This window comes from Pseudomonas sp. 05N36 (assembly GCF_056397385.1).
On sequence record NZ_JBFTNH010000002.1, the window covers coordinates 169,245 to 226,358 of the forward strand.

The 57,114-nt window shown below is 58.8% G+C and carries 52 protein-coding genes and 1 pseudogene (2 of these 53 running past the window's edge); 26 read left to right on the plus strand and 27 right to left on the minus strand.

Annotated elements, in window-relative coordinates; all coding sequences use genetic code 11:
* From AC1DIH_RS03865 to AC1DIH_RS03935, 15 genes are all read right to left on the minus strand, one after another.
* A protein-coding gene (locus AC1DIH_RS03865; protein ID WP_477770649.1) for a class I SAM-dependent methyltransferase crosses the window boundary here: on the minus strand, nucleotides 1–1,008 show its 5' portion. Its footprint begins 63 nt before the window's first position; the window shows 1,008 of its 1,071 coding nt (coding positions 1–1,008); its start codon is at nucleotides 1,006–1,008; the stop codon falls past the left edge of the window.
* Nucleotides 998–1,855, minus strand: coding sequence for an NAD-dependent epimerase/dehydratase family protein (locus tag AC1DIH_RS03870; protein ID WP_477770650.1), 858 nt, complete (start codon nucleotides 1,853–1,855; stop codon nucleotides 998–1,000). Before AC1DIH_RS03870 ends, AC1DIH_RS03865 begins: the two co-directional genes overlap by 11 nt.
* A complete protein-coding gene (locus tag AC1DIH_RS03875) occupies nucleotides 1,852–3,078 on the minus strand; it encodes a methyltransferase domain-containing protein (RefSeq protein ID WP_477770651.1) in 1,227 nt (408 codons plus the stop codon). Before AC1DIH_RS03875 ends, AC1DIH_RS03870 begins: the two co-directional genes overlap by 4 nt.
* Nucleotides 3,075–3,635, minus strand: coding sequence for a dTDP-4-dehydrorhamnose 3,5-epimerase family protein (locus AC1DIH_RS03880; protein ID WP_477770652.1), 561 nt, complete (start codon nucleotides 3,633–3,635; stop codon nucleotides 3,075–3,077). Before AC1DIH_RS03880 ends, AC1DIH_RS03875 begins: the two co-directional genes overlap by 4 nt.
* A complete protein-coding gene (gene rfbG, locus AC1DIH_RS03885) occupies nucleotides 3,632–4,714 on the minus strand; it encodes a CDP-glucose 4,6-dehydratase (RefSeq protein WP_477770653.1) in 1,083 nt (360 codons plus the stop codon). Before rfbG ends, AC1DIH_RS03880 begins: the two co-directional genes overlap by 4 nt.
* Nucleotides 4,696–5,469, minus strand: a complete 774-nt coding sequence (gene rfbF / locus AC1DIH_RS03890) for a glucose-1-phosphate cytidylyltransferase (protein WP_477770654.1) — start codon at nucleotides 5,467–5,469, stop codon at nucleotides 4,696–4,698. Before rfbF ends, rfbG begins: the two co-directional genes overlap by 19 nt.
* A gap of 324 nt (nucleotides 5,470–5,793) precedes the next feature.
* Nucleotides 5,794–9,390 (minus strand): glycosyltransferase, encoded by a 3,597-nt coding sequence (locus tag AC1DIH_RS03895; RefSeq protein ID WP_477770655.1) that lies wholly within the window; start codon nucleotides 9,388–9,390, stop codon nucleotides 5,794–5,796.
* 112 nt (nucleotides 9,391–9,502) lie between these two features.
* Nucleotides 9,503–11,068, minus strand: a complete 1,566-nt coding sequence (locus AC1DIH_RS03900) for a flagellar hook-associated protein 3 (protein WP_477770656.1) — start codon at nucleotides 11,066–11,068, stop codon at nucleotides 9,503–9,505.
* Between the two features lie 13 nt (nucleotides 11,069–11,081).
* Nucleotides 11,082–13,130, minus strand: coding sequence for a flagellar hook-associated protein FlgK (flgK, locus tag AC1DIH_RS03905; RefSeq protein WP_477770657.1), 2,049 nt, complete (start codon nucleotides 13,128–13,130; stop codon nucleotides 11,082–11,084).
* A gap of 23 nt (nucleotides 13,131–13,153) precedes the next feature.
* Nucleotides 13,154–14,449 (minus strand): flagellar assembly peptidoglycan hydrolase FlgJ, encoded by a 1,296-nt coding sequence (flgJ, locus tag AC1DIH_RS03910; protein ID WP_477770658.1) that lies wholly within the window; start codon nucleotides 14,447–14,449, stop codon nucleotides 13,154–13,156.
* 10 nt (nucleotides 14,450–14,459) lie between these two features.
* The gene (locus tag AC1DIH_RS03915) at nucleotides 14,460–15,569 is read right to left on the minus strand and encodes a flagellar basal body P-ring protein FlgI (RefSeq protein ID WP_477770659.1); all 1,110 of its coding nucleotides are present in this window, start codon (nucleotides 15,567–15,569) and stop codon (nucleotides 14,460–14,462) included.
* Nucleotides 15,570–15,584: 15 nt separating this feature from the next.
* On the minus strand, nucleotides 15,585–16,265 hold the full coding sequence (gene flgH / locus AC1DIH_RS03920; RefSeq protein ID WP_477770660.1) for a flagellar basal body L-ring protein FlgH: 681 nt from the start codon (nucleotides 16,263–16,265) through the stop codon (nucleotides 15,585–15,587).
* Between the two features lie 51 nt (nucleotides 16,266–16,316).
* A complete protein-coding gene (gene flgG / locus AC1DIH_RS03925; RefSeq protein WP_477770661.1) occupies nucleotides 16,317–17,102 on the minus strand; it encodes a flagellar basal-body rod protein FlgG in 786 nt (261 codons plus the stop codon).
* Nucleotides 17,103–17,147: 45 nt separating this feature from the next.
* Entirely contained in the window at nucleotides 17,148–17,888 is a 741-nt protein-coding gene (locus AC1DIH_RS03930; RefSeq protein ID WP_477770662.1) for a flagellar basal body rod protein FlgF, read from the minus strand.
* A 366-nt stretch (nucleotides 17,889–18,254) separates the two neighbouring features.
* Entirely contained in the window at nucleotides 18,255–19,823 is a 1,569-nt protein-coding gene (locus tag AC1DIH_RS03935; RefSeq protein WP_477770663.1) for a sigma-54-dependent transcriptional regulator, read from the minus strand.
* A gap of 281 nt (nucleotides 19,824–20,104) precedes the next feature.
* Here AC1DIH_RS03935 and phhA point away from each other — a divergent pair, with 281 nt between their 5' ends.
* From phhA to AC1DIH_RS03965, 6 genes are all read left to right on the plus strand, one after another.
* A complete protein-coding gene (gene phhA, locus AC1DIH_RS03940) occupies nucleotides 20,105–20,896 on the plus strand; it encodes a phenylalanine 4-monooxygenase (RefSeq protein ID WP_477770664.1) in 792 nt (263 codons plus the stop codon).
* Nucleotides 20,897–20,965: 69 nt separating this feature from the next.
* Nucleotides 20,966–21,322: a 4a-hydroxytetrahydrobiopterin dehydratase gene (locus AC1DIH_RS03945; RefSeq protein WP_477770665.1), complete on the plus strand. Its 357-nt coding sequence runs from the start codon at nucleotides 20,966–20,968 to the stop codon at nucleotides 21,320–21,322.
* The gene (locus tag AC1DIH_RS03950; protein WP_477770666.1) at nucleotides 21,322–22,515 is read left to right on the plus strand and encodes an amino acid aminotransferase; all 1,194 of its coding nucleotides are present in this window, start codon (nucleotides 21,322–21,324) and stop codon (nucleotides 22,513–22,515) included. Before AC1DIH_RS03945 ends, AC1DIH_RS03950 begins: the two co-directional genes overlap by 1 nt.
* Nucleotides 22,516–22,824: 309 nt before the next feature.
* A complete protein-coding gene (locus AC1DIH_RS03955) occupies nucleotides 22,825–22,956 on the plus strand; it encodes a hypothetical protein (protein ID WP_477770667.1) in 132 nt (43 codons plus the stop codon).
* Between the two features lie 74 nt (nucleotides 22,957–23,030).
* Nucleotides 23,031–23,213, plus strand: coding sequence for a hypothetical protein (locus AC1DIH_RS03960; protein ID WP_019692413.1), 183 nt, complete (start codon nucleotides 23,031–23,033; stop codon nucleotides 23,211–23,213).
* Between the two features lie 114 nt (nucleotides 23,214–23,327).
* A complete protein-coding gene (locus AC1DIH_RS03965; RefSeq protein ID WP_477770668.1) occupies nucleotides 23,328–24,542 on the plus strand; it encodes an MFS transporter in 1,215 nt (404 codons plus the stop codon).
* On the opposite strand, the gene arfB is transcribed toward AC1DIH_RS03965, so the two are convergent.
* Nucleotides 24,539–24,952 (minus strand): alternative ribosome rescue aminoacyl-tRNA hydrolase ArfB, encoded by a 414-nt coding sequence (arfB, locus tag AC1DIH_RS03970; RefSeq protein WP_477770669.1) that lies wholly within the window; start codon nucleotides 24,950–24,952, stop codon nucleotides 24,539–24,541. The two genes, AC1DIH_RS03965 and arfB, sit on opposite strands and share 4 nt — an antisense overlap.
* Nucleotides 24,953–25,090: 138 nt before the next feature.
* Between arfB and AC1DIH_RS03975 the strand changes: the two genes are divergently transcribed.
* The 5 genes from AC1DIH_RS03975 (at nucleotide 25,091) to AC1DIH_RS03995 (ending at nucleotide 31,412) form a co-directional block, all read left to right on the plus strand.
* Nucleotides 25,091–26,512, plus strand: a complete 1,422-nt coding sequence (locus tag AC1DIH_RS03975) for a tyrosine-type recombinase/integrase (RefSeq protein WP_477770670.1) — start codon at nucleotides 25,091–25,093, stop codon at nucleotides 26,510–26,512.
* Between the two features lie 464 nt (nucleotides 26,513–26,976).
* Nucleotides 26,977–27,195 (plus strand): helix-turn-helix transcriptional regulator, encoded by a 219-nt coding sequence (locus AC1DIH_RS03980; protein ID WP_477770671.1) that lies wholly within the window; start codon nucleotides 26,977–26,979, stop codon nucleotides 27,193–27,195.
* Nucleotides 27,196–27,798: 603 nt separating this feature from the next.
* Nucleotides 27,799–28,413, plus strand: coding sequence for a hypothetical protein (locus AC1DIH_RS03985; protein ID WP_477770672.1), 615 nt, complete (start codon nucleotides 27,799–27,801; stop codon nucleotides 28,411–28,413).
* Nucleotides 28,414–28,614: 201 nt separating this feature from the next.
* Nucleotides 28,615–29,628: a toprim domain-containing protein gene (locus AC1DIH_RS03990; RefSeq protein WP_477770673.1), complete on the plus strand. Its 1,014-nt coding sequence runs from the start codon at nucleotides 28,615–28,617 to the stop codon at nucleotides 29,626–29,628.
* A complete protein-coding gene (locus AC1DIH_RS03995) occupies nucleotides 29,625–31,412 on the plus strand; it encodes a DUF927 domain-containing protein (protein WP_477770674.1) in 1,788 nt (595 codons plus the stop codon). Before AC1DIH_RS03990 ends, AC1DIH_RS03995 begins: the two co-directional genes overlap by 4 nt.
* Nucleotides 31,413–32,021: 609 nt before the next feature.
* Here AC1DIH_RS03995 and AC1DIH_RS04000 read toward each other — a convergent pair.
* On the minus strand, nucleotides 32,022–32,294 hold the full coding sequence (locus AC1DIH_RS04000) for an ogr/Delta-like zinc finger family protein (RefSeq protein WP_477770675.1): 273 nt from the start codon (nucleotides 32,292–32,294) through the stop codon (nucleotides 32,022–32,024).
* Between the two features lie 115 nt (nucleotides 32,295–32,409).
* Between AC1DIH_RS04000 and AC1DIH_RS04005 the strand changes: the two are divergent.
* A pseudogene (locus AC1DIH_RS04005) lies at nucleotides 32,410–32,868 on the plus strand (GPO family capsid scaffolding protein); the annotation flags it as partial.
* Nucleotides 32,869–32,998: 130 nt separating this feature from the next.
* Nucleotides 32,999–33,790, plus strand: a complete 792-nt coding sequence (locus AC1DIH_RS04010; protein ID WP_477770676.1) for a hypothetical protein — start codon at nucleotides 32,999–33,001, stop codon at nucleotides 33,788–33,790.
* Between the two features lie 873 nt (nucleotides 33,791–34,663).
* Here AC1DIH_RS04010 and AC1DIH_RS04015 read toward each other — a convergent pair.
* Both AC1DIH_RS04015 and AC1DIH_RS04020 read right to left on the minus strand, forming a co-directional pair.
* Nucleotides 34,664–36,127, minus strand: a complete 1,464-nt coding sequence (locus AC1DIH_RS04015) for a DNA sulfur modification protein DndB (RefSeq protein WP_477770677.1) — start codon at nucleotides 36,125–36,127, stop codon at nucleotides 34,664–34,666.
* A 782-nt stretch (nucleotides 36,128–36,909) separates the two neighbouring features.
* Nucleotides 36,910–38,331 carry an amino acid permease gene (locus AC1DIH_RS04020; RefSeq protein ID WP_477770678.1) on the minus strand — a complete coding sequence of 474 codons (1,422 nt, stop codon included), beginning with the start codon at nucleotides 38,329–38,331 and terminating at the stop codon, nucleotides 36,910–36,912.
* Between the two features lie 950 nt (nucleotides 38,332–39,281).
* On the opposite strand from AC1DIH_RS04020, the gene AC1DIH_RS04025 reads away from it, so the two are divergent.
* The gene (locus tag AC1DIH_RS04025; protein WP_054596264.1) at nucleotides 39,282–39,419 is read left to right on the plus strand and encodes a hypothetical protein; all 138 of its coding nucleotides are present in this window, start codon (nucleotides 39,282–39,284) and stop codon (nucleotides 39,417–39,419) included.
* 67 nt (nucleotides 39,420–39,486) lie between these two features.
* Complete coding sequence (locus AC1DIH_RS04030; protein WP_477770679.1) at nucleotides 39,487–40,449, plus strand: M29 family metallopeptidase; 963 nt, start codon at nucleotides 39,487–39,489, stop codon at nucleotides 40,447–40,449.
* Nucleotides 40,450–40,648: 199 nt separating this feature from the next.
* Here the strand turns inward: AC1DIH_RS04030 and rluB are convergent, their stop codons facing one another.
* The 5 genes from rluB to AC1DIH_RS04055 form a co-directional block, all read right to left on the minus strand.
* The gene (rluB, locus tag AC1DIH_RS04035; protein ID WP_477770680.1) at nucleotides 40,649–41,932 is read right to left on the minus strand and encodes a 23S rRNA pseudouridine(2605) synthase RluB; all 1,284 of its coding nucleotides are present in this window, start codon (nucleotides 41,930–41,932) and stop codon (nucleotides 40,649–40,651) included.
* A gap of 300 nt (nucleotides 41,933–42,232) precedes the next feature.
* Nucleotides 42,233–43,225 (minus strand): SMC-Scp complex subunit ScpB, encoded by a 993-nt coding sequence (gene scpB / locus AC1DIH_RS04040; protein WP_477770681.1) that lies wholly within the window; start codon nucleotides 43,223–43,225, stop codon nucleotides 42,233–42,235.
* A gap of 12 nt (nucleotides 43,226–43,237) precedes the next feature.
* Nucleotides 43,238–43,936, minus strand: a complete 699-nt coding sequence (locus AC1DIH_RS04045) for a segregation and condensation protein A (RefSeq protein ID WP_173859978.1) — start codon at nucleotides 43,934–43,936, stop codon at nucleotides 43,238–43,240.
* Nucleotides 43,937–44,056: 120 nt separating this feature from the next.
* On the minus strand, nucleotides 44,057–44,686 hold the full coding sequence (locus AC1DIH_RS04050; protein WP_024265084.1) for an L-threonylcarbamoyladenylate synthase: 630 nt from the start codon (nucleotides 44,684–44,686) through the stop codon (nucleotides 44,057–44,059).
* 13 nt (nucleotides 44,687–44,699) lie between these two features.
* Entirely contained in the window at nucleotides 44,700–45,563 is an 864-nt protein-coding gene (locus AC1DIH_RS04055) for a PHP domain-containing protein (RefSeq protein WP_054596259.1), read from the minus strand.
* Nucleotides 45,564–45,650: 87 nt separating this feature from the next.
* Here AC1DIH_RS04055 and AC1DIH_RS04060 point away from each other — a divergent pair, with 87 nt between their 5' ends.
* The 6 genes from AC1DIH_RS04060 to AC1DIH_RS04085 all read left to right on the plus strand — a co-directional run bounded on the left by AC1DIH_RS04060 (nucleotide 45,651) and on the right by AC1DIH_RS04085 (nucleotide 49,879).
* Nucleotides 45,651–46,247, plus strand: a complete 597-nt coding sequence (locus tag AC1DIH_RS04060; RefSeq protein ID WP_477770682.1) for a septation protein A — start codon at nucleotides 45,651–45,653, stop codon at nucleotides 46,245–46,247.
* A gap of 1 nt (nucleotide 46,248) precedes the next feature.
* The gene (locus tag AC1DIH_RS04065) at nucleotides 46,249–46,548 is read left to right on the plus strand and encodes a YciI family protein (RefSeq protein ID WP_477770683.1); all 300 of its coding nucleotides are present in this window, start codon (nucleotides 46,249–46,251) and stop codon (nucleotides 46,546–46,548) included.
* A gap of 108 nt (nucleotides 46,549–46,656) precedes the next feature.
* Entirely contained in the window at nucleotides 46,657–47,067 is a 411-nt protein-coding gene (locus AC1DIH_RS04070; protein ID WP_477770684.1) for an SH3 domain-containing protein, read from the plus strand.
* Nucleotides 47,068–47,074: 7 nt separating this feature from the next.
* Nucleotides 47,075–47,752 (plus strand): response regulator transcription factor, encoded by a 678-nt coding sequence (locus AC1DIH_RS04075; RefSeq protein WP_477770685.1) that lies wholly within the window; start codon nucleotides 47,075–47,077, stop codon nucleotides 47,750–47,752.
* 272 nt (nucleotides 47,753–48,024) lie between these two features.
* The gene (locus AC1DIH_RS04080; RefSeq protein WP_477770686.1) at nucleotides 48,025–48,465 is read left to right on the plus strand and encodes a Spy/CpxP family protein refolding chaperone; all 441 of its coding nucleotides are present in this window, start codon (nucleotides 48,025–48,027) and stop codon (nucleotides 48,463–48,465) included.
* A gap of 67 nt (nucleotides 48,466–48,532) precedes the next feature.
* The gene (locus AC1DIH_RS04085; RefSeq protein ID WP_477770687.1) at nucleotides 48,533–49,879 is read left to right on the plus strand and encodes a sensor histidine kinase; all 1,347 of its coding nucleotides are present in this window, start codon (nucleotides 48,533–48,535) and stop codon (nucleotides 49,877–49,879) included.
* A 37-nt stretch (nucleotides 49,880–49,916) separates the two neighbouring features.
* Here AC1DIH_RS04085 and AC1DIH_RS04090 read toward each other — a convergent pair whose 3' ends face one another.
* The gene (locus tag AC1DIH_RS04090) at nucleotides 49,917–50,483 is read right to left on the minus strand and encodes an NAD(P)H nitroreductase (RefSeq protein ID WP_477770688.1); all 567 of its coding nucleotides are present in this window, start codon (nucleotides 50,481–50,483) and stop codon (nucleotides 49,917–49,919) included.
* A gap of 120 nt (nucleotides 50,484–50,603) precedes the next feature.
* On the opposite strand from AC1DIH_RS04090, the gene AC1DIH_RS04095 reads away from it, so the two are divergent.
* Complete coding sequence (locus AC1DIH_RS04095; RefSeq protein ID WP_054596251.1) at nucleotides 50,604–52,058, plus strand: TrkH family potassium uptake protein; 1,455 nt, start codon at nucleotides 50,604–50,606, stop codon at nucleotides 52,056–52,058.
* Here the strand turns inward: AC1DIH_RS04095 and AC1DIH_RS04100 are convergent.
* Nucleotides 52,015–53,076 carry an AraC family transcriptional regulator gene (locus AC1DIH_RS04100; protein WP_477770689.1) on the minus strand — a complete coding sequence of 354 codons (1,062 nt, stop codon included), beginning with the start codon at nucleotides 53,074–53,076 and terminating at the stop codon, nucleotides 52,015–52,017. The two genes, AC1DIH_RS04095 and AC1DIH_RS04100, sit on opposite strands and share 44 nt — an antisense overlap.
* 160 nt (nucleotides 53,077–53,236) lie before the next feature.
* On the opposite strand from AC1DIH_RS04100, the gene AC1DIH_RS04105 reads away from it, so the two are divergent.
* Together AC1DIH_RS04105 and AC1DIH_RS04110 are read left to right on the plus strand one after the other, a co-directional pair.
* Entirely contained in the window at nucleotides 53,237–53,548 is a 312-nt protein-coding gene (locus AC1DIH_RS04105; protein ID WP_477770690.1) for an Mpo1-like protein, read from the plus strand.
* A gap of 99 nt (nucleotides 53,549–53,647) precedes the next feature.
* A complete protein-coding gene (locus AC1DIH_RS04110; RefSeq protein WP_477770691.1) occupies nucleotides 53,648–54,238 on the plus strand; it encodes an HD domain-containing protein in 591 nt (196 codons plus the stop codon).
* Nucleotides 54,239–54,482: 244 nt separating this feature from the next.
* Here AC1DIH_RS04110 and AC1DIH_RS04115 read toward each other — a convergent pair whose 3' ends face one another.
* A complete protein-coding gene (locus AC1DIH_RS04115) occupies nucleotides 54,483–55,298 on the minus strand; it encodes a UDP-2,3-diacylglucosamine diphosphatase (protein WP_477770692.1) in 816 nt (271 codons plus the stop codon).
* A 134-nt stretch (nucleotides 55,299–55,432) separates the two neighbouring features.
* Between AC1DIH_RS04115 and AC1DIH_RS04120 the strand changes: the two genes are divergently transcribed.
* Together AC1DIH_RS04120 and AC1DIH_RS04125 are read left to right on the plus strand one after the other, a co-directional pair.
* The gene (locus AC1DIH_RS04120; protein ID WP_477770693.1) at nucleotides 55,433–56,191 is read left to right on the plus strand and encodes a helix-turn-helix transcriptional regulator; all 759 of its coding nucleotides are present in this window, start codon (nucleotides 55,433–55,435) and stop codon (nucleotides 56,189–56,191) included.
* 91 nt (nucleotides 56,192–56,282) lie between these two features.
* Nucleotides 56,283–57,114, plus strand: partial view of a DMT family transporter gene (locus AC1DIH_RS04125; RefSeq protein WP_477770694.1) — the 5' portion only. Its footprint extends 62 nt past the window's final position; only the first 832 of its 894 coding nucleotides appear in the window; it begins with the start codon at nucleotides 56,283–56,285; its stop codon lies off the right edge, out of view.

Sequence of the window (57,114 nt, forward strand, 5' to 3'; positions counted from 1 at the left end):
TTCTTCGAGGTAGTTGGAGTTCATCACAAACAGGTTGGCGCCTTCGGGCAGCGCATCCATGGCCTCTTGCGGCGAAGACACTCGCACGCCGCTCAGGGGCAGATAACGACCTTGCTTGGCCGGGTTGATATCCACCACACGATCCACTGCCACCCCGGCCCGTTGCAGGAACAGCGAATAGATCACGCCTTTGGACGACGCACCCCAGATCGCCGAACCCTGCTGCGGGCTCGTCTTGATGATCTGCACCGCACGTTCGAGGCTGCTGGTGAAACCCTCCGGCAGATCCAGACGCGGCACCGGTTGTTCCGGGGTCAGACGTAACGTCGCCAGGTCAGCAACGATGTACAGGTATTGGCCACCGAACAGATGACCGGCCTCATGCACTGTGCCGAACATCCGGCGCAGGTCATCGAGACGGAAATAATTGACGTGTTCGTAGAACAGGTCGAACCAGGCTCGGTGCTCCAGAATCCAGTCCAGGCACGGCACTTCGATGTAGATCTGCCCGCCCTGATTGGCCTCGGCCATTTCGACGAGGAAACTCACCGGGTCCTGAATGTGTTCCAGCACGTGGCGCAGCACGATGGCATCCGCCGCCAGCCCAAGGCCACGCGTGAACGGCGCCTTGATCACATCGGCGTTACTGCCTTCATAGGCCGGGTCGATGCCGGTGACGGCATAGCCCAGTCCCTTCAAGAGCTCGAGGAAGTAGCCTTTGCCGCAGCCGACTTCGATCAGTTCCTGGCCCTTGAAGTGACGGGCAATGATCCCTTCCACATCGTTCAGGTGCCGCTGGAACTGACCCGAATGGGCCTGCTCGTTCTGGTAATCGGCGTCGTAGCTGAGCTTGTCGGCATCGAAGGCCTGGTTGAAGATCAACCCACTCTTTTCATCCTGCACCAGCACCATGTCGGCACAGGCCGAAGCCCTGGCCGACTGTGGGTCGGCGAAGGTGCGATTCTGCAACACCGGCAGATCGGCGACCCGATACAGTTCATGCCTCATGCGCTGCTCCCAGTAGCTGTTGCAAACGGTCCGTCACGCCCCAGAACGCCATCGGTTCATGGGTCGGGTATGGGTAGTGACCCAGGTTCAAACTGATCGAGGCGTCGCGTTCCCGCAGCCGTTGCTCCACCAGTGCTCTGACCGATATCGGCTGGCCGCTGGAACAATTGACCAGCCCATTGAAATCCCATCGTTGCAGGATCAACGCCAGGTAATCGGCAGCGGTGGCGACAGGCAGGTAATCACGCAGCTGTTCGCCGGCCGACATGTTGAAGGTGTCGTCCCCGGCATCGATCGCTCGATCCAGCGCCGCCAGCAAACTGTTGGGGTTCTGGCCATCGCCGTGCAGGTAGAACAGACGCGCCCATTGCAGGGTGAACGGCTGCACCCGTTGCAGGTTCTCGAGGAACAGCCGCAAGGTATTTTTCGCCAGGCCATATGGATTGCTTGGCTGCGGCGCGGTCATCTCGCTGAGCGGTCCGCTCTGCAGGCCGTATTCAAAACAGGTGCCGGTGACCAGCACCTGCGACACCCCCGCCTCGACCGCGCCCTTGATGAACCGGTAGTCGGCCATCAGGTTGTGCTCGAAATGGAACAGTGCCTGATAATTCGGCAAACCAGGCCACGCCAGATGAGCCAGGGCGTCAACGCCATCGCTCAGAGCAGTTATGTCCAGATCGGTGGCGTGAATATCCGCCGCGACGAACTCCACGGCATTGATCCACGGCAAGCCCGCAGCAGTCTCGGCATTGCGTGCCACGGCGCGGACTTCACAGCCACGGGTGAGCAAGGCGGCGACCAGATGCCGGCCGACGAACCCGGTGGCGCCGGTAACCAGCACTTTCACAGGACGGTCAACTCAGGCACGGCGATCACGAACCGGCCGTCCCACTGACGCACCTGGGCCAGTTGCTGGCTGACCTCGTGCAACAGGTTCCACGGCAAGACCAGGATGTAATCGGGTTTTTCCAGTTCGATCTGCTCGGGTGACACGATCGGAATGCGGCTGCCCGGCAGGTACTTGCCCTGCTTGTGCGGGTTGGCATCGGCGACCCAGCTCAGCAAATCCGCCTTGACCCCGGCGTAGTTGAGCAAGGTGTTGCCCTTGGCCGCCGCGCCGTAACCGACCACACGCTTGCCGTCGGCCTTGGCCTGCAACAGGAAGCGCAGCAGTTGATGCTTGATGCGTTCGGCAGCGGGTGCCAGGGTCGCGTAGAACTCCCGGGTTTTTACACCGGCCGTCAGTTCCGCCTGCAACTGCTGCGCAACCGCAGGCTGCACGTCACGTCGTTCGCCATCCATACGCTGGACGAAAACACGCAGCGAACCGCCGTGGGTCGACAGCGGGCTGACGTCGAACACTTCCAGGCCATTGCGCTCGCACAAAGTCTGCACGGCAGTCAGGGACAAATAGGAATAGTGCTCGTGATACAGCGTGTCGAACTGCTGGCCGGCCATCAGCGTCAGCAGTTGCGGAAACTCGAATGTCGCCACACCGGTGGGTTTGAGCAGGGTCGCGAAACCACCGAGGAAATCATTGATGTCCGGGACATGGGCCAACACGTTGTTGGCGGCCATCAGGTCGGCGGCCCAGCCGTCACTGAGCAACTGCGACGCGGTCTCGCGACCGAAGAACAGTTCACGGATCTCCAGGCCTTTTTCCCGCGCAGCCTGCGCGGTGCTGCGGGTCGGCTCGACACCCAGGCATGGAATGCCGCGCCCGGCGACGTACTGCAACAGGTAACCGTCATTCGCGGCGACCTCCACCACGCGGCTGTCGGCGGTCAGGCCGAAACGCTCGACCATCTCGGCCACATAGCGCTCGGCATGGGCCAGCCAGGTGCTGGAGAACGAACTGAAATAGGCATATTCAGCGTCGAACAGGCTGTCGRCGCTGGTGTAATCCTCGGTCTGTACCAGCCAGCACTGCTGACACACCGCAACCTTCAAGGGCACCCATTGCTCGGCCTGCTCCAGTTGATCGGCACGCACATAGGCGTTGGACGGCGGCGAAGTGCCGAGGTCGATCAGCGGCAAGGCCAGAGAAGTACCGCAACCACGGCAGTTCATAGACGCACTCCAGCGAAGTGTTCATCGAGCAAGGGATGGCTGGCGTCCCGGGCCGACAGATTATTGACAGGCAACGGCCAGGCAATCGCCAGCCGTGGATCGCTCACCGACAAACCACCCTCATGCGCCGGCGTGTAATCGGCGCTGTGCAGGTAGAGCAACTCGGCATCGTCGGTGAGGGTCTGGAAACCGTGGGCAAACCCGGCCGGGATCAACAGGCTGCGGCCGTCGCCGGCCCGCAGGTGCTCGGCGTGCCAGTGCAGGAACGTCTCGGAGTCGGGGCGCACGTCCACCGCCACGTCCCAGACTTCACCGCGCAGACAGGTGATCAGCTTGGCTTCCGGGGCGTTGGCATTCTGGAAGTGCAAACCACGCACACTGCCGCGTGCGCGGGTGCAGGAATGGTTGATCTGGCGGATATGAAACGCCTGGCCGAAAGCGCTCAGGCTGCCTTCGCAGAACAGTCGGGCGAAGTGCCCGCGCTCGTCCTCGAAGCGTTTGTGCTGCACGCTGAACAGCCCGTTCAGCGGTAACGCGCTCAACAGAAATTCGCTCACAGCGCGCCTCGGTACAGGTTCAACTGGCCAAGGGTGAAATCGCGCATGTCATCGCCGTTTTGCCAGGCCAGGTGCCAATCGAGGGTCTGGGTCAGGCACTGCTGCAATGACCAGCGCGGTTGCCAGCCCAGCAATTGACGAGCACGACTGCTGTCCAGACGCAGCAGACCGGCCTCATGCAAATCGCTCGGTTCGATGCGCAATCCACGCGCTTGCGGCCAGCGGCTGGCGAGCAGTTCGACCACTTCGCCGACGCTGCACATGTCTGCTTCGCTCGGACCGAAGTTCCATGCGCCGGCATATTCCGGACCTTGCTCGTAGAGACCGGCAGCCAATTGCAGATAACCGGCCAGCGGCTCCAGAGCGTGCTGCCAGGGGCGCACGGCTTGCGGGTAGCGCAGGGTCACAGGCTCATCGGCCGACCAGGCCTTGAGCACGTCAGGGATCAAACGCTCGGGTGCAAAGTCACCACCGCCGAGCACGTTGCCGGCTCGGGCCGTGGCCAGCGCCAGACCATGCTCGGCATAGCGTTCGATCGGGAAAAACGACGCCGCGTAAGACTGCGCCAGCAACTCACAGCACGCCTTGCTGCTGCTGTAAGGGTCATGGCCGCCGAGGGCTTCGTCTTCGCGGTATGGCCACAGCCATTCCTTGTTTGCGTAAACCTTGTCGGTGGTCACCAGCACGCAGGCACGCACGCCACCAACCTGGCGAATCGCTTCAAGCAGATTGAGCGTGCCCATGACGTTGCTGGAGTAAGTCCCCAGCGGGTCGCGATAACCTTCGCGCACCAGCGGCTGGGCCGCCAGGTGCAGGACGATTTCCGGCTGCACTTCGGCGATCAGTTCCAGCAAGGCGCCGAGGTCACGCAAGTCGCCGCGTTGATCGTTGATGCCTTCGTGTACTCGCGCCAGTTCGAACAGGCTCGGCTCGGTGGACGGGTCGAGGGAAAAACCGCTGACCTCGGCGCCGAGGCCTTGCAGCCACAACGTCAGCCAACTGCCCTTGAAACCGGTGTGACCGGTCAGCAGAACCCGCTTGCCGCGCCAGAACTCCGGGCTCAGTCCCATTGCTTCCATGGGGCCTCCCCGCTCAGCCACAACGACTCGAGGTGGTTCTTGTCGCGCAGGGTGTCCATCGGATGCCAGAAGCCGTCATGCTGGAAGGCTTGCAATTGCTGTTCGCTGGCCAAAGCGGCCAGCGGCTCGGCCTCCCAGGAGGTCTGGTCATCGTCGATGTACGGCAGCACCTTGGGAGAAAGCACAAAGAAACCACCATTGATCCAGCCGCCATCACCGCGCGGTTTTTCAACGAATCCCTTGACGCTGTCACCGTCGCGCTCCAGCGCACCGTAACGTCCCGGCGGCTGCACGGCGGTCACCGTGGCGAGCTTGCCATGAGCCAGGTGGAAGTCCACCAGGGCACCGATATTGAGGTCCGAGACACCGTCGCCATAGGTAAAGCAGAAAGCCCGCTCGCCTTCCAGATACCGCGCGGCGCGACGCAGGCGGCCACCGGTCATGGTGTCTTCGCCGGTGTCGATCAAGGTCACGCGCCAGGGTTCGCTGTAGTTCTGGTGAACGTCCATGCGGTTGTTGGACATGTCGAACGTGACGTCGGAGGTGTGCAGGAAGTAGTTGGCGAAAAAGTCCTTGATCGCATAGCCCTTGTAGCCAAGGCAGATCACGAAATCATGGATTCCGTGGGCGGAGTACTGCTTCATGATGTGCCAGAGAATTGGCTTGCCACCGATCTCGATCATCGGCTTGGGCTTGAGGTGCGACTCTTCGCTGATTCGCGTGCCCAGGCCACCCGCCAAAATAACTGCCTTCATCCTCTTCCCCCTCTTGTACGTCACAGGGCACAGCCAAGCTGTATCAAGCTTTTGCGGGCCTTCTGGATAAAACGCTGAACGCCGCTCATGGCACTGCTGACGACGCCGTCAGTGCTCGTTTTATGGCGATTTAAGGGGGACGTGCAGGAAACGCGCCAGCTCTGCGAATCCGACGGGCTGCACCTGTGCGAGCAAAATAACCACAAGAAACAGCCTGGCTCGCAGGCCGAAACGAAAAGGAGAACCCGGACCGGTTTTCAAGACACAAAAAAAAACAGGCGACTCGAAAGCCGCCTGCCTGTGAAGGGATAACGCGTGAAACAATCAGTCCGCCAACCAGCCGTTTTCCCAATAACGCAGGTTATCGCCGCGCAACACGTAATCGCGCAGAACCACCTCACGCAGCTCATCGCCCATGCGGTAGCTGGCATCCGGATCGGCCAGGTGCATGCGGATGGCTTGCAGCCATTCATCGGTGGTGTTGGTCTTGATCCGGGTGACGGGCAAATAGCCCTGATAGGCCTTGGTATCGGTGCAGATCACCGGATAACCGCAAGCTCCGTATTCCAGCAGCCGCAAGTTGCTCTTGCAGTCGTTGAAGATATGAAATTCCAGCGGTGCCAGTGCCAGGTCCAGATTCAAGCTAGCCAGCTTTGCCGGGTAGATATCCAGCCCGATCACACCATGGAACTCATGCATGTACGGCCGCAAGTCATCCGGGCACATGCCGAAGAATACCCAGTCGACTTCATTGGCCAGCTCACGAACCACGTCGGCGATGATCGCCAGGTCTCCGCTGTGACTGGTGCCACCACCCCAGCCAACCCGAGGTTTTTTCGAGGTGCGGCGCTGGCTGCGCATATCGCTCCACAGGTGTTTGGCCAACATGTTCGGTACCACGCGAATGTCGTGGTGCATGTCCGACAAGACGTCAGCCAGCGGCTGGGTAGACACCACTACGCGGTCGCACAGACCGATCCCTCGCCGGACCAGACGCTCCATCTCATCCCTGCTCGGCAAATTGCGGGCGTGCTCATTCTTTTTCGGAACATTGATGACATAGTCATCCAGCTCGTAGATCCGCCGGGCATTGGAGTAGGTTTTCAGCGGTGGAATATCTGAGAGAGATTTTTCGAAATACCGCCCCTGCAGCACGATAACGTCAGGTGACTGGCGCACGACTTCGATAATCGACGGCATGCTGTAGCAAATACGCCCTTGGGCCCTTCCTGCAGCTTCCAGCTCGATCATGGGTTGTGTCATGCGGTAGTGACCGACGGCAGAGGTATTGATCGGCAAGACCAGAACATTCGGCAACTGCGCACAGGTTAAAGGACTCCATCCGGTGCGCAGGCCTGGCTCAAGGCTGAAGCTCGAACCACCCAAGCCTTGTAATGACAGGTTGACGTTATAGGCGGGGTCGCGGGCGACGACCGGCAACCAGCGCTTGTAAAACACTTCCTTTTCCTGATCGCACAACGCCCGTTCATCGTCCTGCATCACCACAGCCGGTCGCGCACCAAGCGCCAGCCTGGCATAAGGCGTCCACACCACCAGATACCCGTCCCGGCCGACCCGCAGACACAGATCAACTTCGTTGAGGGTCCGGGAAAGATTTTGCTCATCCAGGCCACCAACTGCGTCAAACACAGACTTGCGGATCATCAGGCAATCGCTGCCGACCGCACTCAGGTTCTGCGCCACTTGCAACCGGAACATGTAACCTGCGGCCTGCTGGGACATGCCATAAAATGGCACGCCAGCCGGCCCGTGCAAGCCGAGGATGAGCCCCGCTTGCAGTACCAGACCGTCCGGGTTGAACAGCAACGCACCGACCACACCAACTTCCGGACGCTGAGCGTGATTGAGCAGCTCGTCCAGCCAGTCGGCCTGGGTGATCACGGTGTAAGGGTTCAGCAGCAGGACATAATCGCCATTGGCCTGCCCCACGGCGAAATTACGCACCGCAGCGGCGTTACCCTGTTGCGGGTACGTCAGCACGCGAATGCGCTCGCTGCCCAACTGCGCCATACCGGTCAGCCAGAGACGGGCCTCGGCGCTCTCGCTGCCGTTGTCGACCAACAACAGCTCATAGTCGGTGTAGGTGGTCTTCTCCAGCAGGCTTTCGACGCAGCGCTGCAAAGCAATGTGCTGATCCTTGGTGACGATGATGATCGATACCAGCGGCCGATCTTCATGGTGATAATCAACCCGGTTGAGCAGCTCGGTACTGCCGCTGCGAATAGAGTGGGCGACGCCCAGTCGTTGCAGGTGAGCCTCCAGCAAGCGCGGACTATTCTCCACCACGTCAGGCCGGGCCAGCCATTCCGACAGATCAAGCACTGATTCCAGCAGAACTTCCGCAATGTGCCCGACAGCCTGGGTGCCGTCATGCTCGACCATGCGCCAGAGCACATCATGAGGAGCCAGTTCCGCGAACGTCGTATCAAAACCGCCGCGTGCCAGGAACCCCTTACGCTCAAACGCCAGGGCTCGCCCCACGTAGGGGTAACTGCGCATAAGGTCGAGGTTGAAGTCAGGTTTAAGCGCGGGCTTTACCGACTCCCCCTGATGCAGGCCGCCTTCGTCGCTGTACAGGCAGGTCAGGGTGGGGGTAAGGGCAATTCGCTCGGCCATCATTAGCAAGCCTGGCGGCACCAGATGATCGCCAGCACGCAACAGGTAGAACCAGTCGGCTCCATCCAGTTGCGGCAGCAGTTCATTGATCTGCGCCAAGCCGTCATCTTGTAGCGGTAAACGGAATACCCGTTCATTCAGCTCGGCCTCGGTACAAGCGCAAGACAGTACCAGCGTCAGCTCAGGTGCGTAATCCTGTGCAGCGAGCGACTGTAATGTGAGCTCCAGCGCCGAGTTGCTACCCCCTTCATCAATGATGATCGGCACGATTTTAGGATTGCGCGGCCAACTCGCCAGTGTGTCCGGCAGCAATGCCTGCTGGACTTCGGTGAGGGTACGGCACGCCAGCCATTGAGCGTATACCTCTGAAAAACTTTCACTGGCAATGCCAACACACCACTTCTGAGTGGCCTGTATTGTGCCAAGGCCGCGGCTCAAGGCCAGCTCTTTCCAGACCCGAGGCGACTCGTCAGCCTCGGTCAGCGGCAGATAATGCACCCAACCCGGCGCCGGCGCAGACTCGCCGCTGCGAGCCTTGAGCATCTGCGATAGCCATTCGCGCTCGACCTCAACCGCATCCTTCATCGCCTGCTGCGCGCTCAAGCGCTCCGGGTACAGGCGCTCGACACTGAGAATATTGTTGGACACCATCAGGTTGCCCCGTCGAAGCAGGCATATGTATAAGGCGAAATCGAGGGTCGCCACAAAGCAGTGATCCGGCTGGGTCAGGGCAGGTAACAGCTGCACCACGTCCGCACGACGGAACAGAGCGTTGCTGAACCCGCCACAAATATTGACCGGGAAGCTCTCGAAAATCGCCAGCAGGTCATCGCCTTTGAACAGACTGCTTTCAGGAGAAAACGGGGTGTTATCCAGGCGCGAAGGCAAGATCATGTCGTCGGCATCCCAGAACAAGCGCTGGGCCAACACCAGCGTGACATCCTGATGATCGATAAATACCTGAGCCTGTTGCACGATGCAGTCGCTGAACAGACGGTCATCATCGCAAAGAAACTTGACGTACTCGCCTTGCGCCTCATCCAGGCAAACTTGCAGGTTACCGACCATCCCCAGCGTCCGCGGGTTGCGGACGTAACGCACAGCCCGACCGGTTTGTTCAACCACCGAACTGACCATGCCTTCGATCTCGTCGCCGCGGCTATCGTCGCAAACAATAATCTCGAGATTGCTGTAGCTCTGGCTGACGGCACTGCGCAACGCATCGTCGAAAAAGCGTGGATTGAACGCGGGAATGACCAGACTGACGAGGGGAAGTGAATTCACGGCGGGCTCACAGGCGGTACGAGCCCGCTCAGAAAAGCGAGCCCTTGAAACCGCAAAAGACGATAACTATTGAAGGACCAGGGCAAACGGGCGCGGGCGCGCCCAAGCACCGTCAAATCTTGTTGAACAGGCCCAGCGAAGAAATCTTGCTGAACGCCAGTTGCGCAGCTTGCAACATGGTCTGCTGCAAGGTCAGGCGGGTCATGACTTCGGCCGGGTCCGAATCGCGAATCGATGACTGGGTCGTGGCGTTCGCCAGGGTGAGACTCTGGTTGGTAGAGGACTGTTCCTCCAGCGACTGACCCCGTGCGCCGATCGATGTAAGCGCCGTGCCCACCTGATTGCTGGCGCTATCAATGTTGTTCAGACCCGAATCCATAGCCGCCTGGAATTTCTGCTTGGCTACTGGATCGCCATCAATCGGCGTATTCATGGCATTGGCCATCTGACCCAGGGTATCCAGCACATTCTGGGTCTGGTGATTGTTGGACTGGGCCACGAACTGGTCACCGGCTGCCGGTGCACCACTCAGTGCGAAGGTCACACCCGCCGCGGTGGCGGTGCCGGCGGTTACGGTACCTGACGACACCGGCCGGCTGTTGGCTGTCACTGGTGCCGCGTACAGATCGAAGGCAGTGGCACTGGTGAACTTGAGAACCGCCCCGCCTTCCGGGAAGGCATTGTTGTAGGCCGTCGGGTTGGTCACGGTGGAACTCGTGACGACCGCTGTCGACGAGTTACCTGCGCTGCGCGTGGTGTTGAGCGTGTCCGGCTTGGCCGACAACTGGAAGGTATGACCGGCAATCACCGTATCCGGGACATCGCCCGGCTTGAGGTTGATGTTCAGGTTCAGGTCAACGCCACGGAAACTGACCACCTGGTTGGCGCCGTTGGTGTTGCTGATCACACCGTTCTGACTGGCTTCGGTGGTCACGTCGTTACCCAGCGCATCGGTAATTTTCAGCTGGGTGCTGCTCAGGAAGCTGACGGTGTACGGCTCGCCGCCGGCGAACTTGGCGTTGTATGTCGAATTGGCGCTGACCTGGCCATTGGAGAGGACGACACGACCATCATCCACCGCCGGAGCAGTCATGGTGGACTGGGTGCGACTGGTATTGATGGTCTGCTGGAAGGCGTCCCAACCGGTGGTGTTGGTAGCCACCGACAATCCATCGCCAACGCCCAGGTTGATGCTGGTCTGGTCACCGTTATAGCTGTAGGTGCCATCGGAGTTCTGCGAATACGGAGCGGTGTCGGTCTTCGAACCGGAAAACAGGTAGTTGCCGTTCGAGTCCTGGGAGTTCATCAGGCCCAGGACTTGCTGCTGGATCTGGCCCATTTCGGATGCGTAGGCTTTGCGGTCAGCGTCGGTGGCATTACCGTTCGCGGCGCTGAGACCGAGTTCCTTGGCGCGCTGCAAGGCCGTGCTAATGGAATCCAGTGTGGTTTCCTGCAGGCTCAGTGAACTCTTGGTCGAACTGATGTTGCTCTTGTACTGATCGAGCATCGCGCTCTGCTGACCCAATTTCAGCAAACGCCCGGCGCCGATCGGATCATCAGCTGCGGTGTTGATGCGCTGCAGACTGCTGGCTTCGTTACTGGTCTGGAGCGCGTTATTGAAGTTGCGCTGGTAGTCGGCAGCGGTCTTATCGTAATACTGGGCGGTAGAAATGCGCATGAATTACGACTCCTTAAAGGCTGTTGATCAGCGTGCTGAAGGTTTCCTGCGCAGCCTTGATGATCTGCGAAGAAGCGGTGTAGTACTGTTGGTATTTGACCAGGTTGCCGCTCTCTTCATCCAGGTTTACACCGGAGACAGAGTCACGGGCAGCCTTGGCCTGAGTCAGCATTGCCGTCGTGGCGCTATTGTCGGATTTGCCGCTGGCGGCCTTGGCGCCGACATTGGTAACCAGTTTGTTGTAGGCATCGGTCAGGCTGATGCCCTTGCTCGTCGAGCCGGTGTCCACCGTCTGCGCGGTTTGCAAGTTGACGAGGGCTTTGGCGTTACGGTTATCCGAGGAAGAGGCGCCGGTCAGCGAGATCGTGAAGCTTTCTTTGTCGCTCGGCGTTCCACTCACGGTCGTCTGGACAGTGAACGTCTTCTGGGTCGGTGGCGTGAGGGTGTTGTCCATGATCGGATTGCCGCTGGCATCGACCATCTTCACGCTCAGGTTCAGGGTGTTTGCCTGGCCTGGAACGATAGTCCCGGTGCCCATGCTGTTGCCCTTGGCATCGAGGAAATTGTACGTCTGGGACCCGCCGCTGGCCGCACTGAACACCAGTTTGACCGGCGTCGAATTCTGCAATGCGGTTTGCATCTCCGTCTGGGAGGCAGGGTTGTAGATGTCCATCGGCACCGGCAGCGTCGGCTGGGTGTAGATGCCTGTGTTGCTGGCGCTGGTAACACCGGTCAGGGGCGCCGCTGCGGCAATTTTCTTCGGATCGGTGATGACCGTCTGGATATCACTGGCGCCACTGCGGGTCGGCGTCACCTTGAAGCTGTCGCCGGCACTCAGGGCACCGCCATTGAGGGTCATGCTGAAGCCGTCGATCACCGGCGGTGGAGTGGTCAAGGTGCTGAAGGTACCCATGGCGGTACCATCGGAACGCTGGACGCTGTAATCCGTCGGACTGCTGAAGGTTACTTGATAATCGCTGGTGGTCAGCTTGCCAGTATCGTTGATAGTGACATTCAGATTACCCGACCCTGCGCTGTTGCCGGCCTGGGCGATGCTGCGCTGGCTGATCAGCGCGGCGCTGTTGATGTTGCTGAAAATCGGCGAACCAAAGTCACCGTTCTTGTCGATGCCCTGCGCTTGCTGACGGTTCATCTGGTCGGCCATCACCAGTGCCACGCGCCCCAGCTCGTTCTGCGCTGGAGCGAGCACCTCCGAGCGATAACTGAGCAAACCGCCGATTTGGCCGCCACTGACCACCGACGTAATGTCGATGACACTGGTGGTACGGTTCATCTGTAGCGCGAACTGTGTGGGGTCGGTCTTGCTCGGCACCGTTTGCAGGGTATTGGTGGTGTTACCCATCACCAACGGCTGACCGCTACCGACGTAGACATCGTAGCTGGTGCCACGCGTGACGACTTGGGCACCGATCAGATCGGACAGCTGACGCACGGCTTCGTTTCGGCTATCGAGCAGATCGTTCGGCTGCCCACCACTGCCCGTGACTTCGGATATCTTCTGATTGAGCTGGGCGATCGAAGTCGCCAGCTTGTTCACATTCGTCGCCATGTCCGACAGGCTGCCGTTGATGGTCGTGTTCTGGTCGCTCAACTGCTTGGCAATCGTGTTGAAACGACCGCTCAAGGCCTGGGCACCCGTCAGCACCGACTGGCGAGAAGTGTCATCGGTCGCCGACGCCGTTACACCTTGCATCGAAGAGAAGAACTTCTGCAGCACGCCGGTCAGGCCGGCAGTGTTATCGGACAGCGTCGAGTCGAGCGGAGTCGCCTGCGCCGCATAAGACGACGCTTGGCTATTGAGCGAAGTAGCGGTCTGCAGCTGGGAGTCAAGGTAGGCGTTGTAGACCCGACGCACGTCCGCCAGGGTCGTGCCCGTGCCGATGAAGACGTTATTGCCGTACTGAATAGAGGACTTGCTGCTCTGTACGGTTTGCTGGCGCGAGTAGCCGGCCGTGTCAACGTTGGCAATGTTGTTGCCGGTCACCGCCAAAGACGATGAGGCCGCATTCAACCCCGACATCCCGATATTGAGCAAACTCATGATTCAGACCTTATACCTTATGCCTATAAAGGCGTCGTGGAAGAGCCCGCCGCAGCGTAGTTCTGGTAACTCTTCATCTGCTTGGCAATCTGCGAAATCTTGTTGGCGTAGCCCGGGTCGGTTGCGTACCCGGCCTTTTGCAACTCGCGTACAAACTGTTCCGGGTTATCGGCCGACTTCACAACATCTTGATAGCGATTATTGGTTTGCAGCAATGTCACAAGGTCATGGAAGCTGTCCTTGTAAGAGCCGTAGGAACGGAACTCGGCCGTCTCCTTGACCATCTTGCCATTCCTGAATTCGCTGGTGATCGCCCGCGCCGAATCGCCATCCCAACTGCTGCCAGCCTTGATGCCGAACAGGTTGTGACTGCTGCTGCCATCCTGGGCGCGCATGACCGATTTACCCCAACCGGTTTCCAGGGCCGCCTGGGCCACCAGATAACGCGGATCGACACCAATACGGTCGGCGGCTTCCTTGGCCATCGGCATCATGGTATTGACGAATTCGTCGGCAGAGCTGAAGGCTTTCTTCGCCGGCGCCAGCGGAATTTGAGCCATGGCACGACCATAAATCTGCATCCGCCCGCTCGATGCCGAATCTGTTTGCGAGGCCAGCCAATCGCCATTGAACAGAGGACCGGAACCGGTCTTCATGCCTTGAGGCGCCTGGATATTGTCGAGCGCCGTTGCGCTGGTCGCAGCGGTCGTCGATGCCGACGGCACCAGGCCGGCGAGCAAGCGATCTGCGAGTTTCGGCGGCAGCGCCAGACGACGCTGATTGAGCTTCGCCACGTCATTGCGATGCCCATCGAGCGATTGTTGCGGCGGGTTGATCGCACGCGAAGCCCACAACGGCCGCTGGCCATTGAGTCGCGACAACGGCCCGTCAGTGCCCACCGTACCAGCAGCCACCGGCGTTGATACTGCCGCTTTCGCCGCTTCCTGCTTGGCCGCAGACATCGCCGCCGCCTCGCCCGGCGCCAGCGGTTTGTTCTTCGACATCTGGCGCATCAGCACATCGGCCAGACCGATACCATGACCCTGGCGGGACATGGAAACCGCCAGCTGCTGGTCGTACATTTCCTGGTACTGCTTGGCCGCAGGCGTGTTGAGCGGATTGTCCTTGCCCAGTGTTTCGGTGGCCGAGCGCATGGACTTGAGCATCTCGCCAAGGAACAGCGACTCGAACTCCTGCGCCACCTTGCGCATGTTCGCATCGCTGTTCTTGTCACCGACCTTGAGCTGGTTAAGCCGGTTCAGGTCCGAGTACGACCCCGAATCGCCGCTGCTGACCAACCCGCTCTTGTGAAGATCCATGTTCGCCATATCAGATCACAATCAGGTCGGCTTGCAGCGCGCCAGCCTGCTTCAATGCTTCAAGGATCGCCATCAAGTCACCCGGCGCCGCGCCGACCTGATTCACCGCACGGACAATCTCGTCCAGCGTGGTGCCAGGACCAAACTTGAACATCGGCTTGGCTTCTTGCTGGGCATTGACCCGGGAGCGCGGCACGACTGCCGTCTGACCATTGGACAAAGGCCCTGGCTGACTGACGATCGGGTCTTCGGTGATGGTCACGGTCAGGCTGCCGTGAGTCACGGCGGCCGGTGAAACCTTGACGTTCTGACCGATCACGATAGTGCCGGTCCGCGAGTTGATGATGACCTTGGCCACCGCCTGGCCCGGATCGACTTCGAGGTTTTCCAGGATCGACAGGTAATCGACGCGCTGGCTCGGGTCGAGCGGCGCGGTGACGCGGATCGAACCGCCATCAATCGCCTGTGCAACACCAGGGCCGAGCATGTTGTTGATCTTGTCGACCACGCGCTTGGCGGTGGTGAAGTCGGAGCGATTGAGGTTCAGGGTCAGGCTGTTGCCCTGATTGAAACCGCTCGGCACCGAACGCTCGACCGAAGCACCACCCGGGATGCGACCGGCCGACGGAACGTTGACGGTGATCTTCGAACCGTCGCGGCCTTCAGCATCAAAACCACCGACCACCAGGTTGCCCTGGGCGATCGCATAGACGTTACCGTCGATACCCTTGAGCGGCGTCAGCAGCAGGGTGCCGCCGCGCAGGCTCTTGGAGTTGCCGATCGAGGATACGGTGATGTCGACCTGCTGACCCGGCTTGGCGAACGCTGGCAAATCGGCACTGACCGACACCGCCGCGACGTTCTTCAACTGCACGTTGCCGGAGCCGGGCGGCACCTTGATGCCGAACTGCGAGAGCATGTTGTTGAAGGTCTGCAGGGTGAACGGGGTTTGCGTGGTCTGGTCACCCGTGCCGTTAAGCCCGACGACCAGGCCGTAGCCGATCAATTGGTTGGAACGCACGCCCGAAATACTGGCGATGTCCTTCAACCGCTCGGCTTGAACGCCGAGGGAGGTGGACAGCAACAACACGGCCGCCATCAGGTGTTTGAAATTAAACATGAGTCGTTTCATCACCTAGAAAGGGAACAACGGGCTTAAGAAGAAACGGTCGAACCAGCCTGGCTGACTCGCGTCGGCAAACGAACCGGTGCCCGAATAGGTGATGCGCGCATCAGCGATACGCGTCGACGGCACCGTGTTATCGGTCGCGATATCGTCCGCCCGGACCAGGCCGGCAATGCGTACCAGCTCATCACCGGTGTTGAGGGTCATCCACTTCTCGCCACGCACGGCAATGATGCCGTTGGGCAGCACGTCGGCAACAGTGACGGTGATCGAACCGACCAGGCTGTTGCCCTGCCCTGCCTTGCTGTCACCCTTGGTGGCGCGGTCACCGTTGTAGCTGGCATTCAAACTCAGAGGGCTGTTGGTGGCCGGGGTGCCACCGAACAACGAGGTCAGACCGAGTCCGGTCTTGCTGGTCTTGTCCACCTGGGAGTTGGCGTTTTTACTGGCCTGGGTCTTCTCGTTCAGGGTGATGGTGATGATGTCACCGACCCGGAATGCCTTGCGGTCGCTGTACAGGTTCTGCTCGAAACCGGCCTGATAGATCGAGCCGTTGTTTGCCGCTGCCGGCAGCGGTGTACGAGGCAACACGGGCGCGTAGTAGGGGTCATTGGGCTTCGGCGTCGGGCCGACACAGCCCGCGAGCACGGCGATCCCACTCAATGCGAGAACAGATACAAAGCGATTCATGACCCTACCTCACGGTGTTGCAGGCGGCTGCATGCCGCCTCATAGACTTGGTTACAGATTCTGCGTTACGAACGAGAGCATCTGGTCGGCGGTAGAAATCACCTTGGAGTTCATCTCGTAGGCGCGTTGAGTGGTGATCATGTTGACCATCTCTTCAACGGTACTGACGTTGGACGTTTCCAGGGTGTTCTGCAGCGTGGTACCAAAACCGTTCAGGCCCGGCGTACCGACTTGCGGCGCACCACTGGCGGCGGTCTCCTGGAACAGGTTGTTACCCATGGACTGCAGACCGGCCGGGTTGATGAAGTCGGCGGTTTGCAGGTTGCCGATCACTTGTGCAGCGGCGGCGCCTGGAATGGTGATCGACACGGTGCCGTCACGACCGACCGTGAAGGTCTGTGCGTTGTTCGGAATGACGATGGCCGGTTCCAGGGCAAAGCCGCTGGCGTTGACAATCTGGCCATTGGAGTCCAGGTGGAACGTACCGTCACGGGTATAGGCGGTTGTGCCGTCCGGCTGCCGGATCTGGAAGAAACCGCGACCGTCGACCGCCATGTCCAGCGGCTGGTCGGTCGTTTGCAGGCTACCGGCGGTGAAGTTTTTCTGAGTGCCGACAATGCGTACACCGGTACCCAATTGCAGACCCGACGGCAGTGCGCTGTCCTGGGTCGACTGGGCGCCTGGCTGACGCTTGATCTGGTACAACAGGTCCTGAAACTCGGCACGGTCACGCTTGAAACCCGTGGTCGATACGTTCGCCAGGTTGTTGGAAATAGTCGTCAGGTTGGTGTCCTGGGCGGACAGGCCTGTTTTGGCAACCCATAGAGCCGGAAGCATTCAATTCTCCTCGTGCGCCTGTTTTACGGCGCGACGTTCTGATAATTAGCTGATCTGCAAGACCCGAGCCATGGCCTGGTCGTCGTCTTTGGCGGTGTTCATCATCTTGATGTGCAGCTCGAACTGCTTGGACAAGGCCAGCACCGAGGTCATCTCTTCAACGGCGTTGACGTTGCTCGACTCAAGGAAGCCCGACACCAGCTGGACGTTGGCATCGGCCGGTGCCGGCTTGCCGTCTGCGGTGTGGATCGAACCGTCCAGACCTTTGGTCATGTTCTTGATGTCCGGGTTGACCAGCTTGATGCGGTCAATTTCTGCCATGACGCGCGGGCCTTCACCCATTGACCGAATGCTGATGGTGCCGTCCTGACCGACTTCGATTTTCTGCTCGGGCGGCACGGCAATCGGACCACCGTTGCCCATGACCGGCATGCCGTTGCCGGCGCGCAACACGCCCAGGGCGTCGACATTCAGGCTGCCGGTGCGCACATAGCTTTCACCACCACCCGGATTCTGTACGGCAATCCAGCCGTTGCCCTGGACCGCCACATCGAGATCGCGACCGGTTTCAATCATCGAGCCAGGAGAGAAGTCGGTGGCCGGACGTTCGGACAGGGCAAACGCTCGCGCCGGAAAGCTGTCGCCAAACACCGGCATCGACCGCGCCTGCTCCAGGTCTTTCTGAAAACCGTTGGTGGAGATGTTCGCCAGGTTGTTGGCATGAGCCTTTTGCGCCAGTGCGTTCTGGCTGGCGCCGGTCATTGCCACATAAAGGTACTTGTCCACAGTCTTTCCTCTGCATGTCGGACGTTTGCCGCCCACCGCTGTACTGCTGAGCCTCAAGCAATTTGCAGACCAACTTCTACACAGAGGTTCAAAGCCCTCTAAACAAAGGACTTGAGAGGAATTGGAGGGGAATGGGTAATTGTGTCAAAGACGAAAAACCGGCGCGGTTATGCCGCTGAATGGCAAGTCTCGGCCTGCGCGCAACCCTTCGGCTTATGAAACTCCCGTAGCAGCTGGCGCAGCCTGCGTTCGGCTGCGCAGCAGTCGCCAATCTTGCCTGCACGATTAACCTGATACACCTCGGCGTCTGGTTTACGACTGCTGCGCAGCCGAACGCAGGCTGCGCCAGCTGCTACGGGGGTATATTTACTCTTGGCCGCTTTCGCTTTTGCCGACTTCGTATTCACGCAGTTTGTTGGCGATAGTGGTATGAGAAACCCCGAGGCGCTTGCCCAGCAGGCGACTGCTCGGGTACTCGGCATACAGTCGCTCCAGCACGGCCTTTTCGAAGCGCCCGACAATCTCGTCCAGCCCGCCTTCCAGCGAGAAATCCCCCAGAGGCTGGCGCACGCCGTAATCCGGCAGGCGAATATGCTCTGCCTTGACCGTGCCGCCGTCACACAACGAAACCGCCTGAAACAGCACGTTCTCCAACTGCCGGACGTTGCCCGGCCAGTGGTAATGGCTGAGCCGCTCCATCGCCGCCGGTGCCAGCTTCGGCAGCGGACAACCGATCTGCCGACTGGCCTGATCGAGGAAGTGCTCGACCAGCGGCGTCAGGCCATCAAGGCATTCGCGCAGCGGAGGGATGTGCAGTGAAAGCACATTCAAGCGATGGTAAAGATCCTGACGAAATTCACCGCTGGCACACAGTTCGGACAAATCGACCTGAGTGGCGCAGATCACCCGCACATCCAGGTAAACCTCTTCATCGCTGCCGACCCGGCGGAAGCAACCGTCCTGCAAAAACCGCAGCAACTTCACCTGCAAGCGCGGGCTCATTTCCCCGACACCATCGAGAAACAACGTACCGCCCGCCGTCAGCTCCAGCAGCCCGAGCTTGCCTTCGGCCCGCGCCCCTTCGAACGCACCCGGGCCATAACCGAACAGTTCGGTCTCGGCCATCGACTCCGGCAGCCCGGCGCAATTGAGCGCCATCAACGGCGACTGCCCGCGCGGGCTGGCCAGGTGGCAGGCGCGCGCCAACAGTTCTTTACCGGTGCCGGTCTCGCCCTCGATCAGCAGCGGCGCATCCAGTGGCGCCATGCGCCGCGCTTCACGCACCACCGCGGCCATGACTTTGGAGCTTTGAAAAATACTGTCGAAACCGCGCAACTCCTGCTTGCGCACGTTATAGATGCGTTCGCCGACCCGGTCCGCCCGGTGCAACGTCAGTACCGCACCGGCCATGGCCTCGCTTTCGTCATGCTCCGATTGCAACGGCGCGATATCGGCCAGGAACACATCGCCCTTGACCTTGACCCGCAAGCCATTGATCCGCGATTTGTTGGCGCGCACCAGCTCCGGCAAATCGAAGTCCTCGGCATACCGCGACAAGGGAATACCCGGCACCTCGTCCACCCGCACCCCGAGCAATTGCGCGGCGGCGCGGTTGGCCGCGACGATCGAACCGCCCATGTCGATCGACAGCACCGGAAACTCCAGCGCGCCGAGCAAGGCATTCAGCTCCATGTGCCGACGCTCGCTGGGCATCAGCCCTACGCGCTTGACGCCAAACACACCGGTGATGGCCTCGAACTTCGGACGCAGTGCCTGGAACTGAAGGTTGATCAGGTTCGGACAATGCAGGTAGATCGCGTTGCCATGCTCGCCGCCGACCTCACCCCGGGCGACGTTGATCCCGTACTCCACCAGCAGGTTGAGAATGTCGCGCAGGATACCGATGCGGTTCTGGCAGTGGACTTTGATACGCATATAAAGGCCTGAACGATGGTAAATGAGGCGCGTGGCGAGGTTTTTTCTGCCGAGGCGCGAAGTTTGTCGTCAAGATTATGTGACAGCTCAAGGCCTTTTCAAACCCGGAAATCTCAATACTTGCGCCATAGCCGTCAATCCGTAACGAATAGTTTACGAAAAACCATGATTTCTCCTACGTACAACACCCAAACCCTGCTGCAAAATCTCACACTTGGGGTTATTTCTAGGTCCATAGGCAACAGACATAACAAGAACGTATCCCTTTGCAGGAGAGCAGCATGAAGCAGACGCAATACGTGGCCCGCGAGCCCGATGCGCAAGGTTTTATTCACTACACCGCTGAAGAACATGCAGTGTGGGATACGCTGATCACTCGCCAGCTGAAAGTGCTCGAGGGTCGTGCATGCCAGGAATACATGGACGGCATCGAAAAACTCGGCCTGCCCCATGACCGCATTCCGCAACTCGACGAAATCAACAAAGTCCTCGGCGAGACCACCGGCTGGCAAGTCGCCCGGGTGCCGGCGCTGATTCCGTTCCAGACCTTCTTTGAATTGCTGGCCAGCAAGCAGTTTCCGGTCGCGACCTTTATTCGTACTCGCGAAGAACTGGATTACCTGCAAGAGCCGGACATTTTCCACGAGATCTTTGGGCACTGCCCGCTGCTGACCAACCCCTGGTTCGCCGAATTCACTCACACCTACGGCAAACTCGGCCTACAGGCTTCCAAGGAAGAACGTGTCTATCTGGCGCGCCTGTACTGGATGACCATCGAGTTTGGCCTGGTCGACACCCCGGACGGCAAACGCATCTACGGTGGCGGCATCCTCTCCTCGCCGAAAGAAACCGTGTACAGCCTGTCCGGCGAGCCGGAGCATCAAGCCTTTGATCCGCTGGAGGCGATGCGCACGCCGTATCGCATCGACATCCTGCAACCGCTGTACTTTGTCCTGCCCAACCTCAAGCGCCTGTTCGATCTGGCCCACGAGGACATCATGGGCATGGTCCATCAAGGCATGCAGCTGGGGCTGCACGCACCCAAGTTTCCGCCTAAACCCAAGGCGGCCTGAGAGCGCCGCAGTCGCGGCGCCACTCAAAAAATAGTAACGTCTAACAAGAACTGAATTCAGGAACCCACCATGAACGCTCTGAACCAAGCCCATTGCGAAGCCTGCCGTGCCGATGCCCCACAAGTCAGCGACGAAGAACTGCCGCTACTGATCAAGCAGATCCCTGACTGGAACATCGAAGTTCGCGATGGCGTGATGCAGCTGGAAAAAGTCTTCCTGTTCAAGAATTTCAAATTCGCCCTGGCCTTTACCAATGCCGTGGGTGAAATCTCCGAGGCCGAAGGCCACCACCCAGGCCTGCTCACCGAATGGGGCAAAGTCACCGTGACCTGGTGGAGCCACTCGATCAAAGGCCTGCACCGCAACGACTTCATCATGGCCGCGCGCACTGACGAAGTGGCCAAAGACGCCGAGGGCCGCAAATAATGCATTTCGACGCCATCGGCCGAGTACCCGGCGACCCGATCCTCGGCCTGATGGAGGCCTATGCGCAGGACAGCAATCCGCGCAAATTTGACCTTGGCGTGGGTGTCTACAAGGATGCCCAGGGCCTGACCCCGATTCCGCAGTCGGTGAAACTTGCCGAACTGCGCCTGGTGGATCGTCAGACCACCAAGACCTACATCGGCGGTCACGGTGACCCGGCTTTCGGCAAAGTGATCAATGAGCTGGTGCTCGGCGCGGACTCCGCGCTGATCGCCGAGCAACGAGCCGGCGCAACCCAAACCCCGGGCGGCACCGGCGCCTTGCGCCTGAGCGCCGACTTCATTGCGCAATGCCTGCCGGGGCGTGGCATCTGGCTGAGCAACCCGACGTGGCCGATTCACGAAACCATCTACGCCACTGCCGGCCTCAAGGTCAGCCACTACCCGTACGTGGGCAGCGACAATCGCCTCGATGTCGAAGCGATGCTGGCGACCCTGAACCTGATTCCCAAGGGCGATGTGGTGCTGCTGCATGCCTGCTGCCACAACCCGACCGGTTTCGACCTGGCCCACGATGACTGGCGCCGAGTGCTGGAGGTGGTTCGCAGCCGCGAACTGCTGCCACTGATCGACTTCGCTTATCAGGGTTTTGGCGATGGTCTGGAGCAGGACGCCTGGGCGGTGCGGTTGTTTGCCGCTGAACTGCCTGAGTTGCTGATCACCAGTTCCTGCTCGAAAAACTTCGGCCTGTACCGCGACCGCACCGGCGCGTTGATCGTCTGCGCGAAGGATGCCGAAAAGCTGGTGGATATCCGCAGCCAATTGGCCAACATCGCCCGCAACCTGTGGTCGACACCACCGGATCACGGCGCCGCCGTGGTGGCAACCATCCTTGGCGACCCGGAGCTGAAACAGCTGTGGGCCGATGAAGTGGAAGCCATGCGCTTGCGCATCGCGCAGTTGCGCTCGGGCCTGGTGGAAGCGCTGGAGCCACACGGTTTGGGCGAACGCTTCGCGCATATCGGCGTGCAACGCGGGATGTTTTCCTACACCGGTTTGACGCCGGCTCAGGTGAAAAACCTGCGCGACCACCACAGCGTGTACATGGTCAGCTCCGGTCGTGCCAACGTCGCCGGGATTGATGCCACACGTCTGGATTTGCTGGCGCAAGCAATCGCTGACGTCTGCAAGTAAATCCCCGGCAGGCTCCTTGTGGCGAGGGAGCTTGCTCCCGCTCGAGCACGCAGTGGTCGAAAAGCCTGCATTCGAGCTTTAACTGAACAAACTCATTACCTTACTTTTTGGGGCTGCTCCGCAGCCCAGCGGGAGCAAGCTCCCTCGCCACAAATGCTTCAAAGCACGGGTAACGCATGCGGCCATCCGTCGCAACAAAGGGAGATAAAAGCCTCTCTGTCATCTCCCCTGCTGTATCCTGCCCAGGCTTTTTTAAAAGCGCGGATCTACACAGCGATTTAAAAACAGACCTTGCGAGGAGCAACCAACATGCACGAGATTCCTAATCTCCCCCTCCCAAGCCTGCACGAAACTGCGCAGACAACCCCGCAACAAGCCGGTGCCCATAAGCCCGAGCCGAAAGAAGCCACTGGCAGCCGCAAGGCCGACAGCGAAGACTGAAAAAGCACTACCCAGACCGTGTGGAAAGCGCTAATTCATGCGCTTTCCACACAGCCTGAACCAAGGACCCGCACATGAGTGACACCTTCACCGAAAGCCAGGCCAGCGTACTGATCGGCACTGCCGAAAAGATGATCGATGTCTGGAACCGCCTGACACCCGAGAAACAAGCCCTGCTCCTGACCCGCTTCGGCAGCCAGGAAAACGCCCTCGCCGCACTGGTGACAACGCAATTGGTCGCGCCCGCCAAATCCTGATTCCGGCCAGCAACACAACGACCGACACCCGGCGCCAATTTCTCCCCCTCTGCGTATCCAACCACCGGTATCATAAGCAGCCTATCTATCCTGCTGTCCCGTGGACCCATTCCCATGCCAGAACCTCAGCGCCCCATGGCGGTCACGCTGCAAGTCGTTTCCATCGTCCTGTTTACCTTCATCGGCTATCTGAATATCGGCATCCCCTTGGCCGTTTTGCCGGGTTATGTGCACAGCGACCTGGGCTTTGGTGCGGTGATCGCGGGCCTGGTGATCAGTGTGCAATACCTCGCCACCCTGCTCAGCCGCCCGTACGCAGGAAGGATCATCGACAACCAGGGCAGCAAACGCGCGGTAATGATCGGCCTGGCCGGTTGCGGCTTGAGCGGCGTGTTTATGCTGCTGTCGGCCTGGACGCAAAACCTGCCGACCTTGAGCCTGATCAGCCTGCTGATCGGCCGACTGGTGCTGGGTAGCGCCGAAAGCCTGGTCGGTTCAGGATCGATTGGTTGGGGCATCGGCCGGGTCGGTGCAGCGAATACCGCCAAGGTCATCTCCTGGAACGGCATCGCCAGTTACGGCGCACTGGCGGTCGGCGCACCGCTCGGCGTGCTGCTGGTTCATCACTTGGGGTTGTGGAGCATGGGCGTGAGCATTCTCCTGCTGGCAGCGTTGGGGCTGTTGCTGGCCTGGCCAAAAACCGCGGCGCCGATTGTTGCCGGTGAACGCCTGCCGTTCATGCATGTGCTGGGGCGGGTGCTGCCCCACGGCTGTGGGCTGGCGCTGGGCTCGATCGGCTTCGGCACCATCGCCACCTTCATCACCCTGTATTACGCCACCCGACACTGGGACAACGCCGTGCTCTGCCTGAGCCTGTTCGGCGCCTGTTTCATTGGCGCGCGCCTGCTGTTCGGCAACCTGATCAATCGCCTTGGCGGTTTTCGCGTGGCGATTGCCTGCCTGTCGGTCGAAACCCTCGGCCTGTTGCTGTTGTGGATGGCGCCAGATGCACACTGGGCACTGGCGGGCGCGGCGCTGAGCGGGTTCGGCTTCTCGCTGGTGTTCCCGGCGCTGGGCGTGGAAGCAGTGAATCTGGTGCCCGCCTCCAGCCGTGGCGCGGCAGTCGGCGCTTACTCGCTGTTCATCGACTTGTCACTGGGGATCACCGGGCCGTTGGCGGGCGCCATCGCAGCCGGATTCGGCTTTGCCTCGATCTTCCTGTTCGCCGCCCTCACCGCCTTGAGCGGTCTGATGCTCAGCGTCTATCTGTACCGACAGTCGCCACTGCACCTGAACGAAAAGTATCGTGAGGAACGCGAAGCGAGCTAGAAGTCGACTTTACCGCGCCCGGCCTTGATCGAGCCGCGCTTGGTTTTTGACTCCAGCCGACGCTTCTTCGAGCCCAGGGTCGGCTTGGTCGGACGACGCTTTTTTTCAACCTTGGTGGCGCTGAGGATCAACTCGGTCAGGCGCGCCAGCGCATCGGCGCGGTTGGCTTCCTGCGTGCGGTATTGCTGGGCCTTGATGATGATCACGCCGTCGCTGGTGATCCGACTGTCACGCAGCGCCAGCAAGCGTTCCTTGTAGAACTCCGGCAAGGATGACGCCGGAATATCGAAGCGCAAGTGCACCGCGCTGGAGACCTTGTTGACGTTCAGCCCACCCGCGCCTTGCGCACGAATGGCGGTCAATTCGATCTCGGCATCCGGCAGATGCACATTGTTGGAAACCCTCAGCATTGCGTTCTCATAGTGATTCCGAAAACCTCTCAATATCCATAAAGCCCTTGATTATTAGGGTTTTAGGCGTTCTTCTATTGTCTCAGTGTTTCACTTTACAACGTGACTTTTCATGCGAAACGGGAAACAAACGGGAAAATGGCCAAGCGCATTCGACTGACAGAAATGGAAGCCTACAACGTCAAGGGCAAGAAATCCGAACCGATAGGATCCCGTGGCAAAGGCACCCTGACACTCGAACGCAAGACGGCGGGTTTCATTAACGGCTACTACCGCGAGCGCACCAACGCCGGGGACAAGCGCATTGCACTGGGCACTTTGACCAAAAATCCACGCCCCGAAACGAATGAAATGGATCTGGACGCCATGCGACTGGCGGCGCTGCGCGTCGCTACCGCGTCAATCGCTGCCGGTGGACTGGAGCAATACCTGGAACAACAATTGGCCCTGAAGGCCACCGCAGCGGCAGAGCTGGCACAGGTGGCCGCGCAAGCCGCCCTTGAGGCGAGACGCGGCACCTTCGGCGATCTGTTGGACAGCTACGTCGCCCACCTGGAGAAGTCAGGAAAGGTGAGCCATAGGGCTGTAGCGAACCAGTTCAAGGCCCACGTCAAGGACTACCACTCCGACCTCATTCAGCGCCCCGCCGCCCTGATCGAGCCCGAGGATATCCAGCTCATCTTATCCGGCGTACTGGGACGCAAACCCAAGGGCCGGGGGGTCGGTAACCATGCTGCTGGCGGCGCATCAAACGACATGCGCTCGATCTGCAACAACCTCCGTCTTTCACTGCAAGCGGCCTTCAGCCACGCGGTCAAAGCGCACCTTTCCCCGGAACGAATGGCGCGCAGCGGTAAAGTGTTTGCCATAAAGGCCAACCCTGTTCGGGATGTTCCGTCCGTGCAGGGAGCAAGGCGCGCCAATACGGAATCATTGACGCCCGTGGAGATGGGCGAGCTGCTGCGTTACCTGGACAAATTGCCCGAGCCTAAACGGGGCATAGCCAACGCCCTAATCTACCTCGGCGGACAGCGAATGACCCAGCTCTGCGCCGTGCCCTGGGACGCCGTTACCGAAGACACCATTTGCCTCCTAGATTCTAAGGGGCGCAAAGATCAAGCCTGGGAGCACCTCTTACCTATCACAAAGCGCATTGCCGAAATAATGGCCCCCATGGTTGAGCACCACATAGGCGATGGCCCGTTCTCCTTCTCAGAAGGCACGACCGCAAGCACCTCAACGATAATCAAAGCGTTCAGCGAAGCGGGCCAGGTGCTGGCAAAGGCTGGCAAGACTCGCCTCTTCACCTACCGCAACGTCCGTGTTACCGCCGAAACCCTGATGGCGCACCAGGGCATCAGTTCGGAGGTGCGCGCCTGGCTGCTGTCGCATGGCCGCAGTGGGGTGCAAGCTAAGCACTACGACCGATACGCCTATCTACCGGAAAAACGTGCCGCTCTGGAGCAATGGGGACGATATTTGGATGCCTTAGCGAAGGGAGACAAATCCAGTAGCAATGTCGTTTTACTAACTCGACGGAAAAAATCCGACGAACGGTAGTTCGGTGACCATTTCCGGGCATATATGCATATGTGTCCCATATGTCCGTCGGGGCAGCTCTTTTAACGTCAGCAGGCCGTTCAAACACCCTATCTGTCGACGCCCTAGTGTTGAATGCGCCTGAAACGTCCCGCTACCATGTGTGTACTGGTGAGTTATGTCGTGACGCCCTAAACACCACAGAACATTGGGCAAATCAGCAAAATCGGTAACTAGCAGACAAGAAAAAGCCCCGGTATTTGCCGTACCGGGGCCGATTCGGAAAGGGACGTTGGAGCGTCCCCTGCATACCGCAATAAGCCAGTACACGATCCGAGAGACGAAGCTTTTTGAGGGGCTTCTTTGCGGGCTTTTGGCCTGCCATGAAACTGTATTGCCATGAGACGGACTATGCAATGTCCTCCCATCGACGCGAACACTTTCACGCTCTCGGCTTTTCCGTACGTCGTTAGAGTAATCAAGCAATGACGCTATCCACTGACAACAACACCCCACGCCCAAACCTGCCGCGTGCAGGTATCCGAGCCACTACAGAACAACTCTGCACCCTCTACCAGATCAGCCGCACCACCTGGTGGCGCTGGTCTAAAGCCGAGAACTTCCCCACTCCCCTTCGCGCTGGCCGCATCCTGCGTTGGGATGCTGAGGCCGTGGATGCGTTCCTCACCAACCAGAAGGGTTGAGCCATGTCAACTTGCCTAACAGCTCGACCAAGGGTTGCAAACTCGTTCGTGCGCGGCTATCGTTCATCTGTCGCTGCCAATTCAGCGACCGGGCTTGGTAACCCGTTGAACGTTAGGCGCAACAGCGCCCCCATTATGATTGCAGGCGCTTTTTTTGTGCCCGCAGATCCGTTTTATGGCGGCTGTGCGTGGGAGACCCTCGGGTCTGCCGGGTTCCTAACGTCCCGGTTTACCAACCTGCGTACAGCTGCCACCCATTCGCTTGGTAACGAACGTGGCAGCTCCAACATTACGTTAGGAGCACCATCCATGATCGCCCTCACTCCGCCCGCAATTCGCGCACTTGCTCACCGTCGCATGGCCCTGAGCGCCCTCCGCGCAAACTCATCCTTATCCGTTCGACTCAAACGCTACAACACCCATATGGCCATTGTCCGAAGCTGTGAAGCCATTGCTTCCAACTCGCCTGAAACAACGCGGCCCCGAGTAGTTTGCTACCCATTAGCCGGCCACGACTGAGCATAAACAATCTCAGAGTTCTGTCGCCTTTCTTGGCCGCTAATAACGGTCGCGTAACCCAACTTACTCGACGGGTTTAACACAATGATCATTTTTCAAGTGCGCAGTAATGCGCTGATGGGATCGGCTTGCCCGAAAAAAGCCTCTGGTATCCAGCACCAGGTCAAACAAATAAATCATGACGGGTATGCAGCTCCCGTCCGTACCTATTACCAAGTCGGAGACCAGCAGAGTGTCCAGGCTGGGAACTACGGCACCGCGATTGCCGGAGACAGCGGTAAGGCCGTTGCCGGGGAAAGTGGTTTCGCCGTCGTAGGGGATCGCGGTAAGGCTCACGCTGGAGACTTCGGCACAGCCTATGCCGGGGAGTTCGCTACAGCCATCGTTGGAGATTGTGGAGTGGCCACTGTCCGGGACTGTAGCAACGCCGTTGCAGGAGTCCGGGGGACAGCCATCGCAGGTGACTATGGCCAGGCCTCAGCCGGGGCAAGTGGGATGGCCAGCGCCGGAATTAAGGGCGTCGTTTCCGCCGGCGAGAAAGGCGAAATCCGGCTCAGGTACAGAGACAGCCGAGCGGAACGGTATCGAACCGTTATCGGCTACATCGGTGAGAACGGCCTTAAGCCGAACACTGCCTACACACTCGACGACAAACACGCTTTTGTACGGGCCACCCGTGCTTTGGGAGATGCGCAATGACTACGGCCATCCCAACGTCTGTATGGGCGACAGCACAGCAGTTATGCGCTCGCTATCAGATCAGTCGTACTACATGGTGGCGCTGGTCTACAACATCGGGCTTCCCCGCACCTATCCGCTTTGGACGCGCAATACGCTGGGACATCAATGCGGTAGAAACCTACCTGACACGGCTGGAATCGCACCAGGAGGCAGGCGCTCATGAATAAGCCCAGCCCTCTTGACCTGATACGACAAACCGCCCAGCACGCCTTGACTGCTGCTGAAACGCTTTTGCCTGAATGGCTCCCTAAAGGCGGGCGAAAAGGCCGCGAATGGGTAGCGCCCAATATTGCCCGTGGAGACCGGCAAGCCGGCTCCTTCGGCGTATCACTCGACACTGGCCGCTGGAATGACTTTGCCGACAGTAGCGCCCACGGCGGCGACTTGGTATCGCTGTTGGCCTACCTGCGCAATTGCCGTCAGCTGGAGGCAGCAAAGGAAATTGACGAACGCTTGCGCCTGGGCCTGTTCGACCTCACGGCTGCCGATGCTCAGCAGCTCCAGGACCGCCGCCGACAGACCGAACAGGAGCGCAAAGCATCCGCTCTACATGCACAGCAACTCCAGGAAGAAAAGCACCTGGGCGCTGCTCGCCAGGCTGCGCAGCTTTGGAAAATGGCGAAGCCCGCCGACCGTCTACACACGTACCTGCTGACTAAGGGACTACAGCCCTATCAACTACGTCAGTTGGGCCATGGCCGTTTATTGGTCCCGCTCTGCCACGATGGCCGCTTGGTCAACCTACAGACCATCACACCTGGTGGCGGTAAACGCTTCCTATCGGGCGGCCGGGTGCAAGGTTGCTACTCCCCCCTGGGCAAAATCTCCGAAGGCTGTCGCCTGTATGTTTGCGAGGGCTGGGCCACCGGCGCAACCCTGCACCGCAACACCGGGAGTCCAGTGGTCTGCGCCATGAACGCAGGCAACCTCAAGCCAGTCGCCAAGGCAATGCGTGAGCGCTATGGCGAAACCCTGGAACTGGTGATCGCTGGTGATGATGACCGCCAAACAATAGGAAATCCTGGAAGGACCGCCGCCAACCAGGCCGCCCGTGCGACTGACGCTCTTGTGGTATTTCCTGACTGGCCTCAAGGCACCCCGACCGACCTATCAGACTTCAACGACCTATACCTCTGGCTAACCGGCCAATTCAGAGAGAGCCGCAAGCCATGAACACCCACGAAAAAAATCCCACCCTGAGCCTGGTCGGCGACCCTAAAGCGCCGTCACCTGAAAAGCTGGAGCGGCCACGCTTTGCCGTTTACGAACACGCCTGCAATGTCGAGGGCAAATCGTACAAGGCCGGCACCTGGTATCACGGCCTAAAACAAGGTGGCCCCGAGGAAAAGGCTATTCCGGTGGATCACTGGATCTGCACACCTTTAAACGTTGAAGCTGAAACGGTTAACTCAGAGGACGGCACCATTGGGCGGCTTCTCTCTTTCAGCCACCGGGGAAGACGTATCGAGTGGGTCATGCCTATGGAAGCACTGGCCGGAAAAGGCGACGAGGTCATGAAGGTTTTGATGAGTCGGGGCCTGGTAATCGAGCACCACCAACGACGCCAGATCGTTCCATACCTGGCCAGCCACCAATCGCCCGAGTTGGTGATCGCGACCACCACTAAACCCGGCTGGCATGAGTCAGGGGCATTTGTGCTGCCCTCTCGCGTCATTGGCGGGGATAACGTGCGTTTCCAGGACTCTGGCCGGGCGATAAACGTATTCACCTGCAAGGGGACTCTCAGCGGCTGGCAAACCGAGATTGCTACACGCTGCCTGGGCAACCCCGTGTTGATTCTGTCGGTCTGCTGCGCCTTGGCTGGACCTCTGCTCGCCAAGGTAGGAGTTAATGGCGGCGGCGTTCACCTGGTGGGCGATTCATCAAGCGGCAAGTCGCTCGCCCAGCTCTTGGCGGCGTCAATTTGGGGCAACCCTGGCGCCTTCGCAGCGTCGTGGGACGTGTCGAAGGGCGGTGTCGAGATCGAGGCTGCTTCGCGCAATGACACCGTGTTGATCCTGGACGAAATCAAGCGCGCTGATCCCAAGCGCGTCCAGGAAATGGCGTATGCCATCGCCAACGGCACGGGCAAAGGCACAATGACCCGCGAGCGCGAGGGACGCGCCAAATTGACCTGGCGTGTACTCGCGCTCTCCAGTGGTGAACGATCGTTATCAGACCATGCTGCCATCGGAGGCAGCAGTGCGCACGCGGGGGCCGAGTTGCGCATGGTCGACGTGAATGCCGGTACTCGTACCCATCGTGCCTTCGATGATGTACATGGCCTGACAGGACAAGAGTTTCACCGGACTCTTAACGATGCCGTGTCACAACACTATGGCCATCTTGGTCCAGCATTTGTGGAGTCTCTGATTCAGCAGCCCGAGGATCTGCACAGTGCGTTCCGGAAGGAGCGGGAAGCCTTTGGCACCGATAGCTCACAGGCTGGTCGGGTTGCTGATCGTTTTGCAATTATGGCGCTGGCCGGTGAACTGGCCATCCGTCGTAAGCTGATTAACTGGCCGGAAGGCACAGCCACAAAAGCCTGTTGTCTCTTGTTCAACGAATGGCTCTCAACCGCCGGGGACGGTAACGCTGAAGACCGCCAGATTCTGCGCGGTATCGCTCACTTTATTGCCCGCCACGGCGACAGCCGCTTTTCCAGTGTGCACGACACCCATCCAAACGCAACCGTTCACAATCGGGCGGGCTACTACGAGATTGAGCAGGGAAAACGTCTGTACCTGTTCAACGCACCAGCACTGGAAGAGGCCGCCATTGGCTTCGGCAGAAATCGAATTGTTCGTGCTCTCCAAGGGGTTGACGCTCTGGCCAAAGTGGACGTTGAAGCAAATCAGAAACGGTCAATGAAACGCTACAACACGCCAGGTGGTGGCGATGCTCGTTTCTACGTGGTCGACCCGAAGAAATTGGAACAGGACGGGGCTAGTCAGTGAACAGCCAGCCTCATGCTTGGCCACCTTCTTGCTGTGGCCAGGCATTCCCTAGCACTCAGCCCTTACTTTCGGCTACCGATGACCGCGACGCTCACCACTATCTGCGCCCTTGGACACTCAGATTCCGAATTCAAATGCGCACACGCTCGTCAAGCGACACATACCTACATGGTCCTCCGATGTGTCATCTTCCAGAGGGAACAAGGGAATAAGGGAACAGCCCACGAACTACATGGCTTTCATCAATCCCTTAATAGATACGAGAGTAGGGATAAGGGAATACAACTCTGTTCAATAAGGGCTACGGCCATCTACCCCATTCCCTGAAAAAAAAGACAGGGATTGTCACAAGGCTCTGAAAGGCCTGGTTTATAAGGGCTAGCCCTTAAATCCTTAAATCCCTCGGATTTTCTGAACCAGACATGCAATGAGGGGATGGCGTACTTTTTTGTTGACAGAACGACGATCAGACACAACTGCGGCCTAAAGCCCCCACCTCTTGGCGAGCAGCTTTTGACCTCTTCCATACGGATAACTGAAAGATCTGAATGAAAAAGCCCCGCTCGGTTTTCCGGCGGGGCTTTGTTGTTTAGCGATACGAGAGCGTTGTCACGCTGACGATATGCCCAACTGCTCAAACATCTCACGCTGCTGCTGACGGGGAAGCGCATGCAGCCGGTCGAACAGCATCCGGTCAAGTGGCTCTGCTGCCGGAACCAGCGCATGAGAGAACGCCAGAGTCATGACGAAGCGGTGACCGCAGTCCTTGACGTTCAGGCACTGGCAGTAGAGCCGGGCGAACGATGGGGACACATCATCACGCGACGAAATTCGCGCTTTCTCACCACACTCCTTGCAATACACCCGCACTTTCCACCCCATTCACAGCAGCCAAAAAATCAACATATGGTATTATGATTTGCTATTTAACACTACATATAGTGTTTTAGTCGTTAATTCAGGCTATCGCAACTCACCCACACCAAGGATCCCTTTCATGCCACGTTCACTTGTTTCCTCTTGGAAGCGTGTCGCCCTCAGCGGCCCCACCGCCGATGGTCGAGAGATCACCCCACAAGACCTACGCGACTGCGCAGAAACCTACAGAACGTCGACCTACACCGCCGTCATTTGGGTTGAACATGAGCGCTGGAAGGGAGCCCACGGCACCGTCTACGCAACGCGCCTTGTCAAAGATGATCCCAACCTGGAAAAAGGCCAGGTGGCCTTAGAAGCGCAGCTGAAGCCGAATGCCCAGTTGCTCAGGCTAAACAACGAGGGCCAAAAGCTGTTTACGAGTGTGGAAATCACACCCAACTTTTCGAACTCTGGACGCGCTTACATGACAGGCCTGGCCGTCACCGATGAACCCGCCAGTCTTGGTACTCAGGAGTTGTACTTTTCCAAACGTACCAGCAAGTCCGCTTACTACAGCGCGTCCGTTCCACTGGGATCACAATTTCGCAGTAACAGGCTGCAATTGAGCTTGATGAGTGTGAAACAGAAGCTCAGCCAGAAACTGAACGCGATAAAAAATCGACGCGCTTCGGGCCCCAAACAAAGGCCTACCCCAAAGGTGCTTTAGCTTGAGCTTGCTCAACACCTCAGAAATTCTCAGCGCCCCCAATCTTCCACAACTATACGAAGTAAAAAATATGACACTTGTTGCTATTGAACGGACCGATTTAGACCCAAGTTTGCAAGAGAGGCTGGCGCACTTTGAGCTAAATAGACATGCGTACCTTGACGTTCAGCAGCGCTTCTCAGAGATAGTTCATGAGGATCAGCGACTCAGAAGCCAAGCGTCGATGCTGGATACGCAAGTCAACGCAACTGACCGAGCTTGGCGACAATTAGCCAGTGAGCCAAATGCCAGTCAGGCCGAGATCAACTCAGAGATTGAGCGCGGCAGAAAACTCCAGCAAGAGGCAGAAGTGCTACGACTCACAGCTGACGCTCGAAGCAGCACCCAGAGTAAGTTGATGATTAACTTAGCTGAAGCTCGCATGAAGTTAGTGCACGCTCCTGATGAGATCAACAAAGCTTACTGGCAAGCTCTTCTCGCAAAAGCTTTAACACAGGAAGGTATGCGGGAAAGCCTTCTTGAACTCTTTGCGCTGTCGCGCGCGTTATTTCTCAAAAGTATTGATGAGCATGATGGGGCGTTGTCGAGGTGCAACGGTCAACGCGAAAGGCAGACGAAAATTCAAGAACTCACCTGGAGGGCATTTGGCCAGGAAGTTGAAAAGCTATTCAACGGTGCCGAACGGGACATACAGGCCCCCACCTTGGCCGTAATGCCGAGTACGGTCCATAGAGAAGTATTGGTGGAAACACCCGGCGATCTGATGAGGCTCAGGCAGGCCCGCAAGGCATAAGCACCGCAAGACCAATGGATTGTTGCTGTACTTTTTACAAGCCGCCTCTGTGCGGCTTTCTTCTTTTCTGGGCTTTTTTATCGGTGCACCAGGTAGCAACTGCACGACAAGAAATGAAATTACCAAAGCACGGTGAGATTGGCTGCAAGCCATAACACACCTGGCTTACAGGGTTTTCAGTAGCAGATAAGCACTCGCAGACATGCACAAAAAATGTGAGCGATTCATTTTATAAAAATCCAACCTACCCCCTATGCACGTTGGCTTTCGTGGTTTTAAACGCCGTTGCTGGCCGGTCACAGCCGCAGCAATCTCTTTGCATTTTTTTGCACAAGCCTGCACAGAATGAAATGGGCTGTCGCCCGCCAAGCCCCACGGCCAGCCAGGGCTAGCGCCCTGATTGCATTACCTATGAAATTGCACAAAAAAATCACACAGAGCGCGTCGGCGGGAGGGGGATAAGTGCTTTTTCATGATGTTTTTCTTCATCGTTGAATATTTTCGGCAGGGGCGAAATTGCACTCCACTGACCATCCCCTCGCACTCTTCCCCATTAGCATTGAATCTAACAAAGGCGCATCGAAATTGACCAGCATGCTTCGAGATACTAACCTGCACAAACTGGTCCAGGCTGTGTGAAAACGTTTTAGAGCAGATTTGAAAGTCAGGACTGGAACGAAAATCGCGTTCCTACGCAAATTTCCGGTCTGCTGCTGAACCAAACGCTGGCAGATTTTACGTAGCAACGCGGACTTCAAAAATGGCGCATGCGTTTTCACACAACCTGGGTCGATAGGTGTCGCCGCCTATTTCTTCCTAGCCACTCTTGTAAGTTTTGAAAATGGAGGCGGAGGTATACCTCCGCCCCTACCATCACTCTGCGCGCCTACTAGGAAGGCCAGTGGCCCAACGAATCATATCCGCAAGGATAGGAAAAATGTCGTTATGCTTCGCGCCAAATCGCATGAAACCACCCTGAATTGAGCCGAGGTCTCGGTTCACACCGGGAATCTCTTCAGGAAGGAAATCCTTCAAACTTTCCAATCCCGCAGCGACACGCTCGTTGTCACTAAGCGAGTAATAGTTCCACATCGGATTATCGTGCGCGAAATTAACATTCGGGATCCTATCCAATAGTTGTGCATACAGTTCTTCTGAGTTAGATGGGCGCCGGTTGTTAAAATTTAGGTCGAAGGCAAGTTTCGCGAGCGCTTTCATCACAACTGGCTGTGCAACCAATGTCTTTTCCTTCGCACGATAGCTACCGAAATCAGGTATCTCAGTGATCTTACTCCATAGGTTTAGAATCACTTCCTCTCTCGGTTCAATAATTGATGGTGTGGCGCCAGCTACGTTACCCTTATTGAGGAAGGCAATAGCATTGATTCCGACAAGATCTTTGAGGACCAGATGACCTTGGTCTTCAGACCAATCTTTCGCCTCGGTATCACTGATAGAAATACCATGTTCGGGCAGCTTCTTCTTAATGAACAGGGTGATTGGGTTTGATCCATCAAACTGAAAAGCAAGTGACGAGTCCACCTTTTTGGCAAGGCGGTTCAGATCATGAAAAAGTTGGCGCTCCTGATCGATATCAAGGCCAAGGTGAACTTCCACCGTAAGCGTGGCAAATTGACGAGCAGCACCATACGCCTCGTTCCAGACAAGCATTTCAGCCTCATCAACCGGCTTACCTTTTTCCGCCAAAAGCACTGCCCCTTTCCCAGGGTACTTTCCTGATTGCCGAACCTGTTCTAGAAAAGTCATTACCAGGTCAGCAGCGTGGCGGCGGTGCTGCCCGTCGACAACCCATAGAACGTGGCGCTCGGAAAGAAAAATTCTGAATCCAGCAGTTTCATGATTTTTCGTTTCCAGACGCACGCCCCTTATTCCGCCAGTACCAGCGCCACCCGGTGGCACGTCGCGAATGTTACAAACGAGGGGCTGTAGCGAGAAGTAAGATTGTTCGCCTAGACGCCGGAGAAGAGAATCAAAAGCATCCGGAACCGGTTTGCCGGTCGCAACACGATGCAGTTTTGCAGCGGAAACAAGACCTTTGATCATGTAAACCGCCAGCTTCTTTGCATGGGTTTCATCTAGAGCTCGCTGAGCAACGGGGCCGGCCTCGCGATCGTTTGACACAGCGGAGATTTCAGCAAACTTTCGGAAAGGCACGGACATTGTGAATACCCGGTGACCTAGGTTATGTCCGATGAATACGTTAAAGGGCGTCTCATTCACATCCCCAGCATCCGCCAAACTGTCCAGGCTATCTAGGGTTTGTGGGGACTCTTGATTAGAAAGAGGAATAGGCAGTCCGTCATTCGTCGCGTACATTTGGTTTTCTCCGTGGCATCACTTCGTTTTATTCCGGGAAGAGCAAAACTCACCCCTGGCACTAGAAAATAATGCCCCATGGTGGATTATTTGAAAAGCCCTAAACGAAATTATTTTAACTCCAGGGATATTGTCGCTCCAAAATCGCAGCCCTACCTACGATTGTCCGATTAGCCACGGAGCATCCCGCTGTGATGGAAATAGACGCGCCGCCTTGGGCTGTACTTATTGGCCTTCGCCGGGGCACGAGCAGGTGAAGTCGAGCGCGAATGTAAATTCTCAACTGCCATCAACAACCTACCGACATAAACGACAATGAGCGTCGCTCCATAAATTTTGGACAGCCGACAAAGGTTTACGCCGCAGCGCTTATCAATATCGGGCGAGGGCTTTTGTGAACTGCTAACAGGAAGACAGAGCAGATACGGGATCAAAACGGGAAAATTCCAACCTAGACCAGAGAGATCGAAGACCAATAAAGCGGCTACAGCATGCTAAATCATTGGGCAAAGCAGCTTTTTTCCAGAAAATAATAAGTGATTGGAAATCACCAGCATGGAAAAGCGTGTCCGCGTTAGGGGTGCATCAGGATACCCGAATAGCCTGAAGGAGATGACAGGCCATTGTGGGAGCGAGCCTGCTCGCGATGACGACGGCACATGCAGCATCAATGTGACTGACAAACCGCTATCGCGAGCAGGCTCGCTCCCACAGGGTTTTGTATGAACCCCATAAACAATAAACCCGGCACATGGCCGGGTTTATTGTTTTTGCGCTGCGCGTTACTTCACCGCAGAAGCCGCAGCATTCAACGCGTGCTGAGCACTGCGCTTGTTCTTGATGTTGTAGCAGCCCCACATGAACAGGACCCACACCGGAATTGCGTACACCGAGACCTGGATACCCGGGATCATCAGCATGATGCACAGGATGAAGGCCACGAACGCCAGGCAGATGTAGTTGCCGTACGGGTACCACAGCGCCTTGAACAGCGGCGTTTGTCTGGTGCGGTTCATGTGCTGGCGGAACTTGAAGTGCGAGAAGCTGATCATCGCCCAGTTGATCACCAGCGTTGCAACCACCAGCGACATCAGCAGTTCCAGCGCATGCTGCGGCATCAGGTAGTTCATCACCACGGCGACGAAGGTTACCGCGGCCGAGGCCAGGATCGAACGCACCGGCACGCCGCGCTTGTCGATCTTTGCCAGACCTTTCGGGGCGTCGCCCTGTTCAGCCATGCCCAGCAACATGCGGCTGTTGCAGTAAGTGCCGCTGTTGTACACCGACAGCGCAGCAGTGAGCACCACGAAGTTGAGGATGTGCGCCGCGGTGTTGCTGCCCAGCATCGAGAACACCTGAACGAACGGGCTGCCGCTATAGGCATCGCCGGACGCATTCAGGCTCACCAGCAAGCTGTCCCACGGAGTCAGCGACAGCAGGACCACCAGTGCGCCGATGTAGAAAATCAGGATCCGGTAGATCACCTGATTAATGGCTTTCGGGATCACGGTTTTCGGCTTGTCGGCTTCTGCTGCAGTGAAACCGAGCATTTCCAGACCGCCGAAGGAAAACATGATGATCGCCATGGCCATCACCAGACCACTGACGCCATTCGGGAAAAACCCGCCGTGTTCCCACAGGTTGGTCACCGAGGCTTGCGGGCCGCCATGGCCGCTGACCAGCAGGTAGCTGCCCAGGGCAATCATGCCGACAATCGCCACGACCTTGATGATCGCAAACCAGAACTCCGCTTCGCCAAAGACTTTGACGTTAGCCAGGTTGATCGCATTGATCATCACGAAGAACGCTGCAGCCGAGACCCAGGTCGGGACATCCGGCCACCAGTAGTGCACATATTTGCCGACCGCCGTCAGCTCCGACATGCCCACCAGGATGTACAGAATCCAGCAGTTCCAGCCCGACAGGAAGCCGGCGAAACCGCCCCAGTACTTGTGCGCAAAGTGGCTGAACGAGCCAGCGACCGGCTCTTCAACGATCATTTCGCCCAGTTGGCGCATGATCATGAAAGCGATGAAGCCACAGATTGCGTAACCGAGGATCATCGACGGGCCGGCCGATTTCAGCACACCGGCAGAGCCCAGGAACAATCCGGTACCGATCGCGCCACCGAGGGCGATCAGTTGAATATGGCGATTTTTCAGGCCGCGTTGAAGCGTACCTGAATGCGAGTTTTGTCCACTCATGAAAAGGGTCTCACGCAAGGTTTGATAATGTTCGTTAAGACGTTGCCGCTCGGATCGGGATCAAGCAGCGCGGATCAAACCCCAGCGCAGGCACCAGGAGTTCAGCGTTTTTTTACTGGTCATGCGTCACCTGTTTGTTTTTATCTGTGACGAAATCGAACCCGACACGCTTGTGGCGCGGCGGAGTTAACAAAGCGGATAGCCTTGAGTTTGCGCAGTTACGCAGGGAGGTCACAGTTAAAACGCGGCGCATTGTACACCTGTAACCCCCTGCTGCCAGACACCGCTGAATCAGCGCGTCGTTTGCCGGGATTGCCTGTGTCCGCCTCGAGTGGCTCGGGCGGCTGCAAAAAAAGGCTCAGACCTTTGCGGGTCGTTGACGGGGGCGATGGAAAAATCGCCCCTCGAAGAGAGATGAAAATGACTCACGGCGTTCATTGCGCCTCCTTCTTGTTATGCACCTGCACGACAGGCATGGGCGCATCTCACCGCTGAAACCGTCTTGAAACAAGCGGAGCAGAGCCCTGCAAACCACACTACCGAGCACCAATCGGAAGCTTTTCCTTACAACCCTCGCATCAACCCGAATCCATGGCGCAGAACGCGGCTTTTCGTAAATCCTCCTTTACGAGGCGTAACGTATTTTTTCCACAACAGATCTTTCTGAAGGTCGCCTGCAAATTGACGGCAGCCCCATTCCTACCGATGAAACCAAGTTAGTGTTTTGTTTTTTATTAAAAAAATAGACACCTAAAAACGGAATAAAAATTTCACCCAAACTGAATTTAAATTTTAAATTGCATTTTAAAAACGACTGAACTAGGTTTCCAACCACTTGCCAGGCCGTGAGGGCGCGCAAGTAAGCAGCAACTTTTTTCAGTCGCAATGATTTATTCCCGCACTGAAAACAGCACCGCCATTCAACCTTAAAGCTATCAGGGAGATTCACTATGCAAGCAATGAATAAAGACCTGGAAACCGAACTGCAACTGGACGAGTGGTTTGAAGCGCCGACTCATGACGCGGCTGTTGAAATGATGCAAGCCGACGCGGTCGTTCCGTTCGGCACGGCGATGTGGCCTTTGTAAGATATCCAGGCAGGTACGCGCCGGCCGGTCGTACCTGCCACTATTCGCTGACTGTCAGGGAGGATTCATGGATAGACTCCGCGCCATTTCGCATTTCCTTTACTACCTCGAACACCACCCTGCCCTCGTGGGCGTACGTCCGGCCAAGGTCTTGCTTGGGCATACGCAACCTTACGAGGCGTTGACCGGCGCGATCATCGAGCAAGCGGCCAACGAGCCATTCCACTTCAGTGCCATGCGCCTGGACCTCGAACCAACCCAAACCCTGGCGCAGGCGATTGCCGACTGCGATCTGTACATTTTCTTCTACGACTCGTCGACCCTGCCCAACCCGCGCCCGGACGGCCCCGACTTTGTTCGTGCCTTGCAAAGCGTCATGGCCGACCATTGGAAGAAGTCGCTGCTGTTCAAGGATTACGGCGATTACTTCTACGACACCTTCAGTGTCACGCCGCAACGTATCGCCGGGCTCAACAGCCATCTGATCCAGCGTATGTCCCAGGCCACTACCCTGAGCTTCAGTGATCGGCACGGCTCTTACTTCGAAACGCCGCTGAGCAGCATCAAGAAGTGGACCAATATCAACGGCGTCGGCAACTTCGACCTGGCGCCCGGCGAGATTGCCACCCACAGCGAAGCCATCAATGGCCAGGTAAAGTTCGTCGGCACCTTCCTCGGCACCATTCCCTTCGCCCGCAAATATGGTGTGCTCCAATCACCGCTGGAGTTGTGGATCGAGAACTCGACCATCAGCCGAATCGCCACGCAAGTGCCGGGGCTGGAACATGACTTCAACAAATACCTGGATGCCAACCCGTCCAACCGACGCATCGAGGAGTTGGGGATCGGCACCAACGAGGGCGTCAAGGACCTGTATGCGCGCAACGCCGGCTTCGAAGAGCGCCATTGCGGCCTCCATCTGGGGTTGGGCGGTGGCGCCAAGGGCAGCCATCACCTGGACCTGATCTTCGCCAGCGGCGTGTTGGCGCTGGATGACAAGCCGGTGTTTGATGGGCGGTTTGTGTTCTAGTCCTGAAGAGGGTGGTGCAGTTACTGACCTCATCGCGAGCAGGCTCGCTCCCACATTTGAGCGCATTTATCTGAACGATCTCGTTCACCTGTGGGAGCGAGCTTGCTCGCGATGACAGACTCAAAAACACTGCATCACTAAAGCCGAGGCAAAAAAAACGCCAACCCGAGGGTTGGCGTTTTTATGGAGCGCTTACCGATTATTCCGGCTTGCGACGACCAAAGCCAGGACGCTGGCCGGAACCGGCCGGTGCGCCACGACGCTTGCCCGATGGCGCATCACGGTCGACCAGGACGATGCCCGGACGCTTTTTCGGCGCTGGCTTGGCCGGGCGCTTGGTGTCGGCCGGACGGTCTGCCACTGGCGTACCGCGACCCGACTCGCCACGACCTGCCGGCGCACCGCGATCACTGCGACCACCGACTGGAGCACCGCGGCCTTCGCCACGTTCAGTGCGACCGTTGGCCGGACGCGGAGTGCGTGGACCGCGCTCGCCATCCTGACGTGGTGCCGGCTTGCGAGCCGGACGCTCGCCTTCAATCTGCGGCTCGCGCGCTGGACGCGGGCCAGCAGCCGCTGGAGCACCAGTCGCTGGACGCAGGGTCCGCACGCGCTCGCTCTTGCCGACCGGGCGCGACGACTTGCGCTGCATACGCTCAAGCTTGTCTTTGCTCTTGGCGTTCATTTGCGGCATGGCCACCGGGGTCAAACCGACTTCAGCACTCAGTACGTCGACTTCGTACTGGCTCATTTCGCGCCAGCGGCCCATCGGCAGGTCAGAGTTGAGGAACACCGGACCGAAACGCACGCGCTTCAGACGGCTGACCACCAGACCCTGGGATTCCCACAGACGTCGAACCTCACGGTTACGACCTTCCATCACCACGCAGTGGTACCAGTGGTTGAAACCTTCGCCACCTGGCGCCTGCTTGATGTCGGTGAACTTCGCCGGGCCGTCTTCGAGAACGACGCCAGCCTTCAGGCGCTCGATCATTTCGTCGTCGACTTCACCACGAACACGTACCGCGTATTCACGGTCCATTTCGTAGGAAGGGTGCATCAGGCGGTTGGCCAGCTCACCGTCGGTGGTGAACATCAGCAAACCGGTGGTGTTGATGTCCAGACGACCGATGTTGATCCAGCGGCCTTCTTTGGGTTTCGGCATTTTGTCGAACACGGTCGGACGGCCTTCAGGGTCGTCGCGGGTGCAGATTTCGCCGTCGGGTTTGTTGTACATGATCACGCGGCGGACCGATTCGGCCGCTTCTTCACGCTTGATCACCTTGCCATCGATGGTGATGGCGTCGTGCAGGTCGACTCGCAGGCCAAGGGTGGCATCTTTGCCGTTGACCTTGATCCGGCCATGACTGATCCAGGCTTCTACGTCGCGGCGCGAGCCGACGCCGATACGGGCGAGGACTTTCTGCAGTTTTTCGCCTGCTGGGCCGATTTCCTGGTCGTCTTTCTGGTCGTTGATACTCATCTGGGCACCTCCCGGTGTGGTCTGTTCAGGCCTGGCCTGAAGAGTTGAAATCTGGTCTTTGGGCGAAAGGATCGCCGAAGGGTCGCGAATCATACGCGCATGACGCCGCTCGCGCATCAGAGACTAGCGGATAAACGGTCAGTTAATTGTTTTTCCGCCGACCGGTGGTGCCAAGTCAGATCAATCACAACACTGAACCACTGTGGGAGCGAGCCTGCTCGCGATGAGGGAGTGTCAGTCGACATCAATGTTGTCTGATATACCGCTATCGCGAGCAGGCTCGCTCCCACAGGGTTTGTGTCAGTCGTCGAATTGGCGGCGTTCGTTCTCGATCGCTTCAGCGAGGGCCCGGGCTTCGGCTTCTTCTTCGCTCAGCTCGGGTTCTGGTTTGGGCTGCTCCAGTGCGGCGACAGCGGCGAGGAGTTTCTCGCGAGCTTCGGCAACACCGAGGATGTCATCTTCGGCCTCTTCCTCAACTTCTTCAGTTTCGGCCTCGGCTTCAACCTGGTGCCCGGTCTCTACCGCCACCTCGACAGGCGCGTCAATGGGCGACTGCGGCTCGCTGTCGCTGACCGCGCCGTCACGCAGCAAATCGTCGAAGTCGGTCTTGATCCCCTCCTCCATCGAGTCCAGTTCGAGCAACAAGCTATGGAAACTGGTCTCGTCTTTCGGTTCTTCCGGCTCGGCGCTGGCATCGGCCAGTTCTTGCAGGCCCTGCGGCACCGGTGCGTCGTCGAACTCGAGCATCGGCTCGGGCTCCAGCTCGCGCAGTTCGGCCAGCGGTGGCAGGTCGTCGAGGTTCTTCAGGTTGAAATGATCGAGGAACGCCTTGGTGGTGGCGAACATCGCCGGCTTGCCCGGTACGTCGCGATAACCGACGATCCTGATCCACTCACGCTCCAGCAGGGTCTTGACGATGTGGCTGTTGACCGCCACGCCGCGCACATCCTCGATCTCGCCACGGGTGATCGGCTGACGATAGGCGATCAACGCCATGGTCTCCAGCATCGCCCGGGAATAGCGCTGCGGGCGCTCTTCCCACAGACGTCCGACCCAGGGCGCGAACTTCTCGCGAATTTGCAGACGGTAGCCCGAGGCGACTTCCTTCAGCTCAAAAGCCCGACCGTCGCAGGATTTCGCGAGAATCGCCAAGGCCTTCTTGAAGACCGGCGGCTCCGGGCGCTCGCCCTCCTCGAAGAGTTCGTACAGACGCTCCATCGACTGCGGCTTTCCCGAGGCCAACAGAAAGGCTTCAAGCAGTGGCGCCAGCTCGCGGGGTTCACTCAGATTCATTGATTTTGCTCGTTATTCGGCTCGCGCCCGCACATGGATAGCCGCAAACGGCTCATTCTGCACCAGCTCGACCAAGGATTCCTTGACCAGTTCGAGGATCGCCATAAAGGTCACGACCACACCCAAGCGTCCTTCTTCGGCGGTGAACAGCTCGACAAACGGCACAAAACCGCCGCCCTTGAGCCGTTCCAGCACGTCGCTCATGCGCTCGCGCGTTGACAACGCCTCGCGGCTGACCTGATGGCTTTCGAACATATCGCCGCGGCGCAGCACCTCGGCCATGGACATCAGCAACTCTTCCAGACTCACGTCCGGCAGCAACTTGCGCGCCATCGCCTGCGGGGCATCGAGCTTGGGCACCACTACATCGCGACCAACCCGGCTCAGGCCGTCGATGCCTTCAGCGGCCGCCTTGAAGCGCTCGTACTCCTGCAAGCGACGGATCAGCTCAGCCCGCGGATCGTCCTCTTCCTCTTCGATCTCGGCCGAGCGCGGCAGCAGCATCCGCGACTTGATCTCGGCGAGCATCGCCGCCATCACCAGATACTCGGCGGCCAGCTCCAGGCGCACCGACTGCATCAACTCGACATAGCCCATGTACTGCCGGGTAATTTCCGCCACCGGAATGTCGAGGATGTTGATGTTCTGCTTGCGGATCAGGTACAGCAGCAAGTCGAGCGGGCCTTCGAAGGCCTCGAGGAAGACTTCCAGCGCGTCCGGCGGAATGTACAGGTCCAGCGGCATTTCCATGACCGCCTGGCCATAGACCATGGCGAACGGCAGCTCTTGCTGTGCCCCGGCCTGGCTATCGACGGGTTCTACTGCGGACATCTAGGCCTCAACCGTAAACGGCGCGGGGTCACCGCAACCGACGCGAATCACTTCTGGCTCGCCGTCGGCCAGGTTGATCACCGTGGAAGCTTTGATTCCGCCAAAACCGCCGTCGATGATCAGGTCGACCTGATGCTCAAGCAACTGGCGCATTTCATACGGATCGCTCAACGGGTCGGTGTCACCGGGCATGATCAGGGTCACGCTCATCAGCGGCTCGCCCAGCTCTTCGAGCAACGCCAGGGCAATTGGATGGCTCGGCACCCGCAGACCGATGGTGCGCTTCTTCGGATGCAGCAGCAGACGCGGCACTTCGCGGGTGGCGTTGAGAATAAACGTGTACGGCCCTGGCAAGTGGGCCTTGAGCAAGCGGAAGGTGCCGGTATCGATCTTGGCGAACAACCCCAATTGCGACAGGTCGCTGCAAATCAGCGCGAAATTGTGCTTTTCATCCAGCTGACGCAGCCGACGCACGCGCTCCACAGCAGTCTTGTCGCCGATCTGGCAACCAATGGCGTAGGACGAGTCAGTGGGATAAATCACCACCCCGCCATTGCGGATGATCTCGACAGCCTGTTTGATCAGGCGCGCTTGCGGGTTTTCCGGATGAATCTGGAAAAATTGACTCACATTGTCTACCTGTTCAGACGGCAATAACGGCTGGGTCATGTTTGAACCGACACCAAAGTGGTGGCAGGTCCTCCGGGAGTGGGCGGTACTCGCCGATCTCGGACCAGCCTCCGGGTCCATGGAAATCACTGCCGGCACTGACCAGCAGACCGAACTCACGCGCAAGAATAGCCAGGCTGCCAACCTGCTCGGCTGGCTGATGGCCATTGACCACTTCAATTGCGTGGCCGCCTGCTTGAATATAGTCCGCAATCAGCCGACGGCGTTTGCTGCGGGTGAAATCATAGTGCCAAGGGTGTGCCAGGCTGACCCAGGCCCCGGCAGCACGCAGGGTTTCAACGGTTTCTTCCAGGGTCGGCCAATGCTGCTTGACGTCCCCCAACTTGCCGGCGCCCAGCCACTTGCGGAAGGCTTCGGCGCGGTCCTTGACGAAACCGGCGCGGACTAAATAGTCGGCAAAGTGCGGGCGGGCCGGTGCATTGCCGCTGTCACCGAGTTCCTGCTGGATAGCCCGCGCGCCTTCCAGCGCGCCCGGCATGCCCTTGAGTTCGAGCTTGCGGCTGATTTCTTCGGACCTGAGCCAGCGCCCGTCACGCAATTTGGCAATCGCCTCGACCAGCGCCGGGGCATTGACGTCGAACCCGTAACCGAGCACATGAATGGTCGCGCCCCCCCAGGTGCAGGACAATTCGACACCGTTGATCAGTTGCATCCCCAGCGCAACCGCAGCGCTGCGGGCCTCGTCGAGGCCTTCAAGGGTGTCGTGATCGGTCAAGGCCAGGACTCGCACGCCTTTCTCGAACGCACGCGCAACCAGTACCGCGGGCGCCAGGGCGCCATCGGAGGCCGTGCTATGGCAGTGCAAATCAACATTCACAGGACTGTGTAACCTCAAATCAGCTGGCGCTTTCGCGACTCAATATGTTTGTTATTATGCCGCCACATCCTGCTTCTGGCTGCCACTGTGAAACAATTCATCGACTTCATCCCTCTTCTGCTGTTTTTCATCGTCTTCAAAATCGATCCACGAGTCGTCGACATCGCCGGTTACCCATTGACCGTAGGCGGCATTTACAGCGCCACTGCGATGCTGATCACCAGCTCCCTGGTGGTCTACGGCACGCTGTTCATCAAACAGCGCAAGCTGGAGAAGAGCCAGTGGCTGACCCTGATTGCCTGCCTGGTCTTCGGTAGCCTGACCCTGGCCTTCCACAGCGAAACCTTCCTTAAATGGAAAGCGCCGGTGGTCAACTGGCTGTTCGCCCTGGCCTTTATCGGCAGCCACTTCATCGGCGAGCAGTTGCTGATCAAACGCATCATGGGCCACGCGCTGACCCTGCCGGACCTGGTCTGGACCCGTTTGAACATCGCCTGGATCGGCTTTTTCCTGTTTTGCGGCGCGGCCAACCTGTTCGTTGCGTTCACCTTCCAGAACTATTGGGTCGATTTCAAAGTCTTCGGCAGCCTGGGCATGACCCTGCTGTTCCTGGTCGGCCAGGGCATTTACCTGTCCCGCCACCTGCACGACGCCGACACTTCTACGCCAAAAACCGAGGACTGACATGCTTTACGCAATCATTGCTACAGACGTCGCCAACTCCCTGGAAAACCGCCTGGCTGTGCGCCCTGCCCACATCGAGCGGCTGCAACAGCTCAAGGCCGAAGGCCGCGTGGTCCTGGCTGGCCCGCACCCTGCCATCGACAGCAATGATCCGGGCGCAGCAGGTTTCACCGGCAGCCTGATCGTCGCCGAGTTCGCCTCTCTGGAAGCCGCCAAGGCCTGGGCCGACGCCGATCCGTATATCGCCGCAGGCGTCTACGCCAACGTTCTGGTCAAACCGTTCAAGCAAGTCCTGCCTTAACATAGCCTCTGCGCGATGAACCTTCGGTTCATCGCGTGTTCAATTGCTCATTATTCTCGTTCCACGGCCGACAACCTGCCCAACACTCGATTGGAATCAGGAGTTTCGATGCGCCAAGGTCCGCTGTGCCTGCTGTTGGTCACGTTATCGATCGGGGCCTTCGCCCATGCCGAAGAGCACTCGGACTCAGGCTATTCAACGCCTCTGTCATTAAGCGCCGGAAGCCAGATCACCGAATTGCAGCAGCGCTTGAAAGAAAGCGAACGGCAACGGGAAGAGCTGAACAAACAATTGCAAAATGCCGATAACGAACGCGAAAGTGCCTTGCTGGGCCGGTTACGCCAAGAGAATCAGCGCCTCAAGCTGCAACTCAAGGAAGTCCAGGCAAACCCGCTGCCGCGCCTGCTGACCGATCAACAGCAGTGGTTCGTCACTGGCGCCGGAGTAGCGCTATTGGCACTGCTCTGCGGTATCTTCGCCAGTGGTGGACGTGGAAAACGTCGGCAATGGCTAAATTGAGTGAGTCATGAGCGAGCTGTTACTAATTGATGATGACCAGGAGCTGTGTGAGCTCCTGAGTAGTTGGCTGAGCCAGGAAGGCTTTGTCGTGCACGCTTGCCACGACGGTCTGAGTGCGCGCCGCGCCTTGGCCGAATCTGCGCCGGCAGCAGTGGTGCTGGACGTGATGCTGCCCGACGGAAGCGGTCTGGAGCTGCTCAAGCAGTTGCGCAACGACCACCCGGATTTGCCGGTGGTGATGCTCTCGGCCCGTGGCGAGCCGCTGGACCGGATCCTCGGGCTGGAACTGGGCGCCGACGATTACCTGGCCAAGCCTTGTGATCCCCGTGAACTGACCGCGCGCCTGCGGGCGGTGCTGCGACGCAGTCATCCGGCGGCGGTGTCCAGCCAGATGGAGCTCGGCGACCTGTGCTTCAGCCCGGTCCGTGGCGTGGTCAGCATCGACGAACAGGAATTCACCCTGACCGTCTCGGAAAGTCGCCTGCTCGAAGCCCTGCTCAAGCAACCCGGCGAACCGCTGGACAAGCAGGAACTGGCGCAGATCGCCCTCGGGCGCAAGCTGACCCTTTACGACCGCAGCCTGGACATGCACGTCAGCAACCTGCGCAAAAAGATCGGCCCACACCCCGACGGCCGCCCGCGCATCGTTGCCCTGCGCAGCCGCGGTTATTACTACAGCCTCTGAACCCAACACGGCCCTTGTAGCAGCTGGCGCAGCCGGCGTTCGGCTGCGAAGCGGTCGTGAAATCAGACACCGCAGTGCTTCAGGTAGACCGAGTCGATAGGGTTTACGACTGCTTCGCAGCCGAACGCCGGCTGCTACAAGGGCTCTGTTTTTCCAGGTCAGCGCAAAACCGTCTTTACCCAAGCTTTACGCTCCGCTGACCGCCGCTGACCTTGATTTGCGTAATCTGTACTCATCCGGAACACACCGGGAACGAGACAAGGAGACACACCATGCGCAAGACCCTTATCGCTTTGATGTTCGCCGCTGCACTGCCAACCATTGCCATGGCTGCACCAGAAGGCCCAGGCCCGATGGGCCCAATGGATGGTCACGGCTACAGCGAGCACATGCATGGCGGCAAAGGCATGTACAGAGAGTTGAACCTGAGCCACGAACAACGCGAACAGATTCGCAAACTGATCGGCGAGCAGATGCATGCGCGTAAAGAGTTGGTCGAGCAGTACCTGCAAAAACTCTCGCCAGCCGATCAGCAGGCCATGAAAGACCAAATGGCGGCCGGCCGCCAGAAAACCGAGAAAGACATTCGTGCCCTTCTCAAGCCGGACCAACAGCAGAAGTTCGATGCGATCCAAAAGAAGCAGGCCGAACGCAAAGCCGAATGGGAGCAGTTCCAGGCCTGGAAAGCTCAACAACCGCAAAAGACGCAATAATGCTCTAGCGTTTCTCCCCAGCCCAATGGTCCATCACCATTGGGCTTTCTTTGTTTGAGGACTTACCGTGCGTTCATTGTTCTGGCGCATCCTTGCCAGCTTCTGGCTGGCCATCGCTCTGGTTGCGGGGTTGTCGATCCTGCTCGGGCACATGTTGAACCAGGACGCCTGGATTCTCAGCCGCCACCCGGGCCTCAATACCCTGGCGCAAGAGTGGACGCAGCTCTACGAAGAAAAAGGCGAGGACGCGGCGCAAGCCTTGCTCGAACAACGCAAACGGCGTTACCACATCGATGTTCAGGTACTGAACGAAGGGGGTGACCCGGTGGTGCGCGGGACCTTTCCTCGCCGCGCGGCAGCCCTGGAAGCACGGCAGAACGACAACCCCGACGACAGCGGCCGCCACCTGCCCTGGCGGCGTCTGACCGTCGAGTACACCAGCCCGAAAACCGCTGAAACTTACTTGCTGATCTACCGTATTCCGCATCCAGAGCTCAACGCCTGGCACCGTAACAGCCTGCTTTGGCCCCTCAGTGCGCTGTCGATCGCCCTGGTGGTGCTGACGCTGTTCAGCCTGCTGGTGACGCTGTCCATCACCCGCCCGTTGAGCCGTTTGCGCGGTGCGGTGCATGACCTCGGTCAGACGACCTATCAGCAAAACAGCCTGGCGCGGTTGGCCAATCGGCGTGACGAGTTTGGCGTGCTGGCCAACGACTTCAACCGCATGGGCGCACGCCTGCAAAGCCTGATCGGCAGCCAGCGCCAACTGCTGCGCGACGTCTCTCACGAACTGCGTTCGCCGTTGGCCCGGTTGCGCATCGCCCTGGCCCTCGCGGAACGCGCCGGCCCCGAAGAACGCGAAAAGCTCTGGCCACGATTGACCCGCGAATGTGATCGGCTGGAAGCACTGATCAGCGAAATCCTGGTGCTGGCACGGGTCGACGCCGACAACGCAAGTGCCGAAGAGATTGACCTCAATGCGTTACTCAATACGGTGCAAAAAGACGCTCAGCTAGGCGCGCCAGAGCAAAACATCCGTATCGAAGCCGAACCGCAATTAAACCTCAAGGGCTGGCCGACCATGATCGAGCGGGCGCTGGACAACCTGTTGCGCAACGCCCAGCGCTTCAATCCGGCAGGACAACCGATTGAAGTGCTGGCATTGCGTCAGGGAGATCGGATTGTGATCAGCGTGCGCGACCACGGCCCCGGCGTAGAAGTCGGGCATCTGAACCAACTGGGGGAACCGTTTTTTCGGGCGCCCGGGCAGACGGCCGCCGGACATGGCCTGGGATTGGCCATCGCCCGGCGTGCGGCGGAGCGCCACGGCGGCAGCCTGATACTGGTCAATCACCCGGAAGGGGGATTCATTGCCAGCCTGGAGCTGCCATTAGAGCCCGGTATCGCACCGTAACGATCGTCCCCGCGCTCCCGCGTGGGGACGATCATGTTCAAGGCTTGGCAGGCCAGGCGCTGACAAACTCGGTGAGATCGACTTTACCGGCCACACGCGGTTCGTTCTGCGGTGTGCCCAGGTAAAGGAATGCAATCACTTCTTCACCTTCCGCCAGGCCCAGCCCCTGGGCCACATGCGCCGAATAGACCAGCTCGCCGGTGCGCCATACCGCGCCAATACCCTGAGCGTAAGCCGCCAGCAAGATAGCGTGGGCTGCGCAACCGGCGGCCAGCAACTGCTCGGACTTCGGCACTTTGACGTGGTCTTGCACGCGCGCCACCACAACCACCACCAACGGCGCGCGCAGCGGGCCGTTACGCGCCTTGTCCACCAGGGCCTGAGGCACATCGGCGTCTTGCAGGCGTGCTGCCTGCGCCAGTATCTCGCCCAATTGCTCGCGCGCCGTGCCTTCGACCGTCAGAAAACGCCACGGCTGCAAATGCCCGTGATCCGGTGCGCGCATGGCCGCAGAAAACAACACTTCCCGTTGTGCAGCGGTGGGCGCCGGGTCGAGCAAACGCGGAACGGATACACGGTTGAGCAAAGCGTCGAGAGCCTGCATCGGCCACCTCCTGAAAAAAATGTCTGGCTATTCTAGCGGCAACTGCCGCCGGGGTGCCGGTTTACATGCCCTGCCTCGCAGGTAGAATGGCGCCCTTCCCTATCAGCCCGAGCGGACTTCATGGCGTTGCCGACCTTACGGATCATTGGTTTCATCATCGGCATCTTCCTGATCACCCTGGCCATCAGCATGGTTGTGCCGATGGCAACCCTGCTGATTTACGACCGCACCAGCGACCTGCCGTCGTTCCTCTGGGCCAGCATGATTACCTTTCTCGCCGGTCTGGCGCTGGTCATCCCCGGGCGACCCGAGCATATACACCTGCGCCCGCGGGACATGTACCTGCTCACCGTGTCGAGTTGGGTAGTGGTCTGCATATTTGCGGCATTGCCGTTCCTGCTGACCCAGCACATCAGTTACACCGATTCGTTTTTCGAAAGCATGTCCGGCATCACCGCCACCGGTTCTACTGTGCTCAGCGGCCTGGACAGCATGTCTCCGGGGATCCTGATGTGGCGTTCGTTGTTGCACTGGCTGGGCGGTATCGGCTTTATCGGCATGGCGGTCGCGATTCTGCCACTGCTGCGCATCGGCGGCATGCGGCTGTTTCAGACCGAATCGTCGGACCGTTCCGAAAAAGTCATGCCGCGTTCGCACATGGTGGCCCGGCTGATCGTCGCCGCCTACGTCGGCATCACCATCCTCGGCAGCCTGGCGTTCTGGTGGGCGGGCATGAGCCCGTTCGATGCCGTCAACCATGCGATGTCGGCAATATCCACCGGCGGTTTCTCCACCTCCGACCAGTCCCTGGCCAAATGGACGCAACCGGCCGTGCACTGGGTCGCGGTGGTGATCATGATTCTCGGCAGCCTGCCCTTTACCTTGTACGTGGCGACCTTGCGCGGCAATCGGCGGGCGTTGATCAAGGATCAGCAAGTGCAGGGATTGCTCGGCATGCTGCTGGTGACCTGGCTGGTACTTGGCACCTGGTATTGGTGGACCACCGACCTGCATTGGCTGGACGCACTGCGCCATGTCGCGCTGAACGTCACCTCGGTGGTCACCACCACCGGTTTTGCGCTGGGGGACTACAGCTTGTGGGGCACCTTCTCACTGATGCTGTTCTTCTATCTGGGCTTTGTCGGTGGTTGCTCAGGGTCGACCGCTGGCGGGATCAAGATCTTCCGTTTCCAGGTGGCCTTTATCCTGCTCAAGGCCAACCTTAATCAACTGATCCACCCGCGTGCAGTGATCAAGCAGAAGTACAACGGTCATCGTCTCGACGAAGAAATCGTGCGCTCGATCCTGACGTTTTCGTTCTTCTTTGCGATCACCATTTGCGCCATCGCCCTGGCGCTCTCGCTGCTGGGCGTGGACTGGATGACCGCCCTGACCGGCGCCGCCAGTACGGTTTCCGGAGTGGGTCCGGGACTGGGTGAAACCATCGGACCGTCCGGTAACTTCGCCAGCCTGCCCGACGCCGCCAAGTGGATTCTGTCCCTCGGTATGCTGCTCGGTCGACTGGAGATCATCACCGTGTTTGTGCTGTGTATCCCGGCATTTTGGCGTCACTGAGTGCTTTGGGCGCGTCCATCAACCGCATCCGGTATTCGCCGGGTGTGGTATCGAACCAGCGCCGAAACGCCCGGAAGAAGTTGCTCGGATCGGCGAACCCCAACAGGTAGGCGATTTCCAGCAGGGTCATGTTCGGTTGCGCCAGGTACTGCTCGGCCAACTCACGGCGTGTGTCGTCGAGCAACGTCTGAAAACTCGTACCCTCTTCCTGCAGGCGTCGCTGCAAGGTGCGCTGGGACAAGTGCAGGCTTTGCGCCACCGTATCGCGCTTGGGCTCACCTTGCGGCAGCAGGCGACAGAGCACTTGCCGTGCCTTGTGGGTGACCCGGCTTTCAGAAAACCGCGCCAGGTATTCGCCGGCAAACCGGTCATGCAACAACGCCATCGCCACGTTGGCAGTCGGCAACGGGGCTTCCATGTCTGCCCGTTCGAAAATCAGTGCGTCATAGGGCGCGTTGAACTCCAACGGCGCATGAAAGGCCAATTTGTAGGGCTCGAGGTCTTTGGGTTGGTCGCCCTGCATCAGCACTTTGCGTGGCTGCAAGGTGCGCCCGGTCAACCAGCCACACAGGCCCAGCGCGCAGGCGAGTGACGCTTCGGCACTTTGTCGGGTGGGGGGCAGATGGTCGCCATGCACCGTCAGAATCAGTGCATAACCTTCGGGTAACAGGCGAAAACTCAGGTCGGCGCTTTCGGCGATGATCCGCTGATAACGCACCAGGCGCTGGAAGCCTTCCGCCAGGGTCTGGCTCGACATCAACGCATAACCGACCACATGAAACGATGCCGGGCGGACCAACTTGCCCATGTTCAGACCGATCGCCGGGTTGCCGGACAGCTCTACCGCACGCTGCCAGAGCCGCGTCATCGAATCTTGAGGAAAGCGCGCATCCGGATCATCCAGCGCCGCGTAGTCGAGCCCCAACTGTTTGAACAAGACCCGGCAATCCAGGCCGTCCATCTCCAGTGCCTTGACAATCCCCATCGCCCAGCTTGCAGAAGTCGTTCGTTCGCTCATGGCGTTTTCTTACTTGATGAGCCGCGTGTCACGGCCAATTTCAGAAGGATACTAAAGTGGCGCCCAAGGTCACTGGCTGTTGCCACTGATGACTCTAGACTTAAATAAGCTGCCCGCAGAACATCCGCTCGGCAGCACAATAACCACAGAGAATGCAGTCGTGGAAAACATCAAACGCTTCAGCAGCTTCGCTGAGTTTTACCCGTATTACCTCAGCGAACACAGCAACAGTGTCTGCCGACGCCTGCACTTTGTCGGCACCAGCCTGGTGATTTTCATCCTCGCCTTCGCTATCGGCAAAGGTACCTGGATGTTGTTGCTGGCCCTGCCTCTGGCCGGCTACAGCTTCGCCTGGGTCGGCCACTTCTTCTTCGAAAGGAATCGCCCGGCGACATTCCAGCATCCGCTTTACAGCCTGCTCGGCGACTTTGTCATGTATCGCGACATGATCCTCGGCAAAGTGCCCTTCTAGGCTCGTCGGGCCATCAAGCCGTCCCATATGGCCAGTACAGCATTGGATCCAAGTTCTACACTGCACGACGTCCCTTCGAAAACAATAAGAGGATAGCTGATGAATGCGCACGCCCGCTTCACCCACATGAAGGATGGTACGCAGGAAGACTGGGCGATCATCGCCGCAGACTTCAGTGCCTACGCCAAGCAATTACCGACACGGATTGTGGCGCACCTGAAACTGCTGGAGGGTGATTTTGGCGGTTTCCCGATCGATCGGCTGACCCACTCATTGCAAACCGCCACCCGTGCCTGGCGCGATGGCCGGGATGAGGAATACGTGGTGTGCGCGCTGCTCCACGACATTGGCGACACCCTTGGCTCCTACAACCACCCGGACATTGCGGCGGCGATCCTCAAGCCGTTCGTCAGCCCTGAAAACCTGTGGATGGTGGAAAAACACGGGATTTTCCAGGGCTATTACTTCTTCCATTACCTGGGCATGGACCGGCACCTGCGAGAGCAATTTAGCGAACACCCGCAGTACCGGCAAACCATCGAGTTCTGCGCCAGGTATGACGCGGCAGCCTTTGATCCGGACTACGAGACCCTGCCGCTGAGTTTTTTCGAACCGATGATGGAACGCCTGTTTGCCCGGCCGAAAAACTCGATCTACACGGCGGCGATGGAAGAATACGCACCGGTCTGAATCTCCTCGGAACCGGTTTGGGTATCCATGCAACGCTGAAATACGCCGCAGGACTACTTCCGTAGCAGCTGCCGAGCCCGCGAGGCTGCGTTCGGCTGCGAAGCAGTCGTTGAGTCAGGTAACCCGCATATACAGGAATTGCGAGGACTACGTCCGAACGCGGCCCGCCTCTAACGCAGCCTCGCAGGCTCGGCAGCTGCTACTGTCGCAACAGGTCCAGACCTGACAGCAAACACCCCGCGACTTACGCCGGTTCTGCAACCTTCACGGCCTTGAGCTGCGCCTCGCGCGCCTGCGCATCCGCCAACCGATACAACTCGATCGTGCCGTCCCAATGCTCGATCAAGGCCGTGCACGACTCCACCCAATCTCCGCAATTGAGGTAGTCCACCTCGCCGACCTTGCGGATTTCCGCATGGTGGATGTGCCCGCAAACCACCCCGTGCAGCTCGCGCTTGACGCACTCGTGGGCGATGGCCTCTTCGAAATCGCTGATGAAGCTGACCGCGGTTTTGACTTTGTGCTTGAGGTACGCCGACAACGACCAGTAACCGTAGCCATAGCGAGCACGCCAGTGATTGAGCCAGCGGTTGAGGGTCAGGGTGAACTCGTAGGCCGAGTCGCCAAGAAACGCCAGCCAGCGGTGATAACGCGTGATCACATCGAACTGGTCGCCGTGAATCACCAGCAGGTGCCGGCCATCCGCAGTGACGTGAACCGCCTCGTCCACCAACTGGATGTTGCCCAGGATCAGCTTCGAATAGCGCCGCAAAAACTCATCGTGGTTGCCGGTGACGTAAATCACCTCGGTACCGCGCTTGCTCATGGTCAGCAAACGGCGAATGACGTTGGTGTGAGCCTGTGGCCAGTACATGCCGCTGCGCAGCTTCCAGCCATCGATGATATCGCCGACCAGATAGATCTTGTCAGCCTGATAACCCTTGAGAAACTGCGACAAATGCTCGGCCTGGCAATCCCGGGTGCCGAGGTGCACATCGGAAATCCACAAGGTACGCACGCGTTGTTTACGGCTGGGTTTGGCACGTTCGGCGCTGGTCATGGACAACCTCTGCGGGATTTTCCGCAAGCTTGCACCGCAGCGATTAATAGCCCATGACACAAATACGGCAGTCTGATGACAACCCGAACCCAGGCGTGGCCGGTGTAGACTGCGAGTCTGCCCAGGAGACTGCGATGAGACCGATCCTCACGCTACGCCAATACACTCACGACCTGATCGTCCACAGCCATGACCACGCGCAACTGGTGTTCGGTCTGTCGGGCGCGCTCGACTTCGAGGTCGACGGTCATGGCAGCCAGGTGGTGCAGCAGAGTTTTGTGGTCGTACCGGCAGGCGCTCATCACGCCTGCGGCAGCCCGAATGGCAGCCGTTGCCTGGTGCTCGATGTGCCGAGCGATCAATGGGTTTCGCAATCATTGGGCGAGCATGCCGAGGCCTGTCGGCGCTTGCTCGACAACCCCGGACGCTTGCCGCTGGACGCCGGGCAAAGCCAGCTGGTGAGCTGGCTGGCGAGCAGCCCGGTCACTGACCCGCTGATCGCCCAGCAAGGCGCCGTGTTGTTGCTCGCCAGCCTCAACAACGCCGCGCCGGACAGCATCGCCGGGCGCCGTTTGCCTTACGCGGCGCTCAATGCGCACATCGACCAATACGCCGCCTATCCGCTGCAAGTCGCCGACCTGGCGCGCATCGCCGGACTGTCCAGCGCGCGTCTGCACGCACGCTTTGTCGCTGAATGCGGGCAGACACCGATGGATTACATCCGCAGTCGCCGCCTGCATATCGCCGTGAAGTTGCTGCGTGAATCCGCGCTGCCCATCGGCGAAGTGGCCAACCGTGTCGGCTATGGCTCCCAGAGTGCCTTCGCCGCAGCGGTGATGCGCGAGTTCGGTGCCTCGCCGGGCGCGCTGCGTCGTACAGCGGGCAAGCGCTAGGCTGACGATAAAAAACGCGAGTCTGACGACAGACAGATCAGGCCGTCACGCGGTTCAATGTCGTCATTGTTTTTATGGATTAAGGATTGAAATGACTCCGCGTACCGCCCTTGGCGCCCTGCATATCGGCGCACTGATGTTTGGCCTGACGGGTGTGTTCGGCAAACTCGCCGCGGCCTCCCCTGCCATCATTGTCTTTGGCCGTGCGGCATTCGCGGTGATCGCCCTGGCATTCTTCGCCCGTTTCGCCAGCAGCACCGGCTGGCAGAAACTCGAAGCCGTGGACTGGCGTCGCCTGCTGCTCAGCGGCTTGTTGCTGGCCGGGCATTGGGTGAGTTTTTTCATTGCGGTGAAAGTTGCCGGCGTGGCGATTGCAACCCTGGGCTTTGCCAGTTTCCCGGCGTTCACGGTGATCCTCGAAGGCCTGATCTTCCGCKAGCGAATCCGCGCCAATGAAATACTTCTGGTGACGCTGGTGAGCGTCGGCCTGGTGTTGGTTACCCCGGATTTCGACCTCGCCAGCGAAGCCACCAGCGGTCTGCTCTGGGCGGTGGGCTCGGGCCTGCTGTTCGCCTTGCTGTCGCTGACCAACCGTGCCAGCTCCGGGCGTATACCCGCCGTGCAGGCAGCGCTGTGTCAGAACGTAGTGGTTGCCCTCTGTCTGCTGCCGGTGGCAGCACCGGGCTTGAGTGAGGTGCGCGCCATCGACTGGCTGTGGATCGGTCTGCTCGGGGTGTTCTGCACCGGCGTCGCCCACAGCCTGTTCGTGGCCAGCCTGGCGGTGATCAAGGCTCGCACCGCCGCGGTGGTGTTTGCCCTGGAGCCGGTGTACGGCATCACCGTCGCCTGGCTGCTGTTCGGTGAGAATCCGACACTGCGGATGTTGATTGGTGGTGCGCTGATCATCATCGCGATTGTGGTGT

What these genes read in the sequence shown, in the direction of transcription:
- rfbG (WP_477770653.1), bottom strand. Translation starts at nt 4,714, where the DNA reads ATGGAAGCAATGGGACTGAGCCCGGAGTTCTGGCGCGGCAAGCGGGTT.
- rfbF (WP_477770654.1), bottom strand. Translation starts at nt 5,469, where the DNA reads ATGAAGGCAGTTATTTTGGCGGGTGGCCTGGGCACGCGAATCAGCGAA.
- AC1DIH_RS03900 (WP_477770656.1), bottom strand. Translation starts at nt 11,068, where the DNA reads ATGCGCATTTCTACCGCCCAGTATTACGATAAGACCGCTGCCGACTAC.
- flgK (WP_477770657.1), bottom strand. Translation starts at nt 13,130, where the DNA reads ATGAGTTTGCTCAATATCGGGATGTCGGGGTTGAATGCGGCCTCATCG.
- flgJ (WP_477770658.1), bottom strand. Translation starts at nt 14,449, where the DNA reads ATGGATCTTCACAAGAGCGGGTTGGTCAGCAGCGGCGATTCGGGGTCG.
- AC1DIH_RS03915 (WP_477770659.1), bottom strand. Translation starts at nt 15,569, where the DNA reads ATGTTTAATTTCAAACACCTGATGGCGGCCGTGTTGTTGCTGTCCACC.
- flgH (WP_477770660.1), bottom strand. Translation starts at nt 16,265, where the DNA reads ATGAATCGCTTTGTATCTGTTCTCGCATTGAGTGGGATCGCCGTGCTC.
- flgG (WP_477770661.1), bottom strand. Translation starts at nt 17,102, where the DNA reads ATGCTTCCGGCTCTATGGGTTGCCAAAACAGGCCTGTCCGCCCAGGAC.
- AC1DIH_RS03935 (WP_477770663.1), bottom strand. Translation starts at nt 19,823, where the DNA reads ATGCGTATCAAAGTCCACTGCCAGAACCGCATCGGTATCCTGCGCGAC.
- phhA (WP_477770664.1), top strand. Translation starts at nt 20,105, where the DNA reads ATGAAGCAGACGCAATACGTGGCCCGCGAGCCCGATGCGCAAGGTTTT.
- AC1DIH_RS03945 (WP_477770665.1), top strand. Translation starts at nt 20,966, where the DNA reads ATGAACGCTCTGAACCAAGCCCATTGCGAAGCCTGCCGTGCCGATGCC.
- AC1DIH_RS03950 (WP_477770666.1), top strand. Translation starts at nt 21,322, where the DNA reads ATGCATTTCGACGCCATCGGCCGAGTACCCGGCGACCCGATCCTCGGC.
- AC1DIH_RS03955 (WP_477770667.1), top strand. Translation starts at nt 22,825, where the DNA reads ATGCACGAGATTCCTAATCTCCCCCTCCCAAGCCTGCACGAAACTGCG.
- AC1DIH_RS03960 (WP_019692413.1), top strand. Translation starts at nt 23,031, where the DNA reads ATGAGTGACACCTTCACCGAAAGCCAGGCCAGCGTACTGATCGGCACT.
- AC1DIH_RS03965 (WP_477770668.1), top strand. Translation starts at nt 23,328, where the DNA reads ATGCCAGAACCTCAGCGCCCCATGGCGGTCACGCTGCAAGTCGTTTCC.
- arfB (WP_477770669.1), bottom strand. Translation starts at nt 24,952, where the DNA reads ATGCTGAGGGTTTCCAACAATGTGCATCTGCCGGATGCCGAGATCGAA.
- AC1DIH_RS03975 (WP_477770670.1), top strand. Translation starts at nt 25,091, where the DNA reads ATGGCCAAGCGCATTCGACTGACAGAAATGGAAGCCTACAACGTCAAG.
- AC1DIH_RS03980 (WP_477770671.1), top strand. Translation starts at nt 26,977, where the DNA reads ATGACGCTATCCACTGACAACAACACCCCACGCCCAAACCTGCCGCGT.
- AC1DIH_RS03985 (WP_477770672.1), top strand. Translation starts at nt 27,799, where the DNA reads ATGATCATTTTTCAAGTGCGCAGTAATGCGCTGATGGGATCGGCTTGC.
- AC1DIH_RS03990 (WP_477770673.1), top strand. Translation starts at nt 28,615, where the DNA reads ATGAATAAGCCCAGCCCTCTTGACCTGATACGACAAACCGCCCAGCAC.
- AC1DIH_RS03995 (WP_477770674.1), top strand. Translation starts at nt 29,625, where the DNA reads ATGAACACCCACGAAAAAAATCCCACCCTGAGCCTGGTCGGCGACCCT.
- AC1DIH_RS04000 (WP_477770675.1), bottom strand. Translation starts at nt 32,294, where the DNA reads ATGGGGTGGAAAGTGCGGGTGTATTGCAAGGAGTGTGGTGAGAAAGCG.
- AC1DIH_RS04015 (WP_477770677.1), bottom strand. Translation starts at nt 36,127, where the DNA reads ATGTACGCGACGAATGACGGACTGCCTATTCCTCTTTCTAATCAAGAG.
- AC1DIH_RS04020 (WP_477770678.1), bottom strand. Translation starts at nt 38,331, where the DNA reads ATGAGTGGACAAAACTCGCATTCAGGTACGCTTCAACGCGGCCTGAAA.
- AC1DIH_RS04025 (WP_054596264.1), top strand. Translation starts at nt 39,282, where the DNA reads ATGCAAGCAATGAATAAAGACCTGGAAACCGAACTGCAACTGGACGAG.
- AC1DIH_RS04030 (WP_477770679.1), top strand. Translation starts at nt 39,487, where the DNA reads ATGGATAGACTCCGCGCCATTTCGCATTTCCTTTACTACCTCGAACAC.
- rluB (WP_477770680.1), bottom strand. Translation starts at nt 41,932, where the DNA reads ATGAGTATCAACGACCAGAAAGACGACCAGGAAATCGGCCCAGCAGGC.
- scpB (WP_477770681.1), bottom strand. Translation starts at nt 43,225, where the DNA reads ATGAATCTGAGTGAACCCCGCGAGCTGGCGCCACTGCTTGAAGCCTTT.
- AC1DIH_RS04065 (WP_477770683.1), top strand. Translation starts at nt 46,249, where the DNA reads ATGCTTTACGCAATCATTGCTACAGACGTCGCCAACTCCCTGGAAAAC.
- AC1DIH_RS04070 (WP_477770684.1), top strand. Translation starts at nt 46,657, where the DNA reads ATGCGCCAAGGTCCGCTGTGCCTGCTGTTGGTCACGTTATCGATCGGG.
- AC1DIH_RS04075 (WP_477770685.1), top strand. Translation starts at nt 47,075, where the DNA reads ATGAGCGAGCTGTTACTAATTGATGATGACCAGGAGCTGTGTGAGCTC.
- AC1DIH_RS04080 (WP_477770686.1), top strand. Translation starts at nt 48,025, where the DNA reads ATGCGCAAGACCCTTATCGCTTTGATGTTCGCCGCTGCACTGCCAACC.
- AC1DIH_RS04090 (WP_477770688.1), bottom strand. Translation starts at nt 50,483, where the DNA reads ATGCAGGCTCTCGACGCTTTGCTCAACCGTGTATCCGTTCCGCGTTTG.
- AC1DIH_RS04095 (WP_054596251.1), top strand. Translation starts at nt 50,604, where the DNA reads ATGGCGTTGCCGACCTTACGGATCATTGGTTTCATCATCGGCATCTTC.
- AC1DIH_RS04100 (WP_477770689.1), bottom strand. Translation starts at nt 53,076, where the DNA reads ATGAGCGAACGAACGACTTCTGCAAGCTGGGCGATGGGGATTGTCAAG.
- AC1DIH_RS04110 (WP_477770691.1), top strand. Translation starts at nt 53,648, where the DNA reads ATGAATGCGCACGCCCGCTTCACCCACATGAAGGATGGTACGCAGGAA.
- AC1DIH_RS04115 (WP_477770692.1), bottom strand. Translation starts at nt 55,298, where the DNA reads ATGACCAGCGCCGAACGTGCCAAACCCAGCCGTAAACAACGCGTGCGT.
- AC1DIH_RS04120 (WP_477770693.1), top strand. Translation starts at nt 55,433, where the DNA reads ATGAGACCGATCCTCACGCTACGCCAATACACTCACGACCTGATCGTC.